Here is a 57671-nt window from a genome sequence, read left to right on the forward strand (position 1 = left end):
CTTCGTAGACCTCACCGGCGCCTACCTGCACGGCCAAGACCCCGTCGCCCTGGCGCAGCGCGCTCGCGACCGCATCGCGCAGGAGCTCTCCCTGCCCTCCTCCGCGGGGGTGGCGCCCAATAAACTACTCGCAAAAATGGCGTCCACCGGTAGTAAACCCAACGGGCTGTGGGTCATTCCACCCGAGCGCGTTCAAGAATTTCTTGACCCGAGAAAAGTCTCCGACCTGTGGGGAGTGGGTGCGAAAAGCACCGAGCAGCTCTCCAGATACGGTATTCACACCATCGCCCAGATGAGGTCCATGAGCCTGGATTGGCTCAAAGAACGTTTCGGCACAGCCCAGGGCGAGCATCTCTGGGCCATGGCGCGCGGTATTGACGAACGCCCCGTGATTACCGAGCGCGAAGAGAAAAGCATGGGTGGCGAGCACACCTTCGAGACGGATACGACCGATGCCCAGGAGGTGAGCGCTGCTATTCGGGAGCTGAGTCTCAAGCTGGGAAAGCGCCTGCGATCCTCGGGGAAACTCGCCGGAGGGCTCAGCCTCAAAATCCGCTACAGCACCTTCGAAACGCACACCCGCGCTATCCCACTAAACGTGCCCGTGGACTCCGGCATGCAGATCGCCTCCCTGGCGTTGGAAGCCCTGCGAGCAGATGAAATCGTGATAGAACAGACGGTACCCCGCGCCCTGCGACTCATCGGGGTGCGTGCCGAAAAGCTCGCCCGCGCAGAAGACGGAGTGCAACAAACCCTCTTCGACTCTATCGAGAGCGGGGCAAACCCACGCTCCGCACAAACCGCCTCCTCGCAAAACGCCTCCGCACAACGAGGCGGCGGGGGAGCGGACAATAGCCCGCAGAACGGTACTCGCTCGGGAGCTGGCGCTCACTCGGGGTCTGGCGCCCGCCTCGTGAAGAGCGGCAGATGGTCCGAGGTTGAGCACGTCATGGACGCGATTCACCGTAAGTACTCACAGGAAAGCCTCAAGCCAGCCTCCGGAGTTACCGCGCCCGAGAAGAGCATTGACGAAAAGAGGTCATAAAGAGCTTCTGTCCGAAAAAAGAATGCGCCAACCCCACCCCGCGCGGTACGATGGGAAACATACGACCGGAAACATATGACGGGAAGAAGCGCCCACCGCGCTAGCTGATGCACTAGCTAACCCGGCTGATACCGACGTCATCTTGAGTAGCGACACCTCAAAGGAGAAAACGATGGCACTGTCCGAGCGTGAACAGAAGGTTCTGGACCAGCTCGAAGAACTCATGAGCAATGAGGACCCGCACTTTGCCTCCTCCATGTCTTCAACCGGCAACACCGCGCCGGTTTTCAGTGCTCGCCACCTGGCTCTCGGTATTCTCTTCGTTCTCATTGGCCTGGGCATCATTATTGGTGCAGTTGCATCGAATATGATTTGGCTGGGTGTCTTCGGCTTCCTCTTCGCGGCAGGTGGCGTGTACTTCGCAACCACCAGCAAGAAGACTCCCGTGGATTCCTTCCTCGGCGGTAAGGCAGAGGGCGCAGCTCGCGTGCGTCAGCGTGAGCAGAAGGAGCGTTCCTCCTTCATGAATCGTCTGGAGGACCGCTGGGACGAACGCAATAACGGCCAGTTCTAGTACTGCTTTGTTGCAATAGCTTTCTCGCGGCTAGTTTTTCTCACGACTAGTATTTCTCGCGGCTGAGCATCCGTGCTCTCTAGGGCCTTAAGGCTTCAACAAGACTTCACAGGCGGAAGGTAAGAATTCTCTTACCTTCCGCTTTTTCTATGCCTGAAATAGTGAAGCGTGGATGCTTTATGAAAGCTGGTAGACGGGTCACGCCGATTCCTGAAGCTTGCCCTGTTATTGAGCCTTTACTTGAGCCGGGGTATGGCAGGCATGCTGAGGGTATTACGCTGAGCGGGCGCGACCCGAAGCTGTGTAGAAGCTGTGCGGCAGCGTTAAAAATGCAGAAGAGAGCATAAAAACACTAAAAGATACTCTGCTGGGTGGGGTAGGTGGTGGAAAGTGGGGTAAAGTGGAGGGGAAAGCTGAAAGTCAGTCCTATCGCCGTGCCCTCAAACAGACGGCGGAGGCGCTGGCCCGGCACACCCCGCCACCGGCACCTACAGGATTCGTGGAGCAACCACGCTCCCGCAGGCTTCAGCACAATGGCACACATCAGGGGCACACATCGGGGAGGTGAAGTGAATGTTCTTAGGTACCTACTCGCCACGAATGGACGCCAAAGGACGAATCATCCTTCCCGCCAAATTCCGTGAGGAACTCTCAGCAGGCCTCGTTCTGACCCGCGGTCAAGAACGATGCCTGTACGTTTTCCCCGCCGCAGAATTTGAACGCATCCACGAGCGGATGCGCACCGCGCCCCTGCCCGGACGAGCCGCCCGAGACTTCCTGCGAGTCTTCCTCTCAGGAGCCTCAGACGAACTGCCCGACAAGCAGGGACGCATCACCATCCCGCCGATACTGCGCCAATACGCAGGACTGACCGACAACCTCGTCGTCATCGGATCCGGTACCCGCGCAGAAATCTGGGATGCAGCCGCCTGGGAGGAATACCTCGCCCGCACCGAAGCTGAATTCGCTGCCCTCGACGAGGACCCGTTCAGCCCGCTGCTCTAGCCGGTTTTGCCGGTGTAGCAGCTACCACCCGGCATCTCTCTATCACCACCGCACCACTCTTCCGTAAACCTTCCCGCAGGACAAACTCTCACAGGAGCACCCATGAGCGTAGACCACGCCCCCGAAACCGGTACGACCGCATCCGGCGCTGCCGCCAAGGTCACCGGCGCATCCATTGAGAACCTCTCCCAGCGTGAAGCCAGCGAACGTCACGTGCCCGTCATGCTGGACCGCTGCATTAACCTGCTGGCACCCGGCATTGAACGCGCCGTTGAGGAGCGCGGCACCGCCTACGTTATTGATGGCACCCTCGGCATGGGCGGTCACTCCGAGGCGCTGCTTGAACGCTTCGAAAACCTTGTACTCATCGGCATTGACCGCGACCTGCAAGCGCACGCCATCGCCGGTGAGCGCCTGGCGCGCTTCGGTGACCGATTCGTGCCCGTCCACGCCGTCTACGATGAGATTGACCGCGCCATGGAAACCGCCGGAGTGCAGGGCATCGACGGCATCCTGATGGACCTGGGTGTCTCCTCTATGCAACTGGACGAACGCACCCGCGGCTTCGCCTACTCCTACGACGCGCCCCTGGACATGCGCATGAACTCCGAAGACGAGCTCACCGCCCGCATCGTCGTCAACGAATACAGCGAAGATCAGCTGCGCCGCATTATCCGCAACTGGGGCGAAGAGAAGTTCGCGTCGCGTATCGCCCGCGCCATCTGCACCGCCCGCGCCAACGCACCCCTGGAAACCACCGGTGAACTCGTCCGCATTATCCAGAAGGCTGTGCCCGTCGCCGCGCAGCGTACCGGCGGCCACCCCGCCAAGCGCACCTTCCAGGCGTTGCGCATCGAAGTGAACCACGAACTGGAAGCCCTCGAACGCGCCGTACCGGCGGCCCTGGAGGCGCTCAACCTTGGCGGCCGATTCGTTGCCATGAGCTACCACAGCCTCGAAGACAAGATCGTCAAGAGGGCACTGACCGCAGAGGCAACCTCCAAGGCACCCAAGGGCTTCCCGGTAGAGCTTGAAGAGCACAAGCCCACCGTCAAAATCATTACCCGCGGCGCCGAACCGCCTACCGACGAGGAAATCGAACAGAACTCTCGCGCCGCCAGCGCCAAGTTGCGCGCCGCCGAGAAGATCCGCATCCCCGCCAAGTAGAAGAATAGAAAGCGAAGAAGAGTGAGCACCCAGCACGCATCCCCGCGCCCCACCCGCACCCAGGGCGCCCCGCGGAGTCGACGCGCCGGTTCCTCGCGCCCTGCCGCCGGCACCCCCGGCGCCGTTGGCTCTACCCGCGCATCCTCTACAGGTGGCTCCACCGGGGCGAGCCGCGCCTCCACCCGAGCACACTCCGGCCGCACCCGCACCGCACGTCTGGAGCCGGTCACCGCCTCCCAGTCGGTGGTCCGCCCCGCCAGCACCGCTGCTTCGCACGGCGGTAAGCGCACCTCAACGAACGCGAGCCGTGTACCCTCGAGCGTCCGTGCGGCAGCCCGCACCGAAGAGACCCGAGAAGAGAAGCCTAAGCAGCGTAACCCGCTGTCCACTGTGCGCCGCCGAGCCCGTAAGCTCAGCCCGCCCACCATGCTCGCTGTTTTTGCGGCAATTCCGCTGACCCTGATTTTTATTCTGCTGCTCAACGTGCTGATCGTGACCCGCCAGTACGACATGGTGGATTTGCGCGCGCAGGAGCAGCAGCTTGTGCAAGAAAATCAGGCGCTGCAGCAGGAGATTGGCTTCAAGGAAGCCCCGCAGGATTTGGCGATACGCGCCAGCACCCTGGGCATGTTTGTGAGCTCTTCGCAGGCGACCCTGAACCTGCAGTCCTCCACGATTGAGGGCACCCCCGCCCCGGTGGCAAGCCCGACCGGTGCTGAGGGAAACAAGCAGGAGAACCTGATTGCGCCTCCGGCGGCCGGCTCGAACGAAAGCTACGCCAAGGGCATTGTGGAGGCGGACAAGTCTGTTCAGCAGCGACACAGCCAGGCGAGCGCTTCGGCTAAGGCATCTGCAAGCGCCTCGGCAAGCCCCGCCCAGCAGGCTAACCCTGCACCGAGCGCACCTGCTAGCCCCGCCGCATCTGCTGCACCGAGCGCCGCTCAGCAACCCAGCCCTGCCGCTAGCCCCGCGGCAAGCCAGGCTGCACGATAAACACCATTGACCACAGGATGCACAGCATCACCGATAGACTAGACCAGCGAAAGGACCACCGCATGAGCTCTGACGCGCGTAAGAACGCGAACGAATCGGCATCCGGTCAGCCGGATCTGACCCGCCGTGGCTTCGTCGCAGGCGCCGCAGCCACCTGCGCTCTGGGCGTCATCGGTGCGAACCTGTTTATCCGTCAGGGCTTTGACCCCGGTGCGGTGGCGAATGCGTCCCGTCAGAAGCGTCTGCGCTCGCAGGTGCTGCCTGCTGTGCGTGGCCAGATTCTCGATATCAACGGTAACGTTATGGCGCGTACCGTGCAGCGTTATAACCTGACCGCAGATCAGAGCGCCGTGGCAACTTTTAAGCGGTACAACGAGGACCGTACCCAGAAGATTGAGGTCACCCCCAACCAGCTGGTGTACGAGATGGTCGATATTCTCAAGACCGTTGACCCGGGCATTACCGATGAGTTCATCAAGTCCAAGCTGGACGGCACCTCCAAGTACTCGGTGATTAAGGCAAATATCACCCCGGAGATTTTCAATAAGATTGATGCTCTGGGTGCGCCCTTTATCTACGGTGAGGCGTTCTCCCAGCGCCTGTACCCCAACGGTAGTGTGGGTGGCTCCGTGGTCGGCAAGTACAACATTGTTGAAGAGGCTGACGGCAACGGCAAGGGCGGCACGGTGTCCCGTAACTTCTCGGTGGGCATTGAGCGTGTCTTCGAGAAGGAGCTTGCCGGTACCCCCGGTGAGCGCACCTACGAGATTAGTGCTGATGGTGTGCGTATCCCCGTGGCGAAGGAAGAGCAGCGCCTGGCGGTGGACGGTAAGAATATTCGTCTGACCATTAACCGTGATGTGCAGTATTTTGCGCAGCAGGTGGTACGTGCTCGCGCCGAGGAGCTGAAGGCTGAATGGTGTACCGCCATTGTTATGGATGTGCGTGACGGCTCCATTTTGGCTCTCGCTGATTCCTCCACGATGGACCCGGGGGCGGCAACTATTGAGGATGCGGCGGACATGACTCCGCGCGCTATTTCGCAGAACGTGGAGCCCGGTTCGACCGAGAAGATGCTGACTTCTTCGGCACTGATTGAGCAGGGCCTGACGACTCCGACTAGCGTGTATGATGTGCCCGCGACCCTCACGATTGACGGCCAGACTTTCAAGGATGCGTTTGAGCACGGGGCGCAGCGGCGTACTTTCTCGGGCATTATTCATGACTCGATGAACACCGGTACGGTGCTGGTCGGTCAGAAGCTCAGCAAGGAAGAGCGCTACAACTGGTTGAAGAAGTACGGCGTCGGCGAGTTTACCGGCATTGAGTTGACCGGTGAGGAGCAGGGTATAATCGCTGATTGGCGTGATTGGGACGGCCGTCAGCAGTACACGGTGCTGTTCGGTCAGGGTGTTGCGCAGACTCCGCTGCAGACCGCTATGATTTTCCAGGCACTGGGCAATAAGGGCGTTCGTCTGAAGCCGCGTATTGTGGACGCAATTATTGACGCGGACGGCACCGAACATAAGCGTGCCGTGGAGCCTGGCGAACGCATGGTCAGCGAGCAGACTGCCGCCTCCTGCCTGACTCTCATGGAGAATGTGGTGGAGCAGGGCCACGCCCGTCCGGCGAAGGTGACCGGCTACCGCGTGGGCGGTAAGACCGGTACTGCGGAAACTCCGAGTGAGAAGGGCGGCTACGACGGCAACACGACTTCCTTTATTGGTGTGGCGCCGATTGAGAACCCTCAGTTCTTGGTGGCGGTGACCATGCAGCGTCCTGAGGGTAGCGTGGGTGCGAACGGTACGACGGCTGAGTTCTCCAAGATTATGGAGAAGACCCTGCACACCTATAATGTGCCGCGTTCTACCGGTGAACCGGAGTTGATTCCGCTTTTTGCTGAGGACAGCCCCAATAAGACGAGCTAAAGGCGAGCGGGGGAGAGGCGCCCGGTAGCTGATTCGTGATGAAGAAGCGCCGGTACTGAACACCTGTCGAAGCCTAAAGACCGTAGAATATTGAATGACCCTGTGTGCCTTGAGCGCATTGACCATACAGAGCTCACCGCTTCGGACAGCGGAGAGGAAAGAAGGACGATGGATACCGCATCTCACGCACCCGGCCAGAACCTGCTGGGCGGCGACGCTCAGACTCTGCGCCCGAATTCTGTGCGCCCGGTGAGTTTGGCGCACCTTCGCGAATATCTGCAGGGATTGGGTGCTCAGGTGAGTGCCCAGCCGGCTAGTGGCGTTCAGGGTTCTGAATCCGGTGATTCTGTTGAGGTCACCGGTATCAGCATGGACTCCCGAGGCGTTCGCCCACAGGACCTGTACGTGGCTCTGCCCGGTGCGAAGGTGCACGGTGCGCAGTTTGCTGAGGCTGCGTTGAAGCTGGGTGCTTCCGCTATTTTGACGGATGCTGCCGGTGCGCAGCTGCTGGGTGAGGCGCCGGTGCCTGTCCTGGTGACTGAGAACCTGCGCGAGTATGTCGGTCCGTTGGCTGCGCTGATTTATGGTTCGGCTTCGTTCCCCGCTACCCACCGTTACGCGGTGACCGGTACGAACGGTAAGACCACCTCCACCTACATGTTGGAGTCGGTGTTCCGCACCGGCCTGGGTGTGAAGACGGGTCTGATTGGCACTATTCAGATTCTGATTGATGGTGTGTCGGTTCCTTCGAAGATGACCACCCCTGAGTCTCCTCACGTGCATTCTCTGCTGACGATTATGGGTCAGCATCAGGTGCGTTGCGCGGCAATGGAGGTTTCCTCACACGCGATTGATTACCACCGTGTGGACGGCGTGAAGTATGCGGTTGCTGGCTTTACGAACCTGACTCAGGATCACCTGGATCTGCACGGCACCATGGAGCATTATTTCAACTCGAAGGCTCAGCTGTTCACTCCCGAGCGCGCCGAGCTGGCGGTGATTACTGCTGATGACGAGTGGGGCGAGAAGATGTTCTCCACCGCTTGCGAGCAGATGGGTGCGCAGCAGGTTCACCGTCTGGTAACTGCTCGAGGTGCCGGCCTGGCTGAGGTGCCCGCAGAGTTTGGTGCCCGCGATTGGGCTGTGGTGAAGGTTCAGCGTGAGGGCCTGGGCCACCGCTTCCACGTGGCTAACGGTGCCGGTGAGAGCATTGAATGTTACACCGGTCTGCCCGCTGATTTTAACATTTCGAATGCCGCGCTGGCGGCGCTCATGGCGTACCTGGACACTGACTCCGCTGAGCGTGAGCGTCTGTTGCCTGAGCTGGCGTCCAGTTCGGCTCTGACTCCGGTGGTGCCGGGCCGTATGCAGCTGATTTCTTTGGCTCCGCACGCGATTGTGGACTTTGCCCACAACCCTGACGGCCTGACCCGTGCCCTGGAGGCGATGGACCGCCCCGGCGACGGCAAGGTCATGATTGTTTTCGGCGCGACCGGTGAGCGTGACCAGCTCAAGCGCCCGATTATGGGTGCGATTGCGGCACAGTACGCAGATATTGTGGTTGTGACTGATGACGATCCGCACGGTGAGGCGCCCGAGCCGATTCGTGCCGCCGTTGAAGAGGGCGCACAGAAGGCTGAGAACCGCCGAGCCACCCAGATTCTGAATATCTCTCCGCGTGCCGCCGCGATTGATGCGGCGATTGCCCTGGCGGGCGAGCACGACGCCATCCTGATTGCTGGCCGCGGCCACGAAACCGAACAGGATGTTGACGGCGTGGATATCGCCCTGGACGACCGCGTTGAAACTGCCCGTGCCCTGCGTGCGCACGGCTTCGAGATTCTGCCTGACTACCAGCGAATGCTCGATGAAAGTGACTCTGAAACCGCTGAAGGTATGGTGAAGAATGATTAAGCTCAGCGCCGCCCAGATTATTGAGGCAACCGGCGGCACCGCTATCGGCCTGGAGGGCCGTGAGGAGCAGGTGTTCGCAGACTTCGCCACCACCGACTCCCGCGAGGTGCAGACCGGCACCCTGTTCGTGGCGAAGCCCGGTGCGGTCACTGACGGTCACAGGTTCATCCCCATGGCGTTTGAGCGGGGCGCGACCCTGGCGCTGGTCGAGCGTGAAGTACTCGACGAGCAGGGCGTGCCCTACCCGAGCATTCAGGTGCCCGATGTGGTGCTGGCGATGGGCGATTTGGCGCGCTATTCCATTGAGCAGATGCGCGCTCAGGGTGAGCTGACCGTTATCGGTATTACCGGTTCTGCCGGTAAGACCACCACCAAGGACCTTCTTGCCGCCATTTTCACCCCGGAGGGCCCGACCGTTGCCCCGGTCGGCTCCTACAACAGTGAGGTGGGCGTGCCCCTGACCGTTTTCCGTGCGGATGAGTCCACCCGCTACCTGGTCATTGAGATGGGTGCGGACCGTGTGGGTAACATCGAGTACCTGGCGAATATTGCGCACCCCGATCACGGCGCAATCCTGAAGGTTGGTACCGCGCACGCTGGCGAGTTCGGCGGCGTGGACAATATTGAGCGCACTAAGGGCGAGCTGGCTGAGGGTGTTCAGCCGACCGGTTCCCTGGCGCTGAACGCTGACGATGAGCGCGTGCTGCGCATGGCGTCGCGTTCGGTTGCACCCATTACGTACTTTGGTGTGGGTGAGAAGACCGGCGCGAACGGTCAGCCCTACGAGCGTTACGTGGCGGCGCTGAATCTGCGCACCACCGATGCCGGTTGCCCCGAGTTCACTCTGCGCCTGCCTGACGGTAGCGAGTACGAGATTTCCTCGCAGCTGATTGGTGAGCACCACGTGCACAACCTGCTGGCTGCGGCGACTGTCGCCTACAACAGCGGTATTTCCGGTGAGAAGATTGCTCGCGCGCTCAATAAGGCAGCGGCGGCTTCGAAGTGGCGTATGGCGCGCACCGACCGTGCCGACGGCGTGACCGTCATTAACGACGCGTACAACGCGAACCCCGAGTCGATGGCGGCGGCACTGCGCACCCTGGCGCAGCTGGGCCGCACCGTTGACCCGGCGACCGGCCAGCCCCACCGCACCTGGGCTGTTCTGGGCGCCATGCTGGAGCTCGGCGACGCCTCCGTGGAGGAGCACGACCGCATCGGCCGCCTCGTGGTGCGCATGAACATTTCCAAGCTGATTGCTGTGGGCGACGAGACGAAGCCCACCTACAACGCGGCTCACCTGGAAGGCTCCTGGGGTAATGAGGCGACCTGGGTGAAGACCCCGGAAGAGGCAGAGCAGATTCTGCGTGCCGAGGTTCGCCCCGGCGACATTGTGCTCTTCAAGTCCTCGAACGGCGCGAAGCTGGGCATTCTGGGTGACCAGGTTGCTTTCGCCGAGTACACCTTCGGTGCTGAGGAAGAGCAGGCACCGACCTGGCTTTCTGCCGGTGACTTTGTTGAAACCACCGATTTGAGCGACCACCTTGCCGCTCACCTGGACGGCGCCGCTAATGGCGACCGTACTTCGACCGAACAGACCACGAACGAAGGGTAGCGCTTTATGATTACCGTGCTGATTGCTGGAATCTTCGGATTCCTCATCTCCCTCACCGCGCTGCCGGTGTACATCAAGAAGATGTCGGCTCTCAAGCTTGGTCAGCTCATTCGTGAGGAAGGCCCGGCAGCCCACCAGCACAAGGCGGGCACCCCCACCATGGCGGGTCTGATTTTCATCCCCGCGGCGATTCTCGCCTACTTCTTGACCCTGGCGGTGAGCGCACTGCTCTTCGGAACCGCGCCGGTACCGACCGCTACCGCGTGGCTGACCATCGCCTTCACCCTGGGCATGCTCGGTGTGGGCGCGGCGGACGACATCATGAAGTTCCGTAATAAGGGCAACGAGGGCCTGACCGAGAAGCAGAAGACCATTGGTCTTCTGGGCGTGACCCTGCCCTTTGCGTACCTGGCGTTCCAGTTCCCGAACGAGTCGGGTGCTCGTCCGGCGTCGACCGCCATCTCTTTCGTACGTGACCTGCCCATTGACCTGTTCGCGGCGGGCGCGGTCTTCGGCTCCATCCTGCTGGTTGGTTGGATTACCCTCATCTCCCTGTCCGGTACGAACGCGGTGAACTTCACCGATGGTCTGGACGGCCTGGCTGGCGGCATCATGATGACCATCTTCTCCGGCTACCTGACCATCAGCATCTGGCAGTACGTACACGCCTGCTCCGCTGGCGCTGGCACCGCCTGCTACGATGTGCGCGACCCCGGTTCGCTGGCTCTGATTGCCGCATCCCTGGTGGGTTCGCTGGCTGGCTTCCTCTGGTGGAACGTGTCGAAGGCACAGATCTTCATGGGCGACTCCGGTTCCCTGGCGCTCGGTGGCGCAATGGTTGCTTTCGCGTTGTTTACCCGCACCGAACTGCTTCTGCTGGTCATCGCTCTGATTCCCGTGCTGGAAGTGTTCTCTGTGATCGTGCAGAAGTTCGTGTTCAAGACCAGCCGTAAGCGTTCGGTCGCAGCGGGGGAGAAGCCCCTGCATGCGCACCGTTACTTCCGTATGACCCCCTTCCACCACCACATGGAGAAGGTCGGCGTCAACGGCAAGTACTCAATTGATAAGCGAGGCATTGCCCCCGGTACCGTCAGCAGCGGCGAAGTGAACTCCGTGTTCCGCCTCTGGGTTGTTAACGCCCTCTGCGTGCTCGTTGCCCTGGCGCTGTTCTTCGGTGACTGGTTCTCGCAGACTTCTGGAGTGATTCACTAATGTCAACTAATGAACAGCCGGATACAGCTCGCATTGAAGCGAACGCCGCCGCTATTGCGGTGAACCCGGTGTATGAGAACGAGCGCCTCGCGGAGCTGACTCACTGGGGCGCCCCCTGGGCTAACCTGCGTGTGGTCGTGGTGGGCATGGGTACCAGCGGAGACGCTGTGACCGATGTGCTCGCTCAGCTGGGTGCGAAGATTGTTGTCATCGACGGGGCAGATACCCCGGAGAAGCGTGAGCGCATCGACCTGTACGCTAACGCCTACGGCAATGTTGAGGGTCTGTTCGGTCCCGAGCACATGCGTGCCCTGCCCCTGGTGGACGGTCAGGAACCCGAGCTTGTGGTGACCTCCCCGGGCGTGCGCCCCGACCACCCGGTCATGCTGGACGCGTACGAGCGTCGCATCCAGATTTGGGGCGATGTGGAGCTGGCGTGGCGCCTGAACGAGCGCAGCGACCGCCCGACCCCCAAGTGGCTGTGCCTGACCGGCACGAACGGTAAGACCACCACCGTGGGCATGGTCGATTCCATCCTGAAGGCTGCCGGTAAGAAGGCTATTCAGGTGGGTAACGTGGGTATGCCCATTGTGTACGCCATTGCCGACGATGAGCCCTACAAGTTCTTCGCAGTGGAGTTGTCGAGCTTCCAGCTGCACTGGACCTACTCGCTGTCCCCGTATGCTTCGGTGGTTCTGAACATCGCTGAGGACCACGTGGACTGGCACGGTTCGTTCGAGCGTTACAAGGCTGATAAGGCACGCGTGTACGAGCACACTCAGGTTGCCTGCATCTTCAACACCGACCACGTGGACACCCTGCGCATGGTCGAGAACGCGGACGTCATTGAGGGCGCTCGCGCGATTGGTTTCAGCTCCACTGAGATGCCTGCCGTGTCGATGCTCGGCCTGGCTGAGGACATCATGGTGGACCGCGCCTTCTTGAAGAACCGTTATAACGAGGCGTATGAGCTGGCGGTTCTGGAGGATTTGGCTCCGGCACCCGGTAAGATGCCCGCGAAGCACACCGTGGAGAATGCCCTGGCGGCTGCGGCTCTGTGCCGTGCGGCTGATATTGACCCGAAGGCTGTGGGCGCTGGCCTGCGTTCCTTCAAGACCGGTGCGCACCGCAACCAGCTGGTGGGTTACGCGAACGACATCATGTGGGTGAACGATTCGAAGGCTACGAATCCTCACGCCGCGAACGCGTCGATGAGCGGCTACCCCTCGCTGGTGTGGATTGCTGGCGGCCTGTCGAAGGGCGTTGAATACGATGAGCTGATCGCTGCTCACGCCAAGCGCCTGAAGGCTGTGCTGATTATCGGTACTGATACTGCGGCGTTGAAGTCGGCGTTGGCTAACCACGCCCCGGAGGTTCCGACCTACAACATGACCGCCGCTGTGGCTGATTCTTCGGACGGCATCGCCGTGATGAACGCGGCCGTTGCGAAGGCTGCTGAGCTGGCGCATCCGGGGGATACCGTGCTGATGGCTCCCGCGTCTGCGTCGATGGACCAGTTCAAGAATTATGCGGTGCGCGGTGATGCGTTTGCGAACGCTGTCGCCGCCCAGCTGGCTGACTCTTAGGACGCTACCTGCAGAGGGCGCTTCGGGTGACCGGGGTGCTTTCTGCGGGTTCTTCTCGGGGGTGGGATGGTAACGGTGTCCCACCCCTGAACCTTTTTCGTGTATTCGCCACGACGGATCCGTGGCAGTTGAGGCCTATAGGAGGGCATGTGAGTACCAGCGCATCTTCGGAGCGTTCGGCTTCTTCGGCGCGTTCGACTACGAGTGGTCGTTGGGCGTCTTTGCGAGCCGGTTTGGAGGATTTCTCTGCGCCGTTCCGTGCTCGTGCCGGTAGGCTGTACCGTCGTGGTTTGACGGCTGACCTGTGGGATGTGCCGGTGATGCTACTGGTGACGACTCTGGGTCTGGCTATTTTTGGCTGCATTATGGTGCTGTCGGCTTCGAGCGTCACGATGATTTCTCAGGGGCAGTCGCCGTTTTCGCAGGTTTCGTCTCAGATCATGTTCTTGGTCGTGGGCGTTCTCGCGATGGTGGGTATTACGCGTATCCCTGTTGGGGTTTACCACAAGAAGTCTGTGGTGTACGCGATGCTGATTATCGCGCTGGTCATGCAGCTTGCTGTGGTAGTCGTTGGCGTTGAGGTGAACGGTAACCGTAACTGGCTGAAAATCCCCGGCGGTCCGCAGATCCAGCCGTCGGAGTTTTCGAAGCTGGCGATTATTATGTGGCTGGCGTGGGTGTACAGCCGCCACGGCGATATTTCTCGCAGTATTTGGCGTACGCTGTTCCCCTCGATTTATGGTGTGGGCGCCCTGGTCCTGCTGATTATGCTCGGTGGTGACATGGGTACCGCTATGGTGTATGGCTTCATTTTTGTGGGCATGATGTGGCTGGCGGGTGCTTCTCGTAGCTCGTTGCTGAAGATTGGCGGCGCGTTTGCGGTGCTGGCGCTGGTGGGTGTGCTCAGTAGCGCGAACCGTGTGGCTCGTATTTTCGGTATTTGGGGTTCGTGTACGAACGCTAACTGTGACCAGGCGAATTCTGGTGAGGTGGCGTTGGCGACCGGTGGTTTCTTGGGCGTTGGCCTGGGTCAGTCGCGTCAGAAGTACAACTACCTGGCTGAGGCGCATAACGACTATATTTTCGCCATTATTGGTGAGGAGCTGGGTCTGCTGGGTACGCTGGCGGTTCTGCTGCTGTATGTGGGCCTAGTGTATTGCGCGGTGCGTATTATGCTGCGCACTACTGATCCGCTGGTGCGTCTGGCGACGGGCGGCATCATGATTTGGTTGACCTCTCAGGCGATTATCAATATGGGCATGGTGTCCCGTCTTTTGCCGGTGATTGGTGTGCCTCTGCCGTTTGTTTCGTACGGTGGTTCGTCGCTGTTGTCGTCGTTGTTTGCGGCGGGTTTGTTGTTGGCGTTTGCACGGCAGACTCCGTTGCGTGGGGCGACGAAACCGTCGAATATTGAGACCCAGAGCGTGCGTGAGGTTCGTCGTGAGAATGCTGAATGGCAGCGTCGTTCGCCGTTGCAGGATGTTCTGAATCAGGAGGAGGCGGCTCGTGCGGCTGCTGGTGGCCACCTGTTGAAGGAACATAATCCTTTGAAGGTTGTTTTCGGTCCGGAGAGCACGTTGCGCCGTTGGTTGGGTTTTGCGCCGGATCAGCAGCGTGAGCTGGCTCGTGTGGCTCATGAGCAGCAGAAGGAGCAGGAACGCCAACAGCGGGAGCAGGAGCGTCAGGAGCGGGAGCAAGCTCGCCGTGAGGCTGCTCAGGCTCGTGAGGAGGCGCGCCGTGCCCGCGAGGAGGCGCGTCTGGCTCGTGAAGAGGCTGCCCGCGTGAAGGCGGAGCAGAAGGCTGAAGCTCAGAAGCAGAAGGCCTCGCAGAAGCCTGCACCACAGAAGGCAGCTCCGCAGAAGGCTCCTGCTCAGCCTCGTACCGGTCAGCAGACTCGCCCCGCTCAGAAGGCCACCGTTGCGAAGCCTGCAGGTCAGAAGCCCGCGGCTCCGAAGCAGGCTGTACAGCAGCGCGCCGTGCAGCCGCGTAATGCTCAGCAGCCTGCTGCGCAGAAGCGGGCAGCTCAGCCTCGTACTGCCCAGCCTCGTAGCGCGCAGCACCGTCCGTCGGGTTCGCTACCTGCGGGTCTGCAGCCGTTGCATCCGGAGGATCGTCTGCGCCGTACCCAGCGACAGGGTAATCCTCGACAGGGCGCGCAACGTCAGGCAGCGCCGCGACAGGGTACCCAAGCAAAGGGTACTCAGGCAAAGGGTGCTCCGAAGAACGGCGCTCAGCAGCGTCCGGCTCAGGGCGCGGCTCGGAACTCGGCTCAGCGCGGCACCCGTAAGCAGGGCTAAACCCAGCGGAACCCACCCCGTGTAGCTGGCATCGTGAGAGCCGGCGTTCGGGGGAGCGGGGCTGTGGGTTGCGCTTCCGCCGGTGATGAATATGCGCTGAATAAGAGATAACGCCCTCGCCGTTGAGTCATAGCTCAATGGCGAGGGCGCTCTATTGAACAGGTGCGATAGCGTAAAATGATGCTGTACCGATGTGTTGGGAGAAAGACCTATGACGAAGAAGGCGCCCTCTATAGTCTTCGCCGGTGGTGGCACCGCCGGTCATATTAATCCGATGCTCGCGATTGCGCGTGCGGTTCGTGATCTTGAGCCGAACGCTAAGATTCTGATGCTGGGCACTGCGGACAAGATGGAAGCCGAGCTGGTTCCGGCAGCTGGTTTCGATATTGAGTTTATTCCTCGCGCGGCGTTCCCTCGTAGCATTAACCGTGACGCTTTGGCTTTCCCCGCTAAGTTCTTTGGTGGTCTGTCGAAGACCCGCCGCATCCTCAAGGAAGCAGATGCGGATGTGGTTGTTGGTGTGGGCGGCTACGTGTGCCCGCCGGCGTATCTGTCGGCGTTGAGCGCTAAGATTCCCGTGGTGATTCATGAGGCGAACGCGAAGCCCGGTTTGGCGAACCGCCTGGGTGGTACGTTCGCGAAGTTCACCGGTGTGGCGTTCCCTAATACTCCGTTCCCGCGCGCAACCCTGGTGGGCATGCCGATGAAGGACGAGATTGCCTACCTGAACCGTGAGGCGCACCGTTCGAAGGCTCGCCGTAACCTGGGCTTGGACCCGCAGAAGCCGACCGTGATTGTGACCGGCGGTTCGCTGGGTGCATTGAGCCTGAATAATGCGGTGGCGGCGTGCCGTGACCACTTTGAGGAGTGGGATTTCCAGATTCTGCACATTACCGGTAAGGGTAAGGCTGTTCTGGATGAGAACGGTGAGCTGTTGAGCGCCCCGAATTACCGTCAGATTGAGTTTAGCAACGGCATGCAGGATGTGTATGCTGCCGCTGATCTTCTACTGGTGCGTTCGGGTGCGGCGACCGTGAGCGAGGTTGCTGCGGTGGGTGTTCCCGCGATTTTTGTGCCGCTTCCCATTGGTAATGGTGAGCAGGCTCTGAATGCTCGTTCTCTGGTGGAGGCGTCTGCGGCTCTGCTGGTGAAGGATGCAGAAGTCACCGGTGAGTGGTTTGCCCGTGAGATTCCGGCTCTTATGGCGAACCCGGAGGAGCTGGAGCGCATGGGCGCTGCGGCGTATGAACTTGGTATCCGTGACGCGGCGCGCGTTATGGCTGAAGCAGTATTGAAGGCAGCTGAGAAGTAATGACTGAATTGATGAATCTTGAGATGGTGTTGCCGGCACCGCTGAACCCGCCGTTCCCTGAGCGTGCGAAGATGAGCGAGTTGGGCCGTGTGCACTTCATCGGTATTGGTGGCGCGGGTATGAGCGCTATTGCCGCTCTGATGCTGCAGGCTGGTGTGACGGTGAGCGGTTCTGACCGTGCCGAGTCGGCTACTGTTGAGTCTTTGCGTGCTGCGGGTGCTCGTGTGGGTGTTCCTCAGCAGGCTGAGAACATTGTGGACGTTGATACCGTGGTGATTTCTACTGCGATTCGTGAGGATAACCCGGAGCTTGTTGCCGCTCGTGCGCAGGGTCTGCGTGTGCTGCACCGTTCTGAGGCGCTTGCCGCTGTGATGGGTGAGTCTCAGGTGGTTGCTGTTGCCGGTACTCACGGTAAGAGCACGACTAGCTCCATGATTTCTGTGATGTTTGATCAGCTGGGTGCTGACCCGTCGTTTGCGGTGGGCACTGTGATTGCTGGTCGCGGCACGAACGCTCACCTGGGTGCTCAGGGCCCGGAGTCGATTTTTGTGGCTGAGGCTGATGAGTCGGACGGTTCGTTTGTGCGTTACCGCCCGGCGATTGCTGTGGTGACGAACGTTGAACCGGACCACCTGGATTTCTATGAGACCGATGAGCGTGTCTTTGAGGCGTTCAACCGTTTTGTGGGTTCGCTGGCGCCTAACGGTGTTGTGGTGACCTGCGTTGATGATGCGGGCGCGGCTACTCTTGCGGCTCGTTCTCGTGCGGCGGGTGTGCCTGTGGTGACTTACGGTGAGTCTGCGGATGCTGACCTGCGCATTAGCGAAATTACCAGCGCTGGTTCGTCTTCTTCTTCGCACCTGTCCTGGTCTTTTGAATGCCGTGGCGTGCGTTATGAGGGTGAGCAGGATATTGCTCTGAAGGTGCCCGGTATTCACAACCAGCTGAATGCTTCTGCGGCTTTTGCTTCGGCGTTGATTTCTGGTTACGAGGCTGCCGATATTGCTCGCGCGCTGGCTGAGTTTGTGGGTGCTGACCGCCGCTTCACTCTGCGCGGTGAGGTTGCCGGCGTGAAGGTCTTTGATGACTATGCGCACCACCCGACCGAGGTGTTCCGTGCCCTGCAGACCGGCCGTACCGTGGCTGATGGCCACAACCTGTACGTGATTTTCCAGCCGCACCTGTTCTCTCGTACTCGCGAGTTCGCGAAGGAGTTTGCGCAGTCCCTGTCGATGGCTGATCGTGCCCACGTGTTGGATATTTACCCGGCTCGTGAGCTGCCCATTGAGGGCGTGACCAGTGAGCTGATTACCGGTGCTGGTTTCTCTGAGGTTCGTTACGCTACCGCTGAGGGCGCTATTGAGGATATCGTGGCGTGCGCTCAGGATGGCGATATTGTGATGACCGTTGGCGCCGGTGACGTGACCGCTTTGGGTGCTCGTCTGCTGGAGTCCCTGCAGGTCCGTCACGGTGGCGAGTCGAAGAAGTCGGAGGCTTAGGCTGTGCCGATGAGTTCTGGTCTCTCTTCGGAGGGGCATTCCTCCTCGCGCGTGCCGAAGGCTCCGCGTTCGCGTGCTCGTCTGCGTGCCCAGCAGGTAGCTGAGAGTGCACCGGTTGAGGCGGCGCAGGCTGAGGCTGTACAGACTGAATCTGTGCAGCCGCAGGCGGTGAAGACCGCAGAGTCTGCGGAGGCTGTGAAGCCCGCCAAGGCTACCGCCTCCGAGGGTGCGACCCAGGTAGCCGCTAGCCAGTCTGATACTCAGTCTGCCGCTACCCAGCCTTCGAGCCCTGTTCGCCATGCGCCACGTAAGCCGGTGGTTCATAAGGCTTCTGCTCAGCACGGTGCTGATTCTTCGGCACAGAAGAGCGCTGCAGCGGTGCATTCTTCGGCGCAGTCTCTGAAGGATTCGGTGCGTTCGGCGCTGATGACCGGTCGTACCGTGTCTGAGGTTGAGCACGCTCCCGAGCTGTTTGATGTTGAGGCGTTTGAGGATTCTTCACCTAAGAGTGCCTCTGCTCAGCCTGAGAAGAGCGTAGAGAAGGACGTGGCCGATCAGAAGGCTGCTCAGAAGAGTTCCGGTAAGAAGTCTTCTGCCGGTTCTGCTGAATCTCGCGAAGAGCCTGCCGCCCAGAAGTCTGAGGAAAGCGCCGATAAGAGCACTGATAAGGCGGGGGAGAAGGCAACTGAAGAGCCTCGCCCCACGAGCCGTTTCGGTCGTTGGCGTGCCGAGCGTGAGCAACAGCGTGCCGCAGAGATTGAGAAGGAGCGGGAGCGTGCGAGCCGTCAGGCTCAGCGTGAGCGTCTGCGTCAGGATCCGGGCTTGGACGGTCTGCGTGCTGAGGAGCGTCCCCGTAAGGAGCGTGCGCCGCTGACTCGTGCCCGTAAGCTGCTGTACACCGCTTTGGCGCTGGCTATTATCGCGGTGCTGTACGTGGTACTGGTCTTCTTCTCGCCCCTGTTGGCGACTCAGAAGATTACGGTGCGCGGCACGTCCCTGCTGGAAACCACCCAGGTGGAGCAGAAGCTTGAGCCTCTGCGCGGCGTTCCGCTCACTCGCATCGACGAGAAGAAGGTGCGTGAGCTGATCGGGCAGGATAACGTGATTCGTAGCGTGCAGGTGGAGAGCCGCCCGCCGCATGAGCTGGTGGTGACTCTGAAGGAGCGTACCGCGGTTGCGGTTGTGAAGCAGGGCGATACGTACCATACTGTTGATAGTGATGGTGTGAGCCTGCTGGAATCGGCAACTCAGCCCGATACCTCGGTGCCGCTGGTGCGTTTCAGCGGTGATGACCCGCAGACTTCGGCTGAATTTCGCACCATTTCTACGGCGCTTTCGGCGATGCCCTCTGAACTTCTAGCTCAGGTTAAGGAAGCCAGCGCTACCTCAACCTCAAGTATCACTCTAACTTTGAGGGATAATACTACGGTGCAGTGGGGAACCGCTGAAGAGAGCGAGTTGAAGGCTAAGGTTCTTCTCTCCCTGCGCCAGGCTATTGCCAAGCGTGCTCAGGAGGAGAGCTCCTCTGAGGCACAGACGCAGAAGGTGACCGTCTACGACGTGTCTGCCCCGCGCGTACCGGTGACCCGCTAGGGGAACCATTCAAGCGCTTTATCCTCCCTTTTTGTGTGAAATCCGCAAAAAGAGGGGGTAATTGCGCTGTGTGACTAGGAACCAGCAAAAACAGTTTGGTATCCTAGCAGATAAAGTCATTCTTTAGAGGAAACCTTCAGGCTTAGATTAAGCTGCGGGTCTTCCGAAGCTGGAACACGGAACAATCGAGGAATACATGGACGCTGGAACTCCCCAGAACTACTTGGCAGTCATCAAGGTCGTTGGTATCGGCGGCGGTGGCGTCAACGCAGTCAACCGCATGATTGAGGTTGGTCTGCGCGGCGTTGAGTTCATTGCTATCAACACTGACGCTCAGGCTCTGCTCATGTCCGATGCAGACGTTAAGCTGGACGTTGGTCGTGAGCTGACCCGCGGTCTTGGCGCGGGCGCAAACCCCGAGGTTGGCCGTCAGGCAGCCGAGGATCACGCGCAGGAAATTGAGGAAGTCCTCAAGGGCGCAGACATGGTCTTTGTGACCGCAGGTGAGGGCGGTGGCACCGGTACCGGTGGCGCACCCGTCGTGGCACGTATTGCCCGCTCCCTCGGCGCTCTGACCATTGGTGTGGTGACCCGCCCCTTCACCTTCGAGGGTCGTCGCCGCTCCAACCAGGCTGAGACCGGTATCGCTGCTCTGCGCGATGAGGTTGATACCCTGATCGTTATTCCGAACGACCGACTGCTGTCGATTTCGGATCGCAACGTCTCCATGCTGGACGCATTCAAGTCCGCTGACCAGGTTCTGCTCTCCGGTGTGCAGGGCATTACCGACCTGATCACCACCCCCGGCCTGATCAACCTTGACTTCGCTGACGTTAAGTCCGTCATGCAGGGTGCAGGTTCGGCTCTGATGGGCATCGGCTCGGCATCCGGTGAGGACCGTGCCGTGAAGGCAGCTGAGCTGGCTATCGCTTCGCCGCTGCTGGAAGCATCCATCGACGGTGCACACGGCGTTCTGCTGTCCATTCAGGGTGGCTCCGACCTGGGTCTGTTCGAGATCAACGAGGCTGCACGCCTGGTTCAGGAAGTTGCTCACCCCGACGCAAACATCATCTTCGGTGCTGTTATTGACGACGCACTGGGCGATGAGGCTCGCGTGACCGTGATTGCTGCTGGCTTCGACGCAGTGAACCCGGAGACCAACTCCAACGCTTCCACTGCTGCTGCTACTCAGGCTCAGCGCACCCAGGCATCCTTCGGCGGTTCCACCGCTGCTCCGGCTGCTAACGGCTACGGCTACAACGCACCCGCTGCTGCTCCGGCTTCCACCGGCGCTGCTGGCTTCGACGTTGACCTTCCCCCGGTTGTGGAGGAAGCTCCGGCTCGCCGCGACACCCTGGATGTCCCTGACTTCCTGAAGTAGTCTGCCCGGCTGTGAACGCCTAGGCGTTGCACGGCTGAGAGTCTTATGAAGCTATAGGGGAGCTGAGAAACAAGCACATTGTGCTGTTCTCGGCTCCCCTTTGCTATACCCGCCGTTATACCTGCTGACACCTGATGAAGGAATAGATGATGAGCGACGCTCCCAAAACTCCGCTACTTGCTGCTGCCGATACCCGCACCTTGGGCTCTTGGCGTGTGCGGGTGGGTTTCACCTCCCGCGCGGCGGGCAACCTGGGTCTGCACGTGGACGATGAGCTCGGTGGCGGTATGGATGCCTCCCTGGTGCGCACCCTCAACCACCGTGCCGCCCTGGAGGAGGCGCTGGGTACCGAGCCGTTCTTCTACCTGAACCAGGTGCACGGCGTGCAGATTGCCTACCCGGAAGACTATGCGGTGGAATCCTACGCGCCCGGTGCCCCGCAGGAGCGTACGGTTGAGCGTGCCCGCGCGGTGCTGGAGAACTCCCCGGTCGCCGATGCGGCGATTAGCAGTGAGGGCGTGCCCCTGGCGATTATGGTGGCCGATTGCATCCCCGTGGTGCTGGTGGGTGAGCGGGTCGCGAACTGGCAACCGATTCTGGCGGTGGCTCACGCTGGCCGCCGCGGCCTGCTTGACGGCGTACTCCAGCAGACCGTGCAGCGGATGCGTCAGCTTGGCGCGGAGAAAATTACCGCCTGGCTGGGTCCGAGCATCTGTGGTAGCTGCTACGAGGTGCCCGAGGCGATGCGCACCGAATCCACCGAGCTGATTCCGCAGGTGCACGCGGTGACCAGTCAGCAGACCCCCGGCCTGGACCTGCCCGCCGGCGCCCGCGCCGTGCTGGAGGATGCGGGCGTGCAGGTGAGCATGGACTGTGCGCAGTGCACCTTTGAGGAGCCCGAGGTGTACTCTCATCGCGGGTTCACGAACCGCGGTGAGAAGCCGGGCCGTATCGCGGGTCTGGTGTGGCTTGAGAAGACGGCGGAGCCCGCCGCCTAGAGCTGCTAAAGACAGAGCCGCTAAAGACAGAGCCGCTGAAGGAGAGAAGATGTCTGAAATGAACGTAGAAGAGAACCTGCAGTACACTCCCGAACGTGCCGAGCAGCTGCTGCAGAACTACCGCCGCGTGCTTGAGCGTATCCGCGCCGCGGAGCAGGACCACAGCGCCGTGCGTACCGAGGAGAGCGCCCCGGTGCAGCTGGTGACGGTCACGAAGTTCTTCCCCGCCTCCGACGCGGCGGCACTGCTGGATGGGGGAGTGACCCTCTTCGGTGAGAACCGCGACCAGGAGGCGAGCGCGAAGGCTCGCGAGCTTGCCGCATACTGTGCTCAGCGTGAGGTGCAGCCCCCGCACTGGGCGTTTATTGGCCAGTTGCAGACGAACAAGGCGAAGTCTGTGGTCAAGTACGCCTCCAGCGTGCATTCGGTGGACCGCCCCTCCCTGGCGGACGCGCTGGCGAAGGCGTACGCAAACCAGCTGGCACGCTTCGAGGCGGGGGAGGCGCCCGCACCCGCAGCGGCGGAGCAGGGCGCGCTGACCTGCCTGGTGCAGGTGTCCCTGGCTGAGGTTGCGACGGCTGGGCATGCTGCCGAGGGCGCGCGCGGCGGTACGAGCGCCTCCGAGCTGCTGGAGCTGGTGGAGCGCATCGAGAATCACGAGCATCTGCGCTGCGGTGGCGTGATGGCGGTGGCGCCGTTGGGTATGAACCCGGACGAGGCGTTCGAGAAGCTGTATGGCTTGGCGTCTCTGGTGCGTGAGCAGGTGCCGCACGCGACCGAGATTTCCGCCGGCATGAGCGGGGACCTGGAGGCGGCGGTGCGTTGGGGTTCAACCTGCGTGCGTGTGGGTAGCGACATTATGGGTAAGCGCCCGGCGCTCTAAGCCCTATTCAACCGCGGCCCTTCAAAGGTTATAGTTCCGGGCCTGCTGTTCGGTGGCATAATCATCGGCGCCCTGACCGCCCGCGCGGGGCGGGCGCTGGTAATATATACATGCCGGTGCATGACGTACCGTCACGCACACACACCTTCTGACGAAGCACCACGGCAGACCCTGTACACCACAAGCAAAGAACAGCGAGAGAATCATGGCGAAGCAAAGCCGTCTGGCGGGTTTCCTCGGCCTGGAACGATACCAGGACGCTGAGGCGACGCCGGAAGAATCCCCGCAGGCTGTGCAGGCTGACACCCGCAGGGAGGTAACCGCCTCCGCAGGGCAGGCTGCTACAGTGCAGAAGACCGAGGGCTCTAACCGGCTCTCAGCACTGCCCGGCTCGGCACAGTACAGCAACAGTGCAGTCGAGCCGCAGAGCGAAACCTACCACCCGCAGGACGAACCCGCCTATACTGAACAGGAAGAGTACCTGCAGGCTGATAGCTACGATGACGGTACAGAAACCGAGTATCTGGACGCAGAAGAACCTGCCGACGGACGAGCAACCGTAGATGCAGCGGCACACGCCACCGCTCATACACCTGAAACCACAGCTGACCTGGCCGAAACCGAACAGACCTGGGATGACGCCAGCGCAGACAATTGGGAGGACACCCCGGTGCCGAATACCGAATACACCGAGCAGTACGCCGAGACGTACTCCAACGACGGCTACTACGAAGAGGGCTACGAGCCCGAAGAAACCAACGGATACACCTACGGTTACGAGGAAGAAGAGGACGAATTGCGTCGTATCACCACTATCCACCCCCGCTCCTACAATGACGCAAAGATCATTGGTGAGGCATTCCGCGAGAACATCCCCGTGATTATGAACGTGGAAGAGATGCCCGATGCAGACGCTAAGCGCCTGGTGGACTTCGCCTCCGGTCTGGCATTCGCTCTGGAGGGCCGCATTGAGCGCGTCACCGCTAAGGTGTTCCTGCTGACCCCCTCCAACCTGGAGGTTCTGGGTGTGGCTAACTCTGAGGTTCCCGCCGGCTTCGAGACCGACGGTGAATTCCCCTTCGACCAGGGCTAAGGACTGATAGATGGGTTATATTTTCGCCCTCATTACGATCGTTGTCTACGTTCTCTACATTGCGATGCTACTGCGCATGCTCTTTGACTGGGTGCGCATGTTCGCACCGGAATGGCGACCCAAGGGCATCGTGTTGCTATTCGCCAGCGGCGTGTACGCGGTGACGGACTGGCCGATGAACCAGCTGCGCCGCCTGATCCCGCCGGTGCGCGTGGGTAACGTTGCGTTGGACACCGGCTTCCTGATTCTGATTGTTCTGCTGTCTTTCCTGCTGAGCATCATGATGCGGGCAACCGCGGCATTCTCCTAAGCCGCCCGTTCGGTCGAGGAGCTAGAGAGCTAGATTTTGAGCCCCGCCTGTGCTTCTACCCCCTGTGGTTGGAGCGCTGGCGGGGTTTTCTGCTTCCGGGGTTTCTGTGTCTGGGCTCTGAGCTTGGGGCTGTGCTTGGGTTCTGTGTCCAGGTTTTCAGTGCATGAGGAGCGTCAAAATGCCTCCTCGAAAACCTTCTCAAAATGCACCGTAGGGCAGAAAACCCAAGGGGGACAAGCGGGGACTAGGGCGGATATTAGACGTGGTGAATCCCACCCCTGCGCAGAGCGAATATTTTACGGTTCAACCGACGTATAACCGGGCACAGAAACCAAAGAATAGTAGAATTGGTGCCAACGACTGCATCGCGGCACAGCCATGCCCTGAGCCATCGGGACCCTGAAATATTGGGGCCACGACCTATCTGGCTGGTGAATCCGCGGCACTCAATATCACCACCAAACCCCGTAGGGATACCCAGAGGAGAAGCCCATGGCAATCACCCCCGAAGACCTGATCACTAAGAGCTTCAAGATCGTGACCGAAGAGTCCGGTTACGACCGCAACGAGGTCGACGACTTCCTGGACGAGCTCGTTGTCGAACTGCGTGCACTCTACTCCGAGCGTGACGCCCTGGAGCGCCAGGTCGAGCAGCTCTCTGCAAACGCACCCGATTCCCCCGCAGCGGCTGCAGCACCCGCACAGTCCTCGGCTGCACCGGCAGCACCTCAGGATGCGGCAGCACTGCTCGCCATGGCACAGAAGGTTCACGACGACTACGTGGCACAGGGCGAGAAGGCTAAGGCTGAACTGCTCGAAGAGGCAGAGAAGAAGGCAGACGCTATGGTGAGCGAAGCTCAGCAGCAGCGCGAAGAGATTCTCTCTCGCCTCACCGACGAGAAGGAAGAGCTGGAGATCGCTGTTGAGGCTCTGCGTGGCTTCGAGAGCCGTTACCGCTCCAAGCTGCTGCAGCACCTGGACGCACAGGTTCAGGAGCTGAAGAACCTCAAGTCCATCGAGGCTTCCGCATAAATCAGTTCGCTTGAATGAGCTAACGACGCTTTGAAGCGTATGCCGCCCGGATTCTTTCTCTTCCACCGTTATTCACCGGGGAAGATGGAGAGAACCGGGCGGTATTCTCATACCTGCTCCGCCCGGCTTGAGAACACAGGATGAGAAGCGGGGGAGAGCACCCGCCAAATCACCGCCGAATACTCGATGCACTACCCCGATTTGCTAAGCTAGAGGGGCACTATCGAACGGTACCGCACCAGGTTTGCGTTCGGGCGCGTAGCAACCGGCACAGACTAGAGGAGAGCTATGACCAACACCCCCAAGACTGCTGAATCCTCAGTCTCACACACCGCTACAAAGGCTGACGGACGCCGCGTGCGCATCCTCTCGGCTCGCTCTGCGGGCATCCTCGCGCTCGTGCTTGCCGCCGTCGTGTTCGCTATCGACCAGGGCACCAAATACCTGGTCGTCACCCAGATGCAGTTGGGGGAGCGCATCACCGTTATTGACGGGCTACTGTGGTGGTACTCGATCCGTAACTCCGGTGCCGCGTTCAGCATGGGCGAGAACGTCACCTGGGTCTTCACCCTCGTCATGGTCGCCGCCGCAGCCGTGGTGCTCTACCTGCTGCGCCGCACCCGCGCCCTGTCCTGGACCCTCGCGCTAGGCGGACTGCTTGGCGGTATCTGCGGCAACCTTTTTGACCGTCTCTTCCGTGAGCCCGGCTTTGGCTCCGGTCACGTGGTCGACTTTATTTCCGTACCGAACTTCGCGATTTTCAATATTGCAGACTCCGCAATCTGCGTGTGCATGGCGTTCATCGTTCTGCTGAACTTCAAGGGCCTGAACCTCAACGGAACCCGTGTGCAGGCTGACGACAAGAGCACCGACGAGAAGAGCGCCAAGTAGCTCCCCGCTTCTCTGTACACCCGCCTGGCTACATCGCCGTTACACGAGCCTACAGACGTTCTCACACAGACAACCCCTCGCACAGACAACCTAAGCAAACACCACCCGAAGGAGAGCCGCATGAGCGAAACCACCAACGCCGCAGAAGATACGGCACGCATCCGCGCCGAATTCACCGTTGAAGGCGCGCTTGCCGGTATGCGCCTGGACGCCGCGCTCGCCGGCGCCCTTGACGCGCCGCGTACCCGCACCTCCGGGTGGATTCTTGACGGCCACGTGACCGTGACCAACAACGGCAAGGCCGTGAAGATTGGCAAGTCCTACAAGCTTTCCGCGGGAGACGAGGTCGTTGTGGATGCACCCGCGCCGCGCGATTTGGCGGATATCCGCCCCGAAAAGGTGGACGGTTTCCGCATCGTGTACCTGGACGATGACATTGTCGTGGTGGATAAGCCCGCAGGTGTGGCGGCGCACCCCTCGCCGGGCTGGCACGGCCCCACCGTCATCTCCGCGCTCATGGGCGAGGGCATTTCGGTTGCTACCTCCGGCGCGGCAGAGCGCCAGGGCATTGTGCACCGCCTGGACGTGGGCACCAGCGGCCTGATGGTCGTAGCCCGCAGCGAACGCGCCTACACCGAACTCAAGCGAGCCTTCAAGGAACGCACCGTGGACAAGGTCTACCACACGCTCGTGCAGGGTCTGCCCGACCCGCTGCGCGGCACTATCGACGCGCCCATCGGCCGCCACCCCGGCAACGAGTGGAAGTTCGCCGTGGTCGAGGACGGCCGTAACTCCATCACCCACTACGATGTGCTCGAAGCCTTCGGCCCCGCATCCCTTGTGGAGGTGCACCTGGAAACCGGTCGCACCCACCAGATTCGTGTGCACTTCTCCGCGCTGCGCCACCCCTGCTGCGGTGACCTGACCTACGGCGCCGATCCGCGCTTTAGCGCCGAACTGGGTCTGACCCGTCAGTGGCTGCACGCGCACCGTCTGGGCTTCGACCACCCCGGCACCGGCGAGCGCGTGACCTTCACCAGCGAGTACCCGCTCGACCTGTCCTACGCGCTGACCGCTCTGCGCGAGGGCAAGGTTCAGCTCGGCTAGCTATAGCCGCCCGCGGACTGATACCCCGCCGCACACAGCTTCACATTCACCGCCCATCCTCCACCCCACACCTCCAGGAGATTCCCGTGGCAACCAAAGAATTTACGCACCTGCACGTGCACACCGAGTACTCCATGCTCGACGGTGCCGCGCGCCTGGGTGACTTGTTCACCTACGCTAAAGAACTCGGCATGAAGTCCATGGCGACCAGTGACCACGGCTTCCTCTTTGGTGCCTTCGACTTCTGGCGCCAGGCTAAAGCGCACGACATCAAGCCCATCATTGGTGTGGAGGCGTACTTGACCCCCGGCACGCACCGTACCGACCGTTCGCGTGTGCGTTGGGGCGACGGCTCCCGCGACGACGTCTCCGGTGGTGGCGCGTACACCCACATGACCATGTGGGCTGAGACTACCGAGGGCATGCACAACCTGTTCCGTGCCTCCTCGATTGCGTCGCTGGAAGGCCAGCTGTACAAGCCGCGTATGGACCGTGAGGTGCTGCAGACCTACTCGAAGGGCCTGATCGCGACCACCGGCTGCCCCTCCGGTGAGGTTCAGACCCGCCTGCGCCTGGGACAGTTCGACGAGGCGGTCCAGGCAGCGAGCGAGTTCCGCGATATTTTCGGCAAGGATAACTTCTACTGCGAGGTCATGGACCACGGTCTGGACATTGAACGCAACGTTCAGGAGGATTTGCACCGCCTCGCCAAGAAGCTGAACCTGCCATTCGTCGCCACCAATGACCTGCACTACACCCGTCAGGAAGACCACACCGCCCACGCGGCGTTGCTGTGCGTGCAGTCCGGCTCGACCCTCACCGACCCCAAGCGCTTCAAGTTCGACGCGGATAACTTCTACCTGCGCTCGGCAGAAGAAATGTACGCCCTGTTCGGCGACATTCCCGGCGCGTGCGAGAACACCCTCGAAATCGCTGAACGCTGCAACGTGGAGTTCAACACCAAGGCGAACTACATGCCGAACTTCCCCGTGCCCGAAGGCGAAAACGAGGAATCCTGGTTCGTGAAGGAGGTCGAGAAGGGCCTGCACTACCGCTTCCCGGACGGCGTGCCTGACAAGGTGCGCAAGCAGGCTGAGTACGAGGTGGGGGTCATTACCTCCATGGGCTTCCCCGGCTACTTCCTCGTGGTCGCCGACTTTATCAACTGGGCTAAGCGCAACGGTATTCGCGTGGGTCCCGGCCGTGGCTCCGGTGCAGGCTCCATGGTCGCGTACGCGATGCGTATCACCGACCTGAACCCGCTCGACCACGACCTGATCTTCGAGCGATTCCTCAACCCCGACCGCGTCTCCATGCCCGACTTCGATGTGGACTTTGACGATCGTCGCCGCGGCGAAGTCATCGACTACGTGACCGAAAAGTACGGTGAAGAGAAGGTCGCGCAGATCGTCACCTTCGGCACCATTAAGGCGAAGCAGGCGCTCAAGGACGCCTCCCGCGTGATGGACCAGCCGTACTCGGTCGGCGAGCGCCTCACCAAGGCGATGCCGCCGGACGTCATGGGTAAGAACATCGCCCTGGCGAACGTGTACAACGAAGAGGATAAGCGTTACGCCGAGGCGGCAGATTTGCGTGCCCTCATCGAGGACCCGGTCGATAAGATCTACGGCCAGGTGTTCGAAACCGCGAAGGGCCTGGAGGGCCTGAAGCGTCAGTGGGGTGTGCACGCTGCGGGCGTGATTATGTCCAGCAAGGACCTCGTGGACGTCATCCCCGTGATGCGCCGCGAGGCGGACGGCCAGGTCATCACCCAGTTCGATTACCCCACCTGTGAGGGCCTGGGCCTGATCAAGATGGACTTCCTGGGTCTGCGTAACCTTACCATCATCTCTGATGCGGTGGAGAACATTAAGGCTAACCGAGGCATCGACCTGGACCTTGAATCCCTCTCGCTGGACGACCCGGAATCGTACCGTCTGCTGGCGCGCGGCGACACCCTCGGTGTGTTCCAGCTCGATGGCGGTCCGATGCGCTCGCTGCTCAAGCTCATGGAGCCCGAGGAATTCGAGCACATTTCGGCAGTGTTGGCGCTGTACCGTCCGGGCCCGATGGGCGCGAACTCGCACACCAACTACGCTCTGCGTAAGAACGGTAAGCAGGAGATTGAGCCGATTCACCCCGAGCTGGAAGAGCCGCTGAAGGACATTCTGGACACCACCTACGGCCTGATCGTGTATCAGGAGCAGGTTATGGCGATTGCTCAGAAGGTCGCGAACTACACTCTGGGTGAGGCAGACCTGCTGCGCCGTGCGATGGGTAAGAAGAAGAAGGCGGAGCTGGATAAGCAGTACGCTACCTTCCACGACGGCATGATTTCTAACGGTTACTCTGAGGGCGCTATTAAGGCGCTCTGGGATATTCTGCTGCCGTTCTCTGACTACGCGTTCAACAAGGCGCACACGGCTGCGTACGGTCTGGTGTCGTACTGGACGGCGTACCTGAAGGCGCATTACCCGCAGGAGTACATGGCTGCGTTGCTGACCAGCGTGGGCGATAACAAGGACAAGCTCGCGCTGTACCTGAACGAGTGCCGCGCCATGGGCATTACCGTGCTCGCGCCGGACGTGAACGAGTCCACCCTGACGTTTGCCCCTGTCGGCGATGATATTCGCTTCGGTATGGGTGCGATTCGTAACGTGGGCGCGAACGTGGTTGAGGGCATGATTGCCGCCCGCGAGGAGAAGGGCCGTTACGAGTCCTTCAACGACTTCCTGAAGAAGGTGCCGCTGCAGGTGTGCAATAAGCGCACCATCGAGTCGCTCATTAAGGCGGGCGCTTTCGACGACCTGGGTCATACGCGCCGTTCCCTGTCCCTCATCCACGAGGCGGCAGTGGATGCCGCCGTGGCGGTCAAGCGTAAGGAGGCGGCGGGCCAGTTCGACCTCTTCGGCTCCCTCGGCATGGACGACGCCCTCGGCGACGAACTGACCGTGACCATCCCGGACGTACCCGATTGGGATCGCCGCGAGAAGCTGAACTTTGAGCGTGACATGCTGGGCCTGTACGTTTCGGACCACCCGCTGCGTGGCCTGGAGCGCGCCCTCTCTGATGCCGCAACCCACTCGGTACACGACATCATCGGCGAAGACTCGCACGTGCGCGACGGCGAAACCGTCACCATCGCGGGCATGCTCACCGGCGTTTCGCGCCGTATCGCCAAGTCCAGCGGTAACCAGTATGCCTCCGTGGAACTGGAAGACCCCTCGGGCGCAACCATCACGGTCATGTTCTTCTCCCGCGCCTACGAGACGATGGGCGCCGCTCTGGCGGACGACCTCATCTGCTCGATTCGTGGCCGCGTGCAGCGCCGCGACGACGGCAGCGTGAACATGAGCGCCCAGGAACTGCAAATCCTGGAAATCAGCGATGACGGCCGCGCCGCGCCCATCACCATCGTGGTTCCCGAGTACCTGGTGACCGAGGCGAACCTGAAGGAGCTGAAGGAGACCCTGCGCGACCACAAGGGCACCGCGGATGTGCGCATGCTCATCCGTACCCGCGATAAGGAGCAGCTGGTGCTGCTGGACGCGAGTGTGCGTGTGGAACCGAACCCGAGCCTTTTCGGCGAAATCAAGACGATTTTCGGTCCGAGCTGCATTCGACGCTAACAACACGCCCCGCTGAGGGGAATGACAGGGTGGATTCTGCATAGCAGAGTCCACCCTGAGCGTATATTCACTCACACCATACGGTGCATCCGCTGTATATCACGGTAGAATAGGTATAAATATTCTTGAGCGCTGTATACGCGGGCGCTAGCGCCCAGCCAAGGAGAAACGAATGTACTGCCCCTATTGCAAGCACACCGACTCGCGCGTGGTGGATTCCCGCACCACCGATGACGGCGCCGCAATTCGCCGTCGCCGCCAGTGCACCTCCTGCGCTCGCCGCTTTACGACCGTTGAAACCACCACCATTTCGGTGATTAAGCGTTCGGGCGTGACCGAGCCCTTCGACCGTTCGAAGATCGCCGCCGGCGTGCGTAAGGCATGCCAGGGCCGTCCCGTGGGTGAGGACGATTTGGCGAAGCTCGCCCAGGAGGTTGAGGAGCTGATTCGTGCCCGCGGTCTGGCGGAGATTAACGCGCACGAGGTGGGCCTGACCATCCTGGAGCCGCTATCGAAGTTGGACGCGGTCGCCTATCTGCGTTTTGCGAGCGTGTACCAGGCGTTTGAAAACCTTGAAGACTTTGAGGAGGCGATTGCGCGTCTGCGTGAGGACCGCATCGCCCAGTAACTGTCTAGCTCATAACGGCCTCATCTGCTAGCTAGCTAAGCTAGTTGCCGCTACAGATGAGCGGGGTATATAGAAGGGACCGCCTTCCGAATCATTCGGAAGGCGGTCCCTTCGTGTATCTGTGAAGCGCTATCCGAACCGGATAGCAGGAAGCAAAACCTTACGCTTCGCCGCGGCGCTTACGCTCATTCAGCATGCCGCCAGCCCACAGTGCCGCGCCCACGATACCCGCGTTGTTGCGCAGGGTTGCCATGACCATGGGGGTGCGGATGTGGTCCTCGAAGTACGGCATGAACTTCTCGGGGTTCTTGGAGATGCCGCCGCCGATGATGAACAGGTCGGGGGAGAAGAGCATCTGCACGTGGTCGAAGTAGCGGTACAGGCGCTTACCGTACTTCTTCCAGGACAGCTCGTGCACCTCGCGGGCGCGAGCGGAAGCCTGAGACTCAGCGTTGTGGCCGTCAATCTCCAGGTGGCCCAGCTCGGTGTTCGGAATCAGCACGCCGTCGTTAATCAGCGCGGAACCGATGCCGGTGCCCAGGGTGATGACAGCAATCAGGCCGTCGCGGTCGCGACCCTGACCGTAGGTTGCCTCAGCCAGACCGGCTGCGTCAGCGTCGTTGAGGCCGTAGACGGTGCGGCCGCCCAGTGCCTCGCTCATGACCTGCTCCAGGTCGGTGTTAATCCAGGAGTCGTCCACGTTCGCTGCGGAGAAGACCATGCCGTTCTTCACGACTGCGGGGAAGTCGATGCCGACAGCAGAGTCGGGGTCCGGTGCCAGGTCGCGGCTCTGCAGCTCGTTCACAACGCGCTGCACAACCTCTGCCACAGCCTCGGGGGTTGCGGGCTTGGGGGTGTCGATGCGGAAACGATCCGAGACGAGGTTGCCGGTGCGCAGGTCGACGATGCCGCCCTTAATGCCGGTGCCTCCAATGTCCACACCAATCTGCAGGTCCTTGGGGGTGGGGGCGGGCAGGTCGTTGATGAGGCTGGGCTCAGCGTAGTTAGCCATGATTCCCTTTCTTCCCTCCGCTCTCGCAGAGGAATATGTCTGTGGTATCGAGTGATATTGAATGGATAGTCCGGCAAATCTGCCGTAAAACTTAGATGCCTAAGGCAACTTAGGGGAGGGTGAGGATGTCCGCGCCGTCAGCGGTCACCACGAGGGTGTGCTCGAACTGGGCGGTGCGCTTGCGGTCGCGGGTGACCACGGTCCAGTCGTCATCCCACAGGTCCCATTCGATGGTGCCGAGGGTCAGCATGGGCTCGATGGTGAAAATCATGCCCTCGCGAATCTCGGTGTCGTAGGCGGGTGCCGCATCGTAGTGGGGGATGATGAGGCCCGAGTGGAACTCACGGCCCACACCGTGGCCGGTGTAGTCGCGGACCACGCCGTAACCGAAGCGAGCCGCATACTTCTCAATGACGCGACCAATCACGTTAATCTGGCGGCCCGGCTTCACAGCCTTAATCGCGCGGTTGAGGGACTCCTCGGTGCGCTCAACCAGCAGGCGGGATTCTTCGTCCACGTTGCCGATGAGCAGGGTCTTGTTGGTGTCGCCGTGCATGCCGTCAAGGTATGCGGTGACGTCCAGGTTGAGAATGTCGCCGTCCTCCAGCACGGTGGTGTCCGGAATACCGTGGCAGATGACCTCGTTCAGGGAGGTGCACACGGACTTCGGGTAGCCGCGGTAATCCACAGTGGAGGGGTACGCGCCGTGATCGCAGATGTACTCGTGGACAAGCACGTCAATCTCGTCGGTGGTGGTGCCGGGCACGCAAATCTTGGATGCTTCAACAATGGCGCCTGCCGCAATCTTGCCGGCTGCGCGAACCCGCTCAACTTCCTCGGGGGTGTACATGTTCGAGTCGTTACCCTCGTTGGCGGTGGGCTTACCCACGTACTCGGGGCGAACAATGTGCGAGGGGACCGGGCGCATGGGGCTGACGCGTCCGGGGGTCAGGCAACCGACGGGTGCACGACCGGGCTCTGCGGGAAGATTATGCGAAGTATTCGTTTTGGTTGAAGACATAGTTTCATCTTACCGGGCGTGGGCGGTTTGTGTCCCTTGCGCAGGCGCTAAAAAGCGGCGGATACATAAGCCGTACCTTTTTCCCAGATTGTGAATAAAATTCCATACACCCTAGCGGCAAAACCGCGCGGCAGGGTGCGGAGGAGAAGACATGAGAAAAGGGGAGGAACACCGCGATAAGCTTCGCCCGCCTCATTGCCACGAACCTGGGCGCGTGAGATGCTAAACATACCGGCTCAACACGTCGAAGGAGAACCCATGAGCGAGAAGAAAAACCACCTGAGCGAAGCTATCGAATCGGCGGTCGAGAAGACCCTGAACGCCGCGACCGACGCAACCAGCCCCCACGCTGACGAATACTGGTACAACCTCGCCACCGGTGAGGTTGAGCGAGGTCAGCAGAGCGCCGTCACCTCCCTGTGGGGCCCCTTCAAGACCTACGAGGAGGCGGCACACGCCATGGACCGCGCCCGCGAGCGCAACGAGGAGTGGGACAAGGACGGCGGCCTGCTCTAAAGCCCAACGAACTTCTGCACGCTTGTCTCTAATAGAGGTATCTATTAGATGCGGAAAACAGATACAGCAAGACCCCCAAACCCGGAACACCGGATGCGGGGGTCTTCGCTTTATCTCAAGCTATCTTCTCAACCTCAAGCCTATTCAAAGGTGTGCTCAGCCGCCGGGAACTCGCCCGAACGAACCTGCTCACGGTAGGCGCGCGCGGCGTCCTCCATGACCTGCCCGACCTGCGCAAACTGCTTCACAAAACGCGGAACGCGGCCGGAACGAACACCCATCATGTCCTGCCAGACCAGCACCTGACCGGTCGTCACATTCGAGGCACCAATACCAATCGTCGGCACAGTACCCACAGCCTCATCCACACGGCGTGCGGTCTCGGTAGTCACCATCTCCATAAGCACGCAGAACGCACCAGCCTCAGCCAACGCTACAGCATCCTCACGAACACGCTCGGCAGCCTCGCCACGACCCTGCACACGGAAGCCACCCAGGGCATGCTCCGACTGCGGGGTGAAACCAACATGCGCCACCACCGGAATACCGGTACGCACCAGGGCGCGAACCCACTCGGTCATCGACGCATCCGCCTCAATCTTGACCGCGTGCGCACCGCCCTCCTTCATCAGACGAACAGCACTCGCCACCGCCTGCTGCGGGGACTGCTCATAAGAACCAAACGGCAAATCAGCGACCACCATGGCGCGGGACGCACCGCGAGAAACCGCCGCAACCATCGGAATCATCTCATCCAGGGTAATGGTCAGGGTCGACTCATAACCGAGCACCACGTTTGCCGCAGAATCGCCCACCAGCAGCATCTCGATACCGGCGCGGTCAAAGACCTGCGCGGTCAGAGCGTCATAGCAGGTCAGCATGGAGAACTTCTGCCCGGTCGCCTTAGCCTGCGCCAGGTGAACGGTGCGCACCTTCTTGACGGCATCCAGGTCAAAAGGCTTCGCAGCAGAAGCAGTCGCGGGAGCATCCGCGGAGGTAACGGCAGGCTGTGCCGCGTAGGGCGAAGAGATCTCGGAAGAACGCTCAGTAGTCATGCTGACTATTCTAACCCTGCACGGCTCCAACCGGGCGTACCGCTCACCACGAGGGAACTGTCCCTAGTTCCAGATGAGGTTAATGTAGTAGGTCGGGAACGACGCAGCAGCGTTCTTATTCATCAGCTCCGGAATGGCGAGGGACGCATCCTCAAACTCACGCGGCAAATCGCGCTGAATGAGTGCCTGCTGCACCAGGGCATCCCAGTAGACCTGGGTGACCGAGTAGGTGCAGACTTCCTTCACGACGTCCTCCGCGTAGGACTCCCACGCCTTACGCGCCGCATCATCAGAGCCGAAGAAACCCTCATAACCCTGAGACAGACCCGTATCGCAGGCGCTCACCGCGTTCTTCGAGTACTGCAACCAGTAGCTGCGGCTCAGCTCATCCGAAGTGTTGAACGTAAACGCCTCATAGTCAGCCTTCAGCAGGGCGTAGGACGCCTGGATGGAACCGGCAAGCGGAGCGTGCGAGGAGAAGACAATAACGTCCAGAAGAGCGGCAATGTACTCCATCTGCGCCTTCTCGTACGCAATGCCGGAAGGCTGAACCGGACCCGAATGCATCTGCACCAGGCCCTCCACAGCGTTGATGAAACGCTGAACATCATTGGTTGCCTTCACCATCAGATTCAGCAGACGCTGAACACGCTGATAATCCTCAGAAATCTGCGAGAACAGACCGTAAGGCAGGATGCCGCGCTCCGAAGCTGCCGCCGCCAGAACCTGGCTCGTCAGACGCTGGCTTTCCGCCTCAGCCTTCGCCACGCTCAGCAGTAGGGCACCGCAATAGGCCAGGGCACGGCGATCCACGAGCTGAGGCTGCTGCTGATGCAGGGGCAGAAGACGTTCGTGAATCTGACGGAAAATCGCGCTCTGCGCCAGAGTCTTCTTACCCAGATCCTCAGTCTTCAGAAGCACGGTATCCGCCGAGAAATCACGCGGAACAAAACGGCGCGCGTCCTCAGCGGTAAACGGCGAATAGGGGCGACCCATCAGCGGCTGCAACAGCGACATCGTGGTAAACAGCGAAAAACGAGCCGACACCGGGTACAGCGAATCAGGGTAGTTCGGCGCATCCACCGCATTCACGCGCTCCGTGCACAGCGTCAGCCAGGTCTGCTCCACCGCCCGCTCAGACCTAACGCCAAGACCCATACCCAGGATGCCCTCGCCGAACGCCTCCGAAGGGAGCTTGCCGGGGTTCATCTGACGCACCTGCATCTGCGCCAGCGCCAGCTCCACCGTATAGTTCGCGCGGCGCTTCTTGCCCGCCTCATCAAGGTGCTGGAACGGACGCATACCCGCGATTTTCTGAGCGCGCGCCTGCGTGTGCAGCTCCTTGCTCATCGCAAACTGCTGCGGGTTACGCTGCATCATCTTCGACACCTCGTACGCGCTCTTACGGTTCAGCTTCTCACGGCGCTGAGCGCCCTCAGCCGACAGCGCATCATACTTGCCTCGCGTCGCGTGCACATACCAGGCACGAATCAGCTGAAGCGGCAGGAAGAAGAACGCGAACTTCCACGACCACGTAAACAGAAGAATCGGAATGACCGCAATCGAGCCCACACGACCCGTATAACCGAGCCAAATAAGCTCCACAAACGCACCCACCAGCGCAAAGAGCGCCACGGTGCGAGTCCTAAACGCCACGCGGGAGGGGCGGTCCAGCAGGTAGGTCGTGCCGCCAGACTTGTTGTTCCTCATGACCAGCGGGCCAAACGCCGCAATCGCCATGATGCAGGCCAGGTAAACAACGCAGAAAACAACCGGTGCCGCAATGAGTAGCAGCCACTCTAAACCGGTGGGGTCGGCAGCCACGATGCTGGTCGCCAACGGAAGCTGTACGGTCGCGGGAAGAAGAATGGAATGTCGCATACCCCCATTATCGCAAGGCGCCCCCGAACACGCCCCGCGAACCGTCATATGCCGACTATCTGGGCACATCCTAGACCCGCACAGCGGAAAAGGGGGGGGAGAGAGAAGCGGCACCCAACGCCGATTCAGATAGTGAGCCATCCGGCGCACGAGCGAGAATTTACACAAACGAAACCTCCCACCCGCGCGACGCACAGCAGAACCCGATAGGCTAGATAACAACAGGACACACGCCGGGGCAAGGAGGCGCCAGCACCGCTGGCACGCCGCCCGCCGGAACGACGGTGAAAACCGCTGAAGCTCAGCGGAACCCACCGGGTCGCTCCCGCACTATACATCCTCGTCTCGGCACACAAATCAGCGCGCCTCCGCCGCCCACAGACGGGTACCACGCGGATGCACGCCCGCACCGAGAGGGCAACTCATGGACCGCCAACAGGAATTCGTACTGCGCACCATCGAAGAGCGCGACATCCGCTTCATCCGCCTCTGGTTCACCGACGTGGTCGGCACCCTCAAGTCTGTCGCGCTCGCACCCGCCGAGGTAGAAAGCGCCTTCGATGAGGGCCTGGGCTTCGATGGTTCCTCGATTGAGGGTTTCTCCCGCATCTACGAATCCGACATGTTGCTGCAGCCGGACCCCTCCACCTTCCAGATTCTGCCCTGGCGCGGTGAAGAAGACTACACCTCCCGCATGTTCTGCGACGTGCTCACCCCCGACGGCGAAATCAGCGCCTCCGACACCCGCGGCGTGCTCAAGCGCGTGCTCAACAAGGCCGCGGAGATGGGCTTCACCTGCTACACCTCGCCCGAAATTGAGTTCTACCTGCTCGAATCCTCCAAGCTCGGCGCGGACGGATTCCCCGTGCCCGTGGACCACGAATCCTACTTCGACCACACCCCCGGCGGCATCGTGCAGGACTTCCGCCGCAAGGCAGTGACCATGCTCGAAGAGGTCGGCATCTCCGTCGAATTCAGCCACCACGAAACCGGCCCCGGCCAGAACGAAATCGACCTGCGCCACGCCGACGCCCTGCAGACCGCCGACAACGTCATGACCTTCCGCACCGTCATCAAGGAAGTCGCCTACTCGCTCGGCATGTACGCAACCTTCATGCCCAAGCCCTTCACCAAGTACGCCGGCAGCGGCATGCACACCCACTTCTCCCTCTTCGAAGGCGACACCAACGCATTCTTCGAAGCCGGTGCCGAATACCAGCTGTCCAAGACCGCACGCCACTTCATCGCCGGTGTGCTCAAGCACGCCCCCGAATTCACCTCGGTCACCAACCAGTTCATCAACTCATACAAGCGCCTCTGGGGCGGCGGCGAGGCACCCTCCTACGTCTCCTGGGGCCACAACAACCGCTCCGCACTCGTGCGCGTACCCCTGTACAAGCCGAACAAGATGCAGTCCGCACGCATCGAGTACCGCGGCCTGGACTCGGCATCGAACCCGTACCTCGCCTACGCGGTGATTCTCGCCGCCGGTCTGAAGGGTATCGAAAACGAGTACCCGCTCATGCCCGCCGTGACCGAGGATCTCGCCGCCATGACCAACGCCGAACGTCGTGCGATGGGCTACAACCCGCTGCCCGCATCCCTGCGTGAAGCTATTAACATCACCGAGGAATCCGAGTTCATGGCGGAGGTTCTGGGCGAGCAGGTCTTCGAACAGTTCCTGCGCAATAAGCGCGCCGACTGGGACCAGTACCAGGCTCAGGTGACCCCCTACGAGCTCAAGCACAACCTCGGTATCCTCTAATCGCTGGATCCTCTAGCCTCCTTTCGTGATGAGTGACCGCTGACAGCCTCAGGGCGGTACCCGCTACCGGTAACACGCCGGCGGGTACCGCCCACAGGTGTATCAGCATCGCTTTTTATCCCGCCGAAATTTTTACTCTCTACCCACGGTTCTACCCACAGTTCTCACGCTATGACTGACAGCTCTCACTACCCGGCCACCGGGCTCATCCGCATTGTTGACCCCGCCAAAGAACCCAAGCCGCTGACCGACATCGCCCCCGATGCGCTCGACGACGAACAGCGCGCCGAAGCCGAACGCAAAGCACAGCTGCGCCTGCACACCCGCATGATTGCCACCGGTTTTCACGACCCGTCCAAGGCGGAACGCTGGCTCAACGCGCCCGAACTGCAGCCTGTCTCGCAGGATGCGCTCTTTGCCGGGCTGCGCCTCGCACCCTCACCGGATATTGCCTTGCCAGCCCTCGTGCGCCTCATCGAAAAGCACCCGGCGGTCGCCGAGCGCGCCAACCGCGGCGAGGAAGAATTCGGCATGTACCGCCTACTCGGCGCATCCCAGGCGATTGGTGATTTCCTCTACCGCCGCCCTGAGCTCATTGACCCGCTCTTCGACACGCAGGTGTACCCCGCCGAGAGCGCGCTGATTCGCTCCCAGCACCCGGCGTCGATTCTGCCGGAAACCGATGGGGAATTCCTGACCCCCATCGCCCCGCTGGACACCCCCTACCGTCGCGATATCCTTACCGCCCTCGGCGCCGACCCCCACGCGGAGCGTCCGCGCGCTGCCGCAGAGCAGACCGGCAAGGACGGCTACGTGACCCTGCGCGTCGCCTACCGCGCCGCCCTGGCGCGCATCGCCCTGCTCGACGTGTGTTGCGAAGACCCGGTCGAAATGATGCCCACCATCGGTCGTCACCTCGCCGATTTGGCTGCCGCCGCGCTGGAGGGTGCGCTCGCCATTGCACGCACCGAAGTTGCGGAGGGGCTGGGCCCCGGCCTGGCGGCTCCTCGCCGAGGCGAAGCCGTAGACGCCCTGGACTTGGCGATTATCGGCATGGGTAAATGCGGTGCCCGCGAGCTGAACTACATCTCTGACGTTGACGTGGTGTACGTGGTCGCGCCGGTCGAACCCGCGCCCAGCACCGGGGCAGAGGGGGAGACCACCCCGCTCAAGCTCACCGAGAACGAATGTTCCACCATCGGCACGGAACTCGTGCACGCCCTCACCCGCGCCATCATGGGCCCCGCACCCGAACCCGCCCTCTGGGAGGTCGACGCGAACCTGCGTCCCGAGGGTAAGGATGGCCCGCTGGTTCGTACCGTCGAATCTTACGTTCAGTACTACAAGCGTTGGGCTGAAAACTGGGAGTTCCAGGCACTGCTCAAGGCGCGCCCCATCGCCGGTTCGGCGCAGCTGGGCGCCCGCTACGCCCGCGCCATTGACCCCTTCGTGTGGGAGTCTGCCGCCCGCGAATCCTTCGTGGAATCCGTGCAGGCGATGCGCGCCCGCGTGACCGACAATATCCCCTCGCACCAGGTGGACCGCCAGATTAAGCTGGGCCCGGGCGGCCTGCGCGATATCGAGTTCACCGTGCAGCTGCTGCAGCTTGTGCACGGTCGAACCGACCCCGCCGTGCGCACCAAATCCACTGTAGACTCGCTGGCCGCGCTGACGGCGGTCAGCTACATTAGCCGCACCGACGCCGAGGCGTTCAGCCGCGACTACAAGAAGCTGCGCGTGCTCGAGCACCGCATCCAGCTGCAGCAGCTGCGCCGCACCCACCTGATGCCCGAGAAGGACGCCGAACAGCGCGCCCTCGCCCGCTCGATTCTCTCCCCGGAACGCAACGGCACGCTCTCTGCCGAGCAGATGCTCAAGGCGTGGCAGAAAATTAAACGAAACGTCCGTTCTCTGCACGAGCGGATCTTCTTCCGCCCGCTACTCGCCGCCGTCTCCACGCTCAGCCGCGACGAAGTGGTCCTCAGCGAGCAGGCGGCACAGGACCGCCTGGCGGCGCTGGGCTACCGCGACCCGCGCGGCGCCATGCGCCACATCAAGGCGCTCACCACGGGCCTTTCCCGCAGCGCAGATATTCAGCGTCACCTCATGCCCGTACTGCTGGGCTGGTTCGCCCGCGGCGTGGACGCGGACGCCGGCCTGCTCGGCTTCCGCATCGTCTCCGAATCGCTCGGCAGCACCAGCTGGTACCTGCGTATGCTCCGCGATTCACCCGCAGCCGCCGAGCGCCTGAGCCAGCTGCTCTCCAGCTCGCGCCCCATGACCGACCTGCTGGAGGATGCATCCGCCTCCATCGCCTGGCTGGACAAGGTCGCCGACCTCAAACCGCTGGGGGAGGAGGCGCTCGCCTCCGAAGTTTCCTCGTTGCTGGCACGTCACGCTGATGCGGCTGAGGCGATGCGCGCCGTGCGATACCTGCGCCGCCGCGAAACCCTGCGCACCGCTATGGGCTGGACCCTGGGCATTGTCGACATTGAAGACACCTGCGCCGGTCTAGCCGCCATTGACGAGTGCACGATCGGTGCGGCGCTGCAGATTGCCCTGCGTGAGCTCCAGGCGGCACCGGAAGGTGCCGAGGGGACGGAGGCGGAGGAAGCAACGGGGGAGAAGCTTCTCACCCGCATCGCCGTCATCGGCATGGGCCGTCTCGGCGGTGCCGAGAACGGTTTCGGCTCCGACGCGGACGTCATGTTCGTGCACGAACCCCTCGACGGCGCAGATGAGGACGCCGCGCAGGAACAGGCGGCGCGCATCGTCAACCGCACCCTCGCCCTGCTCAAGCAGCCCGTCAAGCCCCCGATTCGCGCCGAACGTCCCCTCGAAGTGGACGCCGACCTGCGCCCCGAAGGCAAACAGGGCGCTATCGTGCGCTCGCTGGACTCCTACCGCTCCTACTACGAGCGGTGGGCTGAAACCTGGGAGTTCCAGGCGCTCACCCGCGCCCGCCCCATTGCCGGCGACGAGGAGCTTGGCGAGGCTTTTGTGGAGCTCATCAACCCGTACCGCTACCCGGTAACCTTCACGCCCGAGCAGGTGCAGCAGATTCGCCGCATGAAAGCGCGAGTGGAAAACGAACGTATGCCGCACGGTGCCGACCGCACCCGCCAGCTCAAGCTCGGCCGCGGTGGCCTCTCCGACGTGGAATGGCTCGTCCAGCTCGTGCAGCTGCGCCACGCACACGCCGTGCCGGGGCTGCGCACCACCTCCACGCTGAAGGCGCTGAACGCGGCGGTTGAAGCGGGACTCGTCGAAGCTGCGGATGCAGAAATCCTCAGCGGTGCCTGGCTGCTCGCCACCAAGATCCGCGGCGGCAACGTGCTACGCGGTGTGCGCCAATCCGACACCCTGCCCTCGGGCCGTGCCGACCTGGAAGCAATCGCCCGCTGGTGCGGATACCCCGCCGGCAGCGCACGCGCCCTCGAAGAGGACTACCTGCGCCAAACCCGCAACGCCCGCAAGGTCTACGAGCGACTCTTCTTCGAAGAACTCTAAAAATCGCAGGCGCGGATTTCATAGGGGAGGGGCGGGGAACCAATTGTGGCTCCCCGCCCCTCTTTCTGCGTTTTTCTGTGTTCTCTGAAATTTTTCTGCGGACTTTACTCTCCCAACTCTTGCGGCAACCAGAACAGTATTCGCCTAAAAACCCGAAAATGTGACCGGCACCATGAAAATAAATTTTGCTAACATGTCCCAAAAAAGAGACAAAATACCCCGTTCTGCCCCGGAAACACGCGGAACACCGGGTGTCCAACAAGGGATTTGGCAAACACTCAAAAACCCCGTATAGTATTTACCTGTCAGCACGACGGAGCGAAAAACTCCATCGGAATGATTCAAATTGAATACGCTGATATGCGGTTGTAGCTCAGTTGGTAGAGCACCACCTTGCCAAGGTGGATGTCGCGAGTTCAAGTCTCGTCAACCGCTCGTAAGGACTCCAAGAGTTCGAACGCGTTCCCTTGTGGAGCGTATGCGGTGAGGTGGTCGAGTGGTTAGGCAGCGGCCTGCAAAGCCGTGTACGCGGGTTCGAATCCCGTCCTCACCTCGCAACAAAACAACTGTTTTGTGAGCGCGATTGGCGCAGCGGTAGCGCGCTTCCCTGACACGGAAGAGGTCACTGGTTCGATCCCAGTATCGCGCACAAATGAAAACCCCTTAGCTTTACGGCTAAGGGGTTTTGTATTTAACTTTTTGGTTTTGGTTTTGGTTTTGGTTTAGGTTTAGGTTTAGGAGAGGTAGCGTCCTCCTTGTTCCTACAGGGAACCCGCCCTCGCTTCGCTTCGGGCACCCTGATGTCACGACGGAGGACACCACCCCTCCACCCTCTACGCAAGACACTTAGCCTCGGTTTAGTAAGTGCGGGGCTTGGGTGCGCGATACCGGTATAACGAACTGGAGGGGGAGGGGGCTGTCGCCTTCTCAGCCTTTCGCTGGCTCCGCCAAATAGGTGGGCTGAAATTGCGGCTCAGCGCCGCACCTTCCGAAAGCGACATCAGGGTGCCCGTACGGGCGCTCTCCGCAGCGAAGCAAGGAAGAGCGGAGCGTCCGGGCGTGGCGGGTTCCCCTGCAGGAGCGCAGGAAGAGAGCGGCGCGGAAGCCTATACACCTCCGACATGACCAAACGCTTTGCACGCCGCGAATACCTCCGATACCCTAATGGAGGAAATCTACACTCACAGATACACCGCCGTATCACAAAGGAACACCCATGAAATTCCTCAAAGGGCTCGGCATCTTCTTCGCCGTATGCCTCGCCTTCTCCCTCTGGTACGTCATCCTCGGCGCCGCCATCATCGTGCTCATCGCGGGCATCATCATGACCATCCGCAAAAACCGGTACTTCGCAACCCCCGAATTCCAGACGCACCGCCAACGCACCGCCACACTCGCCAGCGAATACAACGAAGTCGCCAGCTACGTACACGACATCTACACCCACGGAATCTACGAACTCGGCGCCTCCACCAACGGCATGTACAGCCACCTCGCCACCGTCGAAGTTCAACAACCCAAAACCTGGCAGACGCTGCTGCGGAAGAAACCCGAAGAACGCCACCCGCACGTCTACAACTCTTCAAAACAGGTCGTCCTCGAAGCCGAACGGGACCCCATCGGCAGCCTCACCAAATACTTCCACATCGAAGCCGACCTGCAAACCCTCAAAGACGTGCAGCGCCTCTCCGACGATATCGCGCGTCTAGAAACCGCCGTCGACAACGTGCGACGCCGCGAAGACGACATGCTCGCACACATCAACCCGCCCCAATTCATCACCAAGCACTATGCCGACGAGTTCTGGGACAAACTCAACGTCTGCCACGTAGGGCTGACCGTGCCATACCCCGTCTATCGCTTCGAATACACCTCAATCAACGGCAAAGAAAACCGCGCCGTCACCGTCACCCTCGACACTCCGACCCTCGACGCGCTCTCCGAAACCCTCGAACGCAAAATACGCTGGGCATGGCCCGAAGGCGGCAAACGCACCCTCATGACCGCCCAGCTACGCCAACGCATCAAAGAACGCGACAACTACACCTGCCAAAACCCCGGATGCGGCAACTCCATCATGCGTGAACGAATCCTCATCCTCGAGGTCGTCCATAAGGTGCCGCTGTCCGAAGGCGGCAACAATGAGCCCGAGAACCTGCAGACCCTCTGCTGGCGTTGCGTGCGCGGGCAGAACTTGCGGCTCGCATAGACCCACTGAGTGATAATCAGTGAAATTTACGTTAAGGCTGAGGTTAAGGGTATTCTTTTCCTCGGCGTTGATTTTCTTTCCACAGCAAGCAAATCGAGGCTCGCCTGGTTTCAAATAAAGTCGCGCCGCAAACACATCACCCCACCTGAATAAAGGGCATACCATGTCTACTTCCCTGACCCGCCGCAAGCTCGTCGCTGGCGCAGCCTGGGCGGCACCGGTCGTCGCAGCCTCGGCAACCATCCCCTCCTACGCGGCATCCGTCGCCGCCACCAACGACTGCATCCTGGCGGCAAACCCGGCGTACAGCATCTCCGGCACCGACGAAGGCGCCAAGACCGTGCAGAGCTTCGCCGTTCCCAATAACGTCTACAAGCTCCGCTTCGAACTGGTTGGCGGCGCGGGTGGCACCAACAACCGTATGACCCCGGCGGGCTCCGGCGCGAAGGTCACCGGCATCATCCCTGTCACCCCCGGCTCCACCGTGCAGATCATCGCCGCGGCAGGCGGTATCGGCGACGGCTCCCTCACCCCCACCGCCGGCGGTGAAGGCTACGGCAACGGCGGCTCCGTACCCGCCTACACCATCCCCGCCAACGTCACCGCGCAGGTCGACGCAAAGTACGCTGACCCGGCAAACTCCAAGAGCCAGGTCTACGCCGCATCCGGTGGCGGCTCCTCCGCACTGCTCATCGACGGCACCGTGGTAGCGGTTGCAGGCGGCGGTGGCGGCGCGGGCATGACCAGCTCCGGCGTGTCCTACGCGGACCCCTGGTACTCCAACCTCGACGGCCAGATCGACGCAGGCGTGGCGGCCCTCGGCTCGGACGCGTCCCCGCAGTTCGACGCGGCGGGTAGCGCCTCCGCAGCGGCAGGCTCCAACGGCACTCCCGGCTACGAAATCTACAAGGCTGAACACTCCAAGGTGCTGACCTACAACTCCGGTTTCGGCGGCGCAGCGGGCGTAGGCGGTGCAGGTGGCGCGGCAGGCACCCTGCCGGCAAGCGGCCCCATCATCGGCTTTGAGACCACCAACAACCAGGTTCTGTTCAGCCAGTTCGTTGCCGGTAACGCGGGCACCAACGGCTTCGCAGGCAACGGCGGCGACGGTGCGGGCGCATACTCCTACCAGCTCGACGAGAACCCCGCCAGCGTGCATGAGAAGGGCACCTACGAGGACCGCAGCTGGGACCTGGACGTCTACAACGACGAGGGCGCGTACGCACAGAACTTCAACGGCTACCAGTCCGTGGTGTCCGGCGGCGGCGGCGCAGGCTACGGCGGCGGCGGTTCCGGCGCGGCGCAGTCCGTCTCCTCGATTGTGCTGACCCAGAAGTGGCTGAACAGCCCGACCGGTGTGCGTCAGGGCCTCGGCTACACGATGCAGGGTGGCGCTGGTGGCGCGGGCGGCTCGTACATCGCCCCGTCCGTGACTGATGGCTCCATCGTTTCGGCTGAGAACGCGCCGCAGTGGATGCGCGAGCGCGGTAACGGCTCCGTGACGGTAACCTTCTGCGAGGCGGCTGCCTAACCGTTTCTTACGCTGAGTTGGCTGAGAGGCGGTGCGCCGCATGTTTCCTCCGCGCCTACGCAGGGGCACCCGTCACCCGGACGCTCCGCCCCTCCTTGCTTCGCTGCGGAGAGCGTCCGTGTGACACCCTGAGGGCGCTTCCGGAAAACACGGCTACACCTGCAACACAAGCAAAGAGCCCCCACACGAGGTAATCGTGTGGGGGCTCTTTGCTGTTCACAGCGCAAGCTGAGCCGGGAACCTACCGCGGAAAGACGGTGTCGTCCGTAGCGACATCAGGGTGCCCGAGCTCTGCGAGGGCGGGTGCCCCTGTAGGAGCGAGGACGAACACCGCCATCCGCGCAAGCCGCAGACAACCCGCAAGCTCACAATCTAACGCTTGATAGCGTCCAGCGCCTCACGCTGAGCCTTCGCAATGCGCTTCTCAGAGACCGTGTAGGCGGTGCCGAGCTCCTGGGCGAAGAAGCTGACGCGCAGCTCCTCAATCATCCAGTTCACGCGGCGGAGCGCATCCGGAACGATGGTGCCAGCCGGCAGCGACTTGACCGCGTTATCGTAGGAGTCTTCCAGATCTTGCACGGTGAGCATGAGCTGGTTGTCGCGGTGCAGGTTCGGGCCGAGCTTGGTCAGGCGCACCTGGGCGGCCTTGAGATAGCGCGGCAGGTGAACCAGCTGGTCGTATCCGGTTTGTGCGACGAATCCGGGGTAGACCAGGTTTTCCATCTGTGCCTTCACGTCGGAGACGGCGTGCATGGTCGTCAGCGAGGTTGCCTTCTTGATTGCCTTCTTCAGCGCGGTGGCTTCGGAGAGGATTTCGGCGACGAGCTTGGTGACGTCGAAGACCGTCTCGATGAGTTCGGCGCGCACGTGCTCGTAGAGTTCGCTGTATTCGGCGTGCGTGAAGATGGGCGTGTGCGGCACGAGGTGGTCGAGTGCCGCGACGGTGCAGTCGCGAATGAGCTCGTCGATGGAGCCGTGCGGGTTCTGCGTGAAGACGATTTTCTCCTTGTGGGAGAGGTGTTCGCTCACGTAGCGCACGGGCGAGGGCACCTGCAGCTGCAGCAGGCGGATGATGCCGCGGCGCTGCGCGTGGAGCTGTTCGGCTTCGGTGGGGAAGATGCGCAGTCCCACGCTGGTTTCTTCGTCTACGAGGGCGGGGTAGCCGTTGACTGCCTGGGTTGCGATGATGCGCTGTACCTTGCGGGGGATTTCTCCGTTGGGGAAGAGGTTGGCAGGGAATTCGGTGAGGCCGCTGATTTCGCGCACTCCGCCGGATGCATCCGCGTTGGCAGGGGCACCCGGGTTCTTCGCGCTCTTCCTGGCAGAAGTTGCCGAGCCGCCCGAGTTGTCGGAGCTGCCAGAACCACCCTGGGCGAGCGCCACCATTTTCGCCATGGCCTCGTCGGACGCGCCGAGCGAGTCGGCGAGGGCGCCGCGAATCTCCTTGTGGAGCTGCTGCTGTAGGGCGCGCAGGTCCTTGCCTTCGCCCAGGATTTTGTTGCGTGCGTTGCGCACCTGGAAGCCCATCTTTAGGTGCTCGGGCACGGCGTCCCAGTTGAAGGCTTCGGGTTCGACGACCACGCCGCGTAGACGGCGCAGCACGAGCGCGAGGGAGGGGAGCAGCTCGTCGGTTGCGGGGGAGTAGTCTTCCTCGAGGGCGGCGCAGGCGGCGCGCGCCACGTCGGGCGCGGGCACGAAGTTGCGTCGAATCGCCTTGGGCAGCGACTTGATGAGCGCGGTCACGAGCTCGTGGCGCAGGCCGGGAATCTGCCAGCGGAACGGTTCGGGGCTCAGCTGGTTGAGGAAGAGGATCGGCACCTGCACGGCCACGCCGTCGCGCTTGGCGGCTTCGGTGCGGGCGCCTCCCACACCGGCGGTGGGGGCGTATTCGTAGCGCAGGTCCAGGGTGAGTTCGCCGCTGTCGGTGCGCTGCACCCACTGGCGCGGGAACTGGGAGTCGTCGTAGTCGGCGGCTTCCTCGTTGATGAGCTTCTCTGGGTTGAAGTCCAGGAAGTTGTCGTCTTCGAGGCGTGCCTGCTTCCACCACTTGTCGAAGGCGCGCACATCCGTCACGTGGGCGGGGATGCGGGCATCGTAGAAGGCGAAGAGCACGGAGTCGTCCACGCGCAGGTCGCGGCGGCGCAGGCGTGCCTCAAGCTCTTCGACCTCGGCGAGGGCGCGTTGGTTGCGCAGGTAGAACTTGTGCTGGGTGTGCCACTGGCCTTCGACGAGGGCGGACTGAATGAAGATTTCGCGGGCCGCGGCGGCGTCCACGCGGGCGTACTGCACGGGGCGGTCGGCGTAGATGGTCAGGCCGAAGAGCGTGCCCTTGGCGTAGGCGACGGCCGCGCCGGAGCTGAGGGACCAGTGCGGTTCGGAGTATTGCACGCTGATGAGGTGCTTGCCGACCTCTTCGATCCACTGCGGTTCGATGGCGGCGTTGGTGCGCGCCCACAGGCGGGAGGTTTCGACGAGTTCGGCGGAGAGCACCCAGTCGGGGCCCTTCTTGAACAGGCCGGAACCGGGGAAAATCGCGAACTTGGTGCCGCGTGCGCCGAGGTATTCGCGGGGGCCGCGGGTGCGTCCCTTGGAGTCCTTTTCGCGTTCTTCCTTGACGCCCACGTGCGAGAGCAGGCCGGTGAGCAGGCTCTTGTGGATGTCGACTTCGTGCGCGGAGGCGTTAATATCGCGGCCGCCGCTGGCATGAATGTTGGCGGTTCGGCCCATTTCGCGCAGCTGGGCGAAGAGGTCCTGCCACTCGCGGATGCGCAGGTAGTTGATGAACTCGCGGTGGCACATCTTGCGCAGCTGCGAGGAGGAGAGCGCCGCCTGCTGCTCGTTGATGTAGTCCCAGAGCAGCAGGAAGGAGGAGAAGTCGGAGGTGTCGTCGACGAAGCGGGCGTGCATGGCGTCGGCTTCTGCGCGCACGTCGGCGGGGCGTTCGCGCGGGTCCTGGATGGTCAGGGCGGCGGCGAGCACCATCATTTCCTTGGCGCAGTTGCGGCGGCCGCCCTCGATGATCATGCGGGCCAGACGCGGGTCCACGGGGAATGCCGCCATGGCTCGGCCGATGGCGGTGAGGGTTGCGCTGTTGTTACCGCCTCGTCCCTTGCGGCGGGTGCGTTCGGTGAGCGCGCCGAGTTCGCGCAGCAGGTTCACGCCGTCGTTGATGGCGCGGGATGCGGGCGGCTGTACGAACGGGAAGCGGGAGATGTCACCGGGTTCGCGGACCACGCCGATGGCAATCATCTGCAGGATGACGGCGGCGAGGTTGGTGCGCAGAATTTCGGGGTCGGTGAACTCGGGGCGCGAGTTGAAGTCTTCCTCGGAGTAGAGGCGGATTGCGATACCGTCGCTGACGCGGCCGCATCGACCGGAACGCTGGTTGGCGCTTGCCTGCGAGATGCGTTCGATGGGCAGACGCTGCACCTTGGTGCGTGCCGAGTAACGCGAGATGCGCGCGGTGCCGGTGTCGATGACGTACTTGATGCCGGGCACGGTCAGCGAGGTTTCGGCAACGTTCGTGGCGAGCACGATGCGCGGGCGGGAACCGGGGGAGAACACGCGGTGCTGCTCGGCGAGGGAGAGACGCGCGTACAGGGGCAGCACCTCGTAGTTCAGGCGCGGGGACTTGGCGACCATCGCCTCGATGGCGTCCTTGGCGTCGCGGATTTCGCGCTCGCCGGAGAAGAAGATGAGGATGTCGCCGGGCGCTTCCTTGGAGAGTTCCTTGATGGCGTCGAGGATGCCGTCGGTGGGGTCGTGGTCGTCTTCGATTTCGTCGTCGCTGAGGTAATCTTCCTCGTCGAGCGGGCGGTAGCGGATTTCCACGGGGTAGGTTCGGCCGGAGACCTCAATGATGGGCGGCGCGTCGTCGGGCAGGATCGCTTCGGCGATTTCGCGTTCTTCGGCGCTGAGGTTTTCGTCAACGATACCCTTGCCCGGCACGTAGCTGGGGGAGAAGTGGCGCGCGAAACGTTCCGGGTCGATGGTCGCGGAGGTAATAATGACCTTCAGATCCGGGCGCTGCGGCAGGATGCGCTTGAGGTAGCCGAGGATGAAGTCAATGTTCAGGCTGCGTTCGTGCGCCTCGTCAATGATGAGGGTGGAGTAGCGGCGCAGCAGCTTGTCGTTCTGAATTTCGGCGAGCAGAATGCCGTCGGTCATGAGCTTGATGGCGCTGTGTTCGCCGACCTCGGAGGTGAATCGCACCTGGTAGCCGACGGTTTCGCCGATTTTCTGGCCGAGTTCTTCGGCGATGCGTTCGGCGACGGAACGCGCGGCTAGGCGGCGCGGCTGGGTGTGGCCGATAAGGCCCTTCTCGCCCAGGCCCAGGTCGAGGCACATTTTGGGAATCTGGGTGGTCTTACCGGAGCCTGTTTCACCCGCGATGATGACGACCTGGTTGTCACGGATCGCGTTCATGATGTCTTCGCGGCGTTCGCTGACGGGCAGCTCTTCGGGGTAGGTGATGACCTCGGGAATGAGCGGCTCGTAGCGGCGCGGGGCGGGGCGGTTCTGCTGCTGGTTACCGTTGTTGCCGCCCTGCTGGTTGCCCTGCTTGCGGGCGCGGTTGGTGCCGCCTCCGCGTCGGTTGGAGCGGGAGGCGCTGTTCTTCTGCGCACCCTTCTTCGGGGCGCCGTTTTTTACCGCGTTGTTCTCAGTAGTTTTATCTGCGGTTTTTTCAGCGGTCTTTTCGGAGGATCGTACCTTTGCCGCGTGGATTGCGGCTGCCATGCTCGCCATGGTGGGGGCGGTGCGGGGCTTCGCCGAGGAGGGGCGCTGGGACTTGGAAGTATCTGCGTGTTTCTTCGTGGATTTCTGCTCAGACATATCCTATCCAGTGTACTCGCCTTGCCCACGGTGGGCTTGAGCTGTGCTTTGTTTGTCATATTTGGGTTTGTTCGCGGGTGCCCGGAGTACGCGGCGGCGGAATACTGACCCCGGGTGAACAGTTAAGATACAATAAATAGCATCAAATGTTATCTAAAGAGTTAATAATTATTCATTTATATTTTAGGTACCGCAGATGCGAATTAACTGCGCATCTTAACTTTCTTTCGATAGTTTCGTTCAACTGCTACAGTGGTGAATAACACAGTAACGAAGGAGTGACTATGCCATCACCAAAGACGTACCCGGCAACGCGTGCTGCAGTGTTGGATTGCTGCGAAGACGGACAGCACGAAGAAATTCACCACCGCTGCGAAGAACTCTTCCAAGCCCTCGTTCACGCGAGTCTGCGCACCCACTTCGACCGCCTCAGCGCCGAAGAAACCCTCTACCTGGTCACCGGCGACGGCGAGCGCGTACAGATTTCCCCCGAAATGTACGGACCCCTCACCTCCGTAGCGCGCGCATTCGCCGACCGCAAGGATGTCTGCGTGGTTCGCCAGGACCGCCTCATGACCACGCAGGAGGCGGCAGACTACCTGGGTGTATCCCGCCCGACCGTTGTTCGTCTGCTGGAGCGCGGAGATATTCCGTTCGAGCGCATTAACACGCACCGTCGCGTTGCATTTGACGACCTCGAACGTTACCGCCTCGAGCACGAATACGTGAACCGCCGCGTTCGCTAAACCCGCATCTGGTCGATTACTTTCTGATCAACCACTCAGACCGGACAGGTTTAGATAGCGCGGTTGAGCTATACAACGCGGTTGAAGAATCGCAGCATCTGCTGAACAATATCGGGGCTAAAACAGCGCGAATCCCCGTGTTCGGCATCCGGAACCAGCACCAAATCGGTAGGCACCTGCCGCGTGCGCAGCGCCTGATACACCCGCACCGATTGCTGGTACGGCACACACGAATCGCTAATACCGTGCACGAGCATCAGGGGAGTGGCATCGCCGCTGGCTCCCTGTGCAGAGGCACCTTCGATCTTATTCACTCGTTTCTGGGGGCGTACCGCATCAATAGGATGCGCACGCTCCCAGTTCTTTTGGGCGCGCTCAAGAGATACACCCGGAACCGCCCGCTCACCCGTGGAAGCATCGATAGTAGACATGTCTGCGGGGATCGGGTAGGTGCTTCCCAACAGTCGCCATTCAGCCCCGTCATCTTCGGGATGGTCGAGGGCGTAGCCAGCCAGAGGGCGATCGGTGAAGATGGTCCTCAAATCGCTGACCCCGTAAAACGACGCCCCCGCAGCCACCTGCGAACCATGGGACGGGTAGGCGCTTGCCGCCCTGCCTTCAAAGTATTCGTTGTGTTCGGGGGCGCTCCCATGATTTTCGGCGGCGGAATTCTCAACGGCGGAATCTCCCGTATGCGCAACCATCATGCTCAGGTGCCCGCCGGCACTTCCGCCCGCTACCGCAATGCGCTGCGGGTCAATGCCGAACTCGTGCGCGTGGGCGCGGAAGAAACGCACCGCCTCCTTCACATCGTGCAGGGCACCGGGGAAGAGCGCCTGATGCGAATACCGGTAGTTGATGGACGCAACCGCCCAGCCTGCCTGCTGAAAAGTGGCGCGCATGAGTGCCTGGGTGTTGGGCTGCTCCCCGTCAGAGGTGCGCAGGACGGTGTCTCGTAGTGCCTGGTTGGTGCCGAAGCGCCAGGCACCGCCGTGAACCCACACCAGCAGCGGCGCGGGGGAGGAGATATCCCCGGTTGCGGGGAAGAAATCGTAGGCGAACGCCTCGCGAGTTACCGGCGATTGCGCGCCGTAGTCGGGTAGTGAGTGGGCATCGTAAAAGCCCGCCTCGCGGTAAAAACCGGAGCGGTACTCGGTACTCTCAACGGTGGGTGTGCTCTCAACGGTCGGTGCGCCCTCATGGGTCAGCGCGCCCGCCACCTTCGGCGCGCTCTCAGCGTTCGACATGCCCTCAGAAGTCTGCATAAATCAGCTCCGCGCTAGGGAACCAGCACGATCTTGCCGCGGGTGCGCCCCGTCGCCACCAGGGCGTGAGCCTGCGCAGCCTGCGAGAAATCAAGTACCTGATCCACGTGCACCTTCAGCAGACCCAGGGACATGAGGCGGGCAATCTCCTGCATCTGCACACGGTCCGGGTGAACCGTCAGCCACTGCGCCTCAAAGCCGCGCTCACGCGCCACATCCAGCGGGTCGGGGCTGGTTAGAGTAACAATACGGCCGCCGGGGACCAGCACCTCCAGTGAATCGAGGAAGGTCTGCTTGCCGGTGGAATTGAGCACCACGTCCATGGTCTGGCCCAGTACGGCACGGAAATCCTCGGTGCGGTAATCAATGGGCTGGGCGCCCAGCGAGCGCACAAACTCGTGGTTCGCCTCGGAGGCGGTCGCAAAGACCTGAGCGCCAGCATGCGCCGCCAGCTGAACAGCGAGGTGGCCGACGCCTCCGGCACCGGCGTGAATGAGCACGCGCTCGCCTTCCTTCAGACGCGCCACCTCAAAGAGCGCCTGGTATGCGGTCAGTGCCGCCAGGGGAGCGCCACCCAACTGTGCGCAGGGAACATCGGCGGGCACCTTCACCAGCTGGTGCGCCGGGGCAAGCACATACTCGGCGTACGCACCTGCGGGGGCGGGGAAAGACACCAGACCAAATACACCGTCGCCCACCTTGAAACCCGTGTGGTCGCCAGCGGTGGCAACCACGGTGCCGGCAACATCCCAGCCGGGCACAAAGGGTTTGTACGACGGGTCAGCGAGCTGAGCGGCGGGACCCAGACCCTTGCGGGTGGTCAGGTCAATCGGGTTCACACCGGCGGCAACCGTCTTGATGAGCACGTGACCGCGCACCGGCGAGGGGATGGGCACGTTTGCTTCGTGCAGAACGTTTTCGTCGCCCCATTCGGTGAGCTGAATCTGGCGCATGGTGGTCACGGGTTTACCTCCGCTGTCGTGGCTTAAAGTTCGGGTTGAGTTGAACAGTGTGCGCGTTCCCCATTCTCTCAAGGGTGCGAGCGTTGCCACAACAGGGCGGCGGGTAGTGTCCACGCTCTGGTGGTTCTGCCCGGAATTGTGCACCGGGTATATAAAAAGGAGCCGACACCCGCTGTGCGAGTATCGGCTCCCGTGTTCCCTCTCGAATAAGAACATCGTGCCCCTGAAAGGATTCGAACCTTCGACCCCCAGTACCGGAAACTGGTGCTCTAATCCGCTGAGCTACAGAGGCAACCCCACCATGGTATCAGATATGCGCTAGATAATACGGTCAGGCACCCGCCAATGCTTGCTAGAATAGTTTGTTATGACTCCTGAAGAACTCTCTGAAGCCATTGCGCTTGCCCTTGAAGAAACCATTTCCTCCGGCCAGCTGACCCTCGTGGAGGGCGCTGAACTGCCCGCCGTCCGAGTGGAGCGCCCCAAGTCCCGCGAACACGGTGACTGGGCAACCAACGTCGCTCTGCAGCTCGCCAAGAAGGTGGGCAAGAACCCGCGTGAGGCAGCAGCTCTTCTGGCAGAGAAGATTGGTGCCATCCCCGGTGTTGCATCCGTTGACATTGCTGGCCCCGGCTTCCTGAACATCACCCTGGACGCCGCCGCAGCTGGTGAGCTTGCCGCCACCATCGTTGAGGCTGGCGAAGCATACGGCCGTAGCGACAAGTTCGCCGGTAAGACCATTAACCTTGAGTTCGTGTCCGCGAACCCGACCGGCCCCATCCACCTGGGCGGCACCCGCTGGGCAGCCGTCGGTGATGCGCTCGCCCGCGTCCTTGAGGCTGAGGGTGCTAACGTCGTGCGCGAGTACTACTTCAACGACCACGGCACCCAGATTGACCGTTTCGTGCGCTCCCTGATTGCCGCTGCCCGCGGTGAGGAGACCCCCGAGGACGGCTACGCCGGCGCGTACATTGTCGACATTAAGGACCAGATTCTGGCTCAGCGCCCCGACGCGCTTGATGCTGAGAACCCCGAAGAGATTTTCCGCGAAATCGGTACTCACCTGATGTTCGATCAGATTAAGGAGTCCCTGGCGGCATTCGGCACCCACTTCGACGTGTTCTTCCACGAGAACTCCGTGTTCGAAGGCGGCAAGGTGGACGCCCTGCTTGAGACCATGCGCGAGAACGGTCAGCTCTTCGAGGCTGACGGCGCGTGGTGGATGCGCACCACCGACTACGGCGACGATAAGGACCGCGTGGTCATCAAGTCTGACGGCAACCACGCCTACGTGGCGGGCGATATCGCCTACTACCAGGACAAGATGACCCGCGCCAAGAACCCCGCCGACGTGGCGATTTACATGCTCGGTGCGGACCACAACGGCTACGTGGGCCGTCTGAAGGCTATCGCCCAGATTCTCGGCTACCGCGCCGACCAGATTGAGGTCATGATTGGTCAGCTGGTGAACCTGGTCAAGGACGGCAAGCCTGTCCGCATGTCCAAGCGTGCCGGCACCGTGGTCACCCTTGAGGACCTGGTCGAGGCTGTGGGCGTTGACGCGGCTCGCTACGAGCTGACCCGCTACTCGGTGGACACCCCCATCGACATTGACCTGGGCCTGCTGACCTCCAAGAGCAACGAGAACCCGGTCTACTATGTGCAGTACGCTCACGCACGTACCGCCGCTGTGGCACGCAACGCCGCGGAGGCTGGCGTGAAGGTCGAGGACGGCGTGGACACCTCCCTGCTCGACTCGGCTGCTGACGGTGAGCTGCTGGCTGTACTCGGCCAGTTCCCCGCTGCCGTGCGTGACGCCGCGAAGTTCTACGAGCCGCACCGCGTGAACCGCTACCTGGAGCAGCTCGCTTCGGCGTACCACAGCTGGTACGGCGTCTCCCGCGTGGCCCCCAAGGCGGATGAAGAGGTCACCGACCTGCACCGCACCCGCCTGCTGCTGAATAACGCGGCACAGCAGGTGCTGGCGAACGGCCTGAACCTGCTGGGTGTGAGCGCACCCGAGCGCATGTAATACCCCTCGATTCAACCCCCGACCCGGTGCTACCGGGGCGGGGGTTGAACGTATGCCCACAAAGATAGCTAAGAAAGAGACACGATGAGCGAAGCCCGCGCCCTCTACGCCCCCGAATGGCTCACCTACCCCGAGCACCCCGAAGCCCTGTCCCGCACCATCTGGACTGATTCCTTCACCCGCAATGAGCAGGGTGAGCTCTGCATTGATGGCGTGACCGTCAGCGACCTGGTTGATGAGCACGAAACCCCGCAGTACGTCTTCTCCGAGACGACCTTCCGCGCCCGCGCCCGCGCCTACCGCACCGCTTTTGAGCAGGCTTTCGCCACGCACGGTGCGAAGGTGAGCGTCTACTACGCCGGCAAGTCCTTCCTATCCACCGCTGTAGCGCGCTGGGCGACCGAGGAGGGGCTGTACCTGGATACCGCCTCCGGTGGTGAGCTGGCGTTGGCTCTGCGCGCGCAGGTGCCGGGCGCGAACATCGCCCTGCACGGTAATAACAAGTCGGAGGCTGAGATTGCCCGCGCGATCCGTAACGGCCTGGGCCGCGTGGTGGTCGATTCGGTGGATGAGCTCAAGCTCATTGAGCGGGTGTACGCCGAGCTTGCCGCCGAGCGTGTGGCGGAGGGCGAGGAGCCTTACGCCCCGGTTCCGGTGCTGATTCGCATCACCCCCGGTGTGCATGCCTCGACCCACGAGTCCATTGCGACCGCGCACGAGGACCAGAAGTTCGGTATGTCCCTGCAACCCGGTACCGCTGCGCTCGCAGGCCTGGAGGAGGCAGAGCTGGAGCACTGGGGCGTGGAGGCCTCCGACTCCTACGCCGCGCTGGCGGCGGCAATCCTGAACGCGACCGACTCCCTGGATTTTCGCGGTATTCACTGCCACATCGGTTCGCAGATTTTTGAGGCGGAGGGCTTCGAACAGGCGGCAACCACCGCCCTAGAGTTCATGAACCGCCTCAACCGCGAGCTGGGTGTGATCCTGCCGGAGCTGGATCTGGGAGGCGGTTACGGTATCGGCTACACCGAGGCGGATCACCCCCGTTCCATTACCGAGGTGACCGAGTCGATTGCGGCTTCCGTCGCGGCGACCTGCGAGCGTCTGGGCATGGCGATTCCGCACATGTCGTTCGAGCCGGGCCGTTCGATTTCTGGTCCTTCGGGTGCGACCCTGTACACGGTCGGCACCATCAAGAACGTGAGCATTGAGGACGAAAACGGCGAGATTCGCGTGCGCCGTTACGTCTCGGTGGACGGCGGCATGAGCGATAACGCCCGCCCGGTGCTGTACGAATCGGACTACTCGGCAACCCTGGCGAACCGCACCCCGGCGGGGGAGCAGGTGCTCTGCCGCGTGGTGGGTAAGCACTGCGAATCCGGCGATGTGGTGGTGCGCTACTGCTACCTGCCGGCGGACCTGCAGGCGGGCGATATTCTGGCGGTTCCGGCGACGGGCGCGTACTGCTACGTGCTGGGGTCGAACTACAACTTCCTGACCCGCCCGCCGGTGATTGCGACCGCTGAGGGTCAGCCTTCGCGCGTGATGATTCGCCGCCAGCGCGAGGAAGATATGCTGGCGCTGGATATGGGCTCGGATATCTAAAGTTCCGCCCCAGATGCTATGAAACCGTGAAGTTCCCGT

Annotated in this window: 39 protein-coding genes and 4 tRNA genes (1 of these 43 only partly in view); 35 read left to right on the plus strand and 8 right to left on the minus strand. The window is 61.7% G+C overall.

The window, feature by feature from the left end; genetic code table 11:
* The 24 genes from dinB to nrdR all read left to right on the plus strand — a co-directional run.
* Positions 1-1045, plus strand: partial view of a DNA polymerase IV gene (gene dinB / locus RWL87_RS04135; protein WP_313969009.1) — the 3' portion only. Its footprint begins 350 nt before the window's first position; the window shows 1045 of its 1395 coding nt (coding positions 351-1395); its start codon lies beyond the left edge, outside the window; it ends in the stop codon at positions 1043-1045.
* A 172-nt stretch (positions 1046-1217) separates the two neighbouring features.
* Positions 1218-1619 (plus strand): DUF3040 domain-containing protein, encoded by a 402-nt coding sequence (locus RWL87_RS04140; RefSeq protein WP_005506566.1) that lies wholly within the window; start codon positions 1218-1220, stop codon positions 1617-1619.
* Between the two features lie 573 nt (positions 1620-2192).
* On the plus strand, positions 2193-2624 hold the full coding sequence (mraZ, locus tag RWL87_RS04145) for a division/cell wall cluster transcriptional repressor MraZ (protein WP_005506565.1): 432 nt from the start codon (positions 2193-2195) through the stop codon (positions 2622-2624).
* A gap of 102 nt (positions 2625-2726) precedes the next feature.
* On the plus strand, positions 2727-3791 hold the full coding sequence (gene rsmH / locus RWL87_RS04150; protein WP_005507742.1) for a 16S rRNA (cytosine(1402)-N(4))-methyltransferase RsmH: 1065 nt from the start codon (positions 2727-2729) through the stop codon (positions 3789-3791).
* 21 nt (positions 3792-3812) lie between these two features.
* Positions 3813-4784 carry an amino acid ABC transporter ATPase gene (locus RWL87_RS04155; RefSeq protein ID WP_313969010.1) on the plus strand — a complete coding sequence of 324 codons (972 nt, stop codon included), beginning with the start codon at positions 3813-3815 and terminating at the stop codon, positions 4782-4784.
* A gap of 62 nt (positions 4785-4846) precedes the next feature.
* On the plus strand, positions 4847-6712 hold the full coding sequence (locus RWL87_RS04160; protein ID WP_313969011.1) for a penicillin-binding protein 2: 1866 nt from the start codon (positions 4847-4849) through the stop codon (positions 6710-6712).
* Between the two features lie 168 nt (positions 6713-6880).
* Positions 6881-8626, plus strand: a complete 1746-nt coding sequence (locus RWL87_RS04165; protein ID WP_313969012.1) for a UDP-N-acetylmuramoyl-L-alanyl-D-glutamate--2,6-diaminopimelate ligase — start codon at positions 6881-6883, stop codon at positions 8624-8626.
* A complete protein-coding gene (gene murF, locus RWL87_RS04170; RefSeq protein WP_313969013.1) occupies positions 8619-10238 on the plus strand; it encodes a UDP-N-acetylmuramoyl-tripeptide--D-alanyl-D-alanine ligase in 1620 nt (539 codons plus the stop codon). The genes RWL87_RS04165 and murF overlap by 8 nt, the downstream gene beginning before the upstream one ends.
* Before the next feature lie 6 nt (positions 10239-10244).
* Positions 10245-11450, plus strand: coding sequence for a phospho-N-acetylmuramoyl-pentapeptide-transferase (gene mraY, locus RWL87_RS04175; RefSeq protein ID WP_313969014.1), 1206 nt, complete (start codon positions 10245-10247; stop codon positions 11448-11450).
* Positions 11450-13036, plus strand: a complete 1587-nt coding sequence (gene murD / locus RWL87_RS04180; RefSeq protein WP_313969015.1) for a UDP-N-acetylmuramoyl-L-alanine--D-glutamate ligase — start codon at positions 11450-11452, stop codon at positions 13034-13036. The genes mraY and murD overlap by 1 nt, the downstream gene beginning before the upstream one ends.
* 149 nt (positions 13037-13185) lie before the next feature.
* Positions 13186-15333 (plus strand): FtsW/RodA/SpoVE family cell cycle protein, encoded by a 2148-nt coding sequence (locus tag RWL87_RS04185; protein ID WP_313969016.1) that lies wholly within the window; start codon positions 13186-13188, stop codon positions 15331-15333.
* 211 nt (positions 15334-15544) lie between these two features.
* Positions 15545-16645: an undecaprenyldiphospho-muramoylpentapeptide beta-N-acetylglucosaminyltransferase gene (gene murG / locus RWL87_RS04190; protein WP_070830462.1), complete on the plus strand. Its 1101-nt coding sequence runs from the start codon at positions 15545-15547 to the stop codon at positions 16643-16645.
* The gene (gene murC / locus RWL87_RS04195; protein ID WP_313969017.1) at positions 16645-18144 is read left to right on the plus strand and encodes a UDP-N-acetylmuramate--L-alanine ligase; all 1500 of its coding nucleotides are present in this window, start codon (positions 16645-16647) and stop codon (positions 18142-18144) included. The genes murG and murC overlap by 1 nt, the downstream gene beginning before the upstream one ends.
* Positions 18145-18153: 9 nt before the next feature.
* Positions 18154-19737, plus strand: coding sequence for a cell division protein FtsQ/DivIB (locus tag RWL87_RS04200; protein ID WP_313969018.1), 1584 nt, complete (start codon positions 18154-18156; stop codon positions 19735-19737).
* A gap of 196 nt (positions 19738-19933) precedes the next feature.
* Positions 19934-21118, plus strand: coding sequence for a cell division protein FtsZ (gene ftsZ, locus RWL87_RS04205; protein ID WP_049354877.1), 1185 nt, complete (start codon positions 19934-19936; stop codon positions 21116-21118).
* Positions 21119-21267: 149 nt separating this feature from the next.
* Positions 21268-22116 (plus strand): polyphenol oxidase family protein, encoded by an 849-nt coding sequence (locus RWL87_RS04210; RefSeq protein ID WP_313969019.1) that lies wholly within the window; start codon positions 21268-21270, stop codon positions 22114-22116.
* Between the two features lie 49 nt (positions 22117-22165).
* Positions 22166-22999: a YggS family pyridoxal phosphate-dependent enzyme gene (locus RWL87_RS04215; RefSeq protein ID WP_313969020.1), complete on the plus strand. Its 834-nt coding sequence runs from the start codon at positions 22166-22168 to the stop codon at positions 22997-22999.
* A 610-nt stretch (positions 23000-23609) separates the two neighbouring features.
* Positions 23610-24092, plus strand: coding sequence for a cell division protein SepF (locus RWL87_RS08905; RefSeq protein ID WP_371326263.1), 483 nt, complete (start codon positions 23610-23612; stop codon positions 24090-24092).
* A 10-nt stretch (positions 24093-24102) separates the two neighbouring features.
* The gene (locus RWL87_RS04225) at positions 24103-24402 is read left to right on the plus strand and encodes a YggT family protein (protein ID WP_294627031.1); all 300 of its coding nucleotides are present in this window, start codon (positions 24103-24105) and stop codon (positions 24400-24402) included.
* Positions 24403-24894: 492 nt separating this feature from the next.
* Positions 24895-25434 carry a DivIVA domain-containing protein gene (locus RWL87_RS04230; protein ID WP_313969022.1) on the plus strand — a complete coding sequence of 180 codons (540 nt, stop codon included), beginning with the start codon at positions 24895-24897 and terminating at the stop codon, positions 25432-25434.
* Between the two features lie 288 nt (positions 25435-25722).
* Positions 25723-26325, plus strand: coding sequence for a signal peptidase II (lspA, locus tag RWL87_RS04235; protein WP_313969023.1), 603 nt, complete (start codon positions 25723-25725; stop codon positions 26323-26325).
* A gap of 120 nt (positions 26326-26445) precedes the next feature.
* Entirely contained in the window at positions 26446-27432 is a 987-nt protein-coding gene (locus RWL87_RS04240; RefSeq protein ID WP_313969024.1) for an RluA family pseudouridine synthase, read from the plus strand.
* An 86-nt stretch (positions 27433-27518) separates the two neighbouring features.
* Positions 27519-31061, plus strand: coding sequence for a DNA polymerase III subunit alpha (dnaE, locus tag RWL87_RS04245; RefSeq protein WP_313969025.1), 3543 nt, complete (start codon positions 27519-27521; stop codon positions 31059-31061).
* A 172-nt stretch (positions 31062-31233) separates the two neighbouring features.
* Positions 31234-31689: a transcriptional regulator NrdR gene (gene nrdR / locus RWL87_RS04250; RefSeq protein WP_005506525.1), complete on the plus strand. Its 456-nt coding sequence runs from the start codon at positions 31234-31236 to the stop codon at positions 31687-31689.
* A gap of 160 nt (positions 31690-31849) precedes the next feature.
* Here the strand turns inward: nrdR and ppgK are convergent, their stop codons facing one another.
* Both ppgK and map read right to left on the minus strand, forming a co-directional pair.
* Positions 31850-32701, minus strand: coding sequence for a polyphosphate--glucose phosphotransferase (ppgK, locus tag RWL87_RS04255; protein WP_049326903.1), 852 nt, complete (start codon positions 32699-32701; stop codon positions 31850-31852).
* Between the two features lie 109 nt (positions 32702-32810).
* The gene (gene map / locus RWL87_RS04260) at positions 32811-33722 is read right to left on the minus strand and encodes a type I methionyl aminopeptidase (protein WP_049354871.1); all 912 of its coding nucleotides are present in this window, start codon (positions 33720-33722) and stop codon (positions 32811-32813) included.
* A 258-nt stretch (positions 33723-33980) separates the two neighbouring features.
* Here map and RWL87_RS04265 point away from each other — a divergent pair, with 258 nt between their 5' ends.
* The gene (locus RWL87_RS04265; RefSeq protein ID WP_313969026.1) at positions 33981-34238 is read left to right on the plus strand and encodes a hypothetical protein; all 258 of its coding nucleotides are present in this window, start codon (positions 33981-33983) and stop codon (positions 34236-34238) included.
* A gap of 140 nt (positions 34239-34378) precedes the next feature.
* Here RWL87_RS04265 and panB read toward each other — a convergent pair whose 3' ends face one another.
* Complete coding sequence (panB, locus tag RWL87_RS04270) at positions 34379-35293, minus strand: 3-methyl-2-oxobutanoate hydroxymethyltransferase (protein ID WP_313969027.1); 915 nt, start codon at positions 35291-35293, stop codon at positions 34379-34381.
* 63 nt (positions 35294-35356) lie between these two features.
* Positions 35357-37174 carry a geranylgeranyl pyrophosphate synthase gene (locus RWL87_RS04275; RefSeq protein ID WP_313969028.1) on the minus strand — a complete coding sequence of 606 codons (1818 nt, stop codon included), beginning with the start codon at positions 37172-37174 and terminating at the stop codon, positions 35357-35359.
* A 424-nt stretch (positions 37175-37598) separates the two neighbouring features.
* On the opposite strand from RWL87_RS04275, the gene glnA reads away from it, so the two are divergent.
* The 7 genes from glnA (at position 37599) to RWL87_RS04310 (ending at position 46189) form a co-directional block, all read left to right on the plus strand.
* Positions 37599-38939 (plus strand): type I glutamate--ammonia ligase, encoded by a 1341-nt coding sequence (gene glnA, locus RWL87_RS04280; RefSeq protein ID WP_049354867.1) that lies wholly within the window; start codon positions 37599-37601, stop codon positions 38937-38939.
* Between the two features lie 171 nt (positions 38940-39110).
* Entirely contained in the window at positions 39111-42449 is a 3339-nt protein-coding gene (locus RWL87_RS04285; protein ID WP_313969029.1) for a bifunctional [glutamine synthetase] adenylyltransferase/[glutamine synthetase]-adenylyl-L-tyrosine phosphorylase, read from the plus strand.
* 362 nt (positions 42450-42811) lie between these two features.
* Positions 42812-42884, plus strand: a tRNA-Gly gene (locus RWL87_RS04290).
* Between the two features lie 47 nt (positions 42885-42931).
* Positions 42932-43002, plus strand: a tRNA-Cys gene (locus tag RWL87_RS04295).
* Between the two features lie 24 nt (positions 43003-43026).
* Positions 43027-43098 (plus strand) — tRNA-Val (locus RWL87_RS04300).
* 567 nt (positions 43099-43665) lie between these two features.
* Positions 43666-44658, plus strand: coding sequence for an HNH endonuclease signature motif containing protein (locus RWL87_RS04305; RefSeq protein WP_313969030.1), 993 nt, complete (start codon positions 43666-43668; stop codon positions 44656-44658).
* Positions 44659-44821: 163 nt separating this feature from the next.
* Positions 44822-46189, plus strand: coding sequence for a hypothetical protein (locus RWL87_RS04310; RefSeq protein WP_313969031.1), 1368 nt, complete (start codon positions 44822-44824; stop codon positions 46187-46189).
* Between the two features lie 372 nt (positions 46190-46561).
* Here the strand turns inward: RWL87_RS04310 and hrpA are convergent, their stop codons facing one another.
* The gene (hrpA, locus tag RWL87_RS04315; protein WP_313969032.1) at positions 46562-51022 is read right to left on the minus strand and encodes an ATP-dependent RNA helicase HrpA; all 4461 of its coding nucleotides are present in this window, start codon (positions 51020-51022) and stop codon (positions 46562-46564) included.
* Positions 51023-51306: 284 nt separating this feature from the next.
* Here hrpA and RWL87_RS04320 point away from each other — a divergent pair, with 284 nt between their 5' ends.
* Positions 51307-51768, plus strand: coding sequence for a helix-turn-helix domain-containing protein (locus RWL87_RS04320; RefSeq protein ID WP_049354863.1), 462 nt, complete (start codon positions 51307-51309; stop codon positions 51766-51768).
* A gap of 68 nt (positions 51769-51836) precedes the next feature.
* Here RWL87_RS04320 and RWL87_RS04325 read toward each other — a convergent pair whose 3' ends face one another.
* The 3 genes from RWL87_RS04325 to RWL87_RS04335 all read right to left on the minus strand — a co-directional run bounded on the left by RWL87_RS04325 (position 51837) and on the right by RWL87_RS04335 (position 54287).
* On the minus strand, positions 51837-53033 hold the full coding sequence (locus RWL87_RS04325; RefSeq protein ID WP_313969033.1) for an alpha/beta hydrolase: 1197 nt from the start codon (positions 53031-53033) through the stop codon (positions 51837-51839).
* Between the two features lie 14 nt (positions 53034-53047).
* Positions 53048-53995 (minus strand): NADP-dependent oxidoreductase, encoded by a 948-nt coding sequence (locus RWL87_RS04330; RefSeq protein WP_313969034.1) that lies wholly within the window; start codon positions 53993-53995, stop codon positions 53048-53050.
* Between the two features lie 218 nt (positions 53996-54213).
* Positions 54214-54287, minus strand: a tRNA-Arg gene (locus tag RWL87_RS04335).
* A gap of 75 nt (positions 54288-54362) precedes the next feature.
* On the opposite strand from RWL87_RS04335, the gene argS reads away from it, so the two are divergent.
* Together argS and RWL87_RS04345 are read left to right on the plus strand one after the other, a co-directional pair.
* Positions 54363-56027, plus strand: a complete 1665-nt coding sequence (gene argS, locus RWL87_RS04340; protein ID WP_313969035.1) for an arginine--tRNA ligase — start codon at positions 54363-54365, stop codon at positions 56025-56027.
* Positions 56028-56111: 84 nt separating this feature from the next.
* Positions 56112-57632 (plus strand): diaminopimelate decarboxylase, encoded by a 1521-nt coding sequence (locus RWL87_RS04345; RefSeq protein ID WP_313969036.1) that lies wholly within the window; start codon positions 56112-56114, stop codon positions 57630-57632.
* Positions 57633-57671 lie beyond the last annotated feature (39 nt).

Origin of the sequence: uncultured Rothia sp. (genome assembly GCF_963555405.1) — a bacterium.
In the GTDB taxonomy this organism is placed as follows: domain Bacteria; phylum Actinomycetota; class Actinomycetes; order Actinomycetales; family Micrococcaceae; genus Rothia.

Bases quoted from the DNA above. Each gene is read 5' to 3' on its own strand.
- RWL87_RS04140 (WP_005506566.1), top strand. From the start codon at position 1,218: ATGGCACTGTCCGAGCGTGAACAGAAGGTTCTGGACCAGCTCGAAGAA.
- mraZ (WP_005506565.1), top strand. From the start codon at position 2,193: ATGTTCTTAGGTACCTACTCGCCACGAATGGACGCCAAAGGACGAATC.
- rsmH (WP_005507742.1), top strand. From the start codon at position 2,727: ATGAGCGTAGACCACGCCCCCGAAACCGGTACGACCGCATCCGGCGCT.
- RWL87_RS04160 (WP_313969011.1), top strand. From the start codon at position 4,847: ATGAGCTCTGACGCGCGTAAGAACGCGAACGAATCGGCATCCGGTCAG.
- RWL87_RS04165 (WP_313969012.1), top strand. From the start codon at position 6,881: ATGGATACCGCATCTCACGCACCCGGCCAGAACCTGCTGGGCGGCGAC.
- murF (WP_313969013.1), top strand. From the start codon at position 8,619: ATGATTAAGCTCAGCGCCGCCCAGATTATTGAGGCAACCGGCGGCACC.
- mraY (WP_313969014.1), top strand. From the start codon at position 10,245: ATGATTACCGTGCTGATTGCTGGAATCTTCGGATTCCTCATCTCCCTC.
- murD (WP_313969015.1), top strand. From the start codon at position 11,450: ATGTCAACTAATGAACAGCCGGATACAGCTCGCATTGAAGCGAACGCC.
- murG (WP_070830462.1), top strand. From the start codon at position 15,545: ATGACGAAGAAGGCGCCCTCTATAGTCTTCGCCGGTGGTGGCACCGCC.
- murC (WP_313969017.1), top strand. From the start codon at position 16,645: ATGACTGAATTGATGAATCTTGAGATGGTGTTGCCGGCACCGCTGAAC.
- RWL87_RS04200 (WP_313969018.1), top strand. From the start codon at position 18,154: ATGAGTTCTGGTCTCTCTTCGGAGGGGCATTCCTCCTCGCGCGTGCCG.
- ftsZ (WP_049354877.1), top strand. From the start codon at position 19,934: ATGGACGCTGGAACTCCCCAGAACTACTTGGCAGTCATCAAGGTCGTT.
- RWL87_RS04210 (WP_313969019.1), top strand. From the start codon at position 21,268: ATGAGCGACGCTCCCAAAACTCCGCTACTTGCTGCTGCCGATACCCGC.
- RWL87_RS04215 (WP_313969020.1), top strand. From the start codon at position 22,166: ATGTCTGAAATGAACGTAGAAGAGAACCTGCAGTACACTCCCGAACGT.
- RWL87_RS04225 (WP_294627031.1), top strand. From the start codon at position 24,103: ATGGGTTATATTTTCGCCCTCATTACGATCGTTGTCTACGTTCTCTAC.
- RWL87_RS04230 (WP_313969022.1), top strand. From the start codon at position 24,895: ATGGCAATCACCCCCGAAGACCTGATCACTAAGAGCTTCAAGATCGTG.
- lspA (WP_313969023.1), top strand. From the start codon at position 25,723: ATGACCAACACCCCCAAGACTGCTGAATCCTCAGTCTCACACACCGCT.
- RWL87_RS04240 (WP_313969024.1), top strand. From the start codon at position 26,446: ATGAGCGAAACCACCAACGCCGCAGAAGATACGGCACGCATCCGCGCC.
- nrdR (WP_005506525.1), top strand. From the start codon at position 31,234: ATGTACTGCCCCTATTGCAAGCACACCGACTCGCGCGTGGTGGATTCC.
- ppgK (WP_049326903.1), bottom strand. From the start codon at position 32,701: ATGGCTAACTACGCTGAGCCCAGCCTCATCAACGACCTGCCCGCCCCC.
- map (WP_049354871.1), bottom strand. From the start codon at position 33,722: ATGTCTTCAACCAAAACGAATACTTCGCATAATCTTCCCGCAGAGCCC.
- RWL87_RS04265 (WP_313969026.1), top strand. From the start codon at position 33,981: ATGAGCGAGAAGAAAAACCACCTGAGCGAAGCTATCGAATCGGCGGTC.
- panB (WP_313969027.1), bottom strand. From the start codon at position 35,293: ATGACTACTGAGCGTTCTTCCGAGATCTCTTCGCCCTACGCGGCACAG.
- RWL87_RS04275 (WP_313969028.1), bottom strand. From the start codon at position 37,174: ATGCGACATTCCATTCTTCTTCCCGCGACCGTACAGCTTCCGTTGGCG.
- glnA (WP_049354867.1), top strand. From the start codon at position 37,599: ATGGACCGCCAACAGGAATTCGTACTGCGCACCATCGAAGAGCGCGAC.
- RWL87_RS04285 (WP_313969029.1), top strand. From the start codon at position 39,111: ATGACTGACAGCTCTCACTACCCGGCCACCGGGCTCATCCGCATTGTT.
- RWL87_RS04305 (WP_313969030.1), top strand. From the start codon at position 43,666: ATGAAATTCCTCAAAGGGCTCGGCATCTTCTTCGCCGTATGCCTCGCC.
- RWL87_RS04310 (WP_313969031.1), top strand. From the start codon at position 44,822: ATGTCTACTTCCCTGACCCGCCGCAAGCTCGTCGCTGGCGCAGCCTGG.
- hrpA (WP_313969032.1), bottom strand. From the start codon at position 51,022: ATGTCTGAGCAGAAATCCACGAAGAAACACGCAGATACTTCCAAGTCC.
- RWL87_RS04320 (WP_049354863.1), top strand. From the start codon at position 51,307: ATGCCATCACCAAAGACGTACCCGGCAACGCGTGCTGCAGTGTTGGAT.
- RWL87_RS04325 (WP_313969033.1), bottom strand. From the start codon at position 53,033: ATGCAGACTTCTGAGGGCATGTCGAACGCTGAGAGCGCGCCGAAGGTG.
- argS (WP_313969035.1), top strand. From the start codon at position 54,363: ATGACTCCTGAAGAACTCTCTGAAGCCATTGCGCTTGCCCTTGAAGAA.
- RWL87_RS04345 (WP_313969036.1), top strand. From the start codon at position 56,112: ATGAGCGAAGCCCGCGCCCTCTACGCCCCCGAATGGCTCACCTACCCC.